We start from the raw sequence: 57,384 nt of genomic DNA, 5'->3' as shown, positions 1-57,384 counted from the left end.
CACGAAATGCCGCTTCACGCAACGGAGTTGAGGTGTCGGTACTCATGCATTGCCACCGCGGCGGGGCACCTGGTTGGCGCCCCGCCGCGGTGGCTCCGCCGTCGGTCAGTCGGCCGGGGTCAGTGCGACCTCGGAGCTGCCGGAGAGGGGCGGCAGGCCGTCCGGGGGCGTGTCCGTGTAGGTGGCGTTGAAGACCGCCTTGAGGTTGTCCGAACCGGAGTGACCGCCGTCCAGGAACGTCTTGAACGATCCGGAGCAGCCATTGCTCGTCGACAGCGGGTGGCCGTGCGAGTCGTGGCCGAGGATGAACGAGACGCTGACCTTCGAGCAGTCCACCGGCTGGTCGTCGGTGACGGCGACCTGCCAGGTGACGGTGTCACCCCAGTGGAACGCCGTGCCGCCGTGCGGAGCCGGGTCGGTGGTGAGTGAGACGACCGGCGCCTTGTTGCCGACGACGACGGGGACGGACGCGGAGGCCGAGCGCCCGGTGCTGTCGGTGACCTTCAGCGTGGCGTCGTAGACCCCGTTCTCGGTGAACGTGTGCTTCGGGTTGGCCTCCCTGGAGTCCACGGTGCCGTCGGCGTCGAAGTCCCAGGCGTAGCGCAGGGCGTCACCGTCGGCGTCCTTCGTGCCGGCGCTGGAGAACTGGACCGTCAGCGGCCTGGTGCCGTTGACCACGTCCGCTGCGACCTTGGGCTCCGGGGTGCGGTTGCCCCGGGTGAAGTCGATGCGGGCGAGCTGGGCCTCGGGCAGTTCCGCGAAGTACCCGGTGCCGTACTCCAGGACGTACAGCGCGCCGTCCGGGCCGAATTCGGCGTCGATCGGGCCGTCCGTCTTGATCGAGGGGATCGCGTCCTCGATCTTCTGGACCTCGTTCTTCTTGCCGAGGGTGATGGCCTTCATCTGGTCGCGGGTCCACTCGTAGAAGAGCGGCTTGCCGTCGAAGTACTGGGGCCAGCGGTTCTGGGCCTTGTTCCGCGGGTCGTAGCGGTACGCCGAGCCACCCATGGGGCCTATGCCGCCCGTGCCGAGTTCGGGGAACGTCGGGGAGGCGTCGTAGCCGTAGACGATCTCCGCGTCCTCGACCGGGGGCAGCACGCTCCGGCCGGTGTTGTGGCGCGAGTCGTTGACCGGCTTGGCGCAGTTGAACGCGCCGCTGGAGGTCTTGGTGGCGAAGTCGTAGTCCTGGTACGGCTGGTCCTGGGTCACGCAGAACGGCCAGCCGTAGTTGGCGGGGCGGTCGATGACCATCCAGCGCCCCTGGCCGGCGGGGCCGCGGTTCGGGTCGGCGGTTTTGGCGTCGGGTGAGTAGTCGCCGACGTAGACCTCGCCCGTCTTGTCGTCCACTCCGAAGCGGAACGGGTTGCGCAGACCCATGGCGTAGATCTCCGGGCGGGTCTTCGGGGTGCCCGGCGCGAAGAGGTTGCCGTCCGGTACCGCGTAGCCGCCGTCGCGCTTGACCTTGACGCGCAGGACCTTGCCCCGCAGGTCGTTGGTGTTGCCCGCGGTGCGCCGCGCGTCGTAGGCCGGGTTGCGGTCGGTTCGGTCGTCGAGCGGGGCATAGCCGTCGGAGGAGAACGGATTGGAGTCGTCGCCGGTCGACAGGAACAGGTTGCCCTTGCCATCGAAGTCGATCTTGCCGCCGACGTGGCAGCAGAGGCCGCGGTCGGCCGGCACGTCGATGATCTTCTGCTCGGTGGCGTAGTCGAGCTTGTTGCCCGCGAGCTTGAACCGCGACAGCCGGGTGACGCCCTTGTACTTGGCGAAGTCCTCGGCCTTGCCGGTCTCCGGGGCGTCCCCTTCGTTGACGCCCGGGGTGGCCGGGTCGTCCATGGGGGTGTCGAGGCGGGGCGAGTAGTAGAGGTAGACCCAGTGGTTCTTGGCGAAGCCGGGGTCGACGGCGACGCCCTGCACGCCTTCCTCGTCGTGCTGGTAGAGCCCGGCGGGGCTCTTCTTCATGTCGGCGGCGAGGAAGTTCACGCCGCTCTTGGGGTCGTGGATGCGGACCTCGCCCGTACGCGCCGTGTGCAGCACCCGCCGGTCGGGCAGGACCGCCAGGGCCATGGGCTCACCCGGGCGGTCGTTGAGGGTGACCTTCTGGAAGTCCGACGATGCCGGCGGCACCGGGTCCGACGGGGCGGCCTGGGCTACGGGGAGGGGGAGGAGCCCGACGGCTCCGGCCAACGCAGCCGCCCCCACGAGTGTGACGATTCGTCTGTTGCGCACTCAGAACTCCTTCGGTCCGGCCAGAGGGTGAAAAGCCAGGCGGAATGCGTGAGTTGGACGCTAGAGCGCCTACTTTCAACTCGTCAAGGACAAAGTTTCAATCTTTTCAAGAAAAGTCTGCCCTTGCATTTCATGTCTTTTCGGGCACGTCCGGGACCCGCCCCGCGCAAGACGCCGGGCGGGTACGACATATGACACTGAGTCAGCTACGGGCGCGCAGGGCCGCGAGGTTGTTGTAGCCGATCCGGGCATACTCCAGGGACTGACCGGGAACGGTCGCGCTCGGTGCGGTGTCCTGCTCGACCATCGGGTTGCGGTAGTTCTTCGCACCCACCCGGGTGAAGAAGGTCCGGTAGTCGATGTCGCCCGTGCCGAAGGGCACCATGTCGTAGCCCAGGCCGCTCTGCGGATTGACCACGCCGTCCTTGGCGTGGAAGAGCGGGAAGCGGTCGCTGTTGCGGACCACGAGCCCGGCCGGGTCGAAGACCTTCTCACGCTGCGAGCCGTCGTGTGCGGTGTACGTGTGGAACTTGTACTGGGCCACGTGCGCCCAGAAGACGTCCAGCTCCAGATAGACGCTCTTGCGGTCCGTCACCTTCAGGAAGTACTCGAGCTTGCGGATACCGGAGCTGCGGGTTGGCCGGCCCTCGGCGTCGAGCGGGCCGCCGTCGAGCAGGAAGTCGTAGGCACTGTCGTGGTTGTGGGTGTAGAGCTTGATGCCTGCACGGCGGGCGATGGCGCCCATGGTGTTCCACTTCTGCGCGGCGACGTCCCAGTCGGCCCGGTAGGGCGTCGCGGTGGGGTCACCGCCGGTCCCCATGTGCTCCATGCCGAGGATGTTGGCTATCTCCAACTGGCGCTTGAAGGTGTCCAGGTCGGACGGGGTCAGCGGCCAGGACGGGGGGATGAAGCCGTGGCTGCCCTGCGCCCGCAGGCCGTAGTCGTCGAGCCAGGAGCGCAGCAGCTTCGCACCCTGGACGGTGCCCAGATCGGCGCCGCCGGGCGCGCCAGCGTGCTGGCCGTAGCCGGCGAACTCCACCTGGCGGTAACCGAAGCGCGCCAGCTGCTTGAACACCTCGCGGAAACCGGAGGGCAGATCGGAGGCCAACGGGTCACGGCCGACCGCGTCACGCACGGTGTAGAGGATGATGCCGCGCTTGTGCGGCGGGACCAGAGCGGAACGCCCACCATCCTGGCCGGCGGCTTCCGCTCCGTCCTGCGCCAGAGCGGGCGCGGCGCCGAAGACCGGGGCGGCCACCGCCGCGGCGGTGGCGGCCGTGCAGGTGCTGAGGAAACGGCGGCGGCTGACGCCTAGTGCGCGGCGCAGGGAGTCGCCGGTGACGGCTTCGTCGTTGAACGCGGTCACAGTGGTTCTCTCTTTCGTTGTCGCGGTGTTGCGGCGGGCGGTGGGCGGTGTCATGGACCACCGAAGGCGAGTGAGGGCAGGGGCGGCAGGCCTGTGCCTCGAACGGCTGAGTCTCGGCGGCTGCCGATGTGGTTACGGCGTGCGAGTGGGCGACAAAGGGCCGCCGGCGACAAATGCGGGGTACCTGAGAGTTGTTGGCCCTGCGCTGGGTCGGGCCGTCCTCCGTAGGCCGGTCGAACGAGCGGCGCGCCGCGCGACCTGAGCGCGCCGTCAGTCGTGAACCACTGCGTGGTCCCTGTGCACGAAGGGACCGTAACCTCGTTCGTCCGGGACCGGAACCCCTTGCGCAAGAAGACGGCAAACTTCTTCCCGAGTCAGGACAAAGCCGTGTCCGGTCAGCACACCTAGTTGTCGCCGCCCCCGAAGGCGGCGTCGAAGGAGGCCGAAGGCGGGTCGAAGTCGAACCGCTTCAGATGGGCGAGGGCTTGCGGCGCACCGGCGAGGCGGTCCATGCCGGCGTCCTCCCACTCCACGGAGATCGGCCCGTCGTAGCGGATCGAGCGCAGCATCCGGAACACGTCCTCCCAGGGGACGTCGCCGTGCCCGGCGGAGACGAAGTCCCAACCGCGCCGCGGGTCACCCCAGGGCAGATGGGAGCCCAGCCGCCCGTTGCGCCCGTCCAGACGCTTGCGGGCCTCCTTGCAGTCGACGTGGTAGATCCGGTCCCGGAAGTCGTAGAGGAAACCGACCGGGTCCAGGTCCTGCCAGACGAAGTGGCTGGGGTCGAAGTTGAGCCCGAAGGCCGGGCGGTCGTCCACCGCCTCCAGGGCGCGCTTGGTGGTCCAGTAGTCGTAGGCGATCTCGCTCGGATGGACCTCGTGGGCGAAGCGGACGCCCTCGGCGTCGAACACGTCCAGGATCGGGTTCCAGCGCTCCGCGAAGTCCTCGTAGCCGCGCTCGATCATCCGCTCCGGTACCGGCGGGAACATCGCCATCAGATGCCAGATGGACGATCCGGTGAAACCGACGACCGTGTCGACGCCGAAGGCGGCCGCGGCCCGCGCCGTGTCCTGGATCTCGGCCGCGGCCCGTCGGCGAACCCCCTCCGGCTCCCCGTCGCCCCAGATCCGGGCGGGCAGGATGCCCTGGTGCCGTTCGTCGATGGGGTGGTCACAGACGGCCTGGCCGACGAGATGGTTGGAGATCGCCCAGCACTTCAGGCCGTACTTCTCCAGCAGGGCGCGCCGACCGGCCAGGTAGGACGGATCGGTCAGGGCTTTGTCGATCTCGAAGTGGTCGCCCCAGCAGGCGAGTTCGAGTCCGTCGTAGCCGAAGTCGGCGGCCAGTCGGCAGACCTCCTCCAACGGCAGATCGGCCCACTGACCGGTGAACAGGGTGAACGGGCGTGGCATGGTGTGCCTCCGAGCGGGGTTCCTGGCCGGATCTCTAGCGGACTTCGGCCTCGACGGCCTGGACAGGGGTTGTGGACTGTTGGCGGTTGGCTGTGCGCAAGCGTGTTCTGGCGTGCATGAGTGAGTGTCCGGGTTGCGGCAGGTGTGACTGCGTGGGTGTGAATGAAGGTTCCTGGGTCGAATGTGTGACCTTCACCGGTGGTGGTCGTTGGGTGGGGGGAGCGGTTGTTCGGGTGCGCCGGGATGAGGGGTGAGGGGGATGGGCGGGCTGCGGGACATGGCGGCGCCGTTTGTCGCCCTGGGTCCGTCCGGTGTGGCGGTCCGCGGCCGACTCAAGTACCTGACGGTGGAGGATGAGAAGGTTCTTCGTCTGGTCGGTGACCTGCTCGGTACGCTCGCCTCCCGGGATCTGAAAGCACGGTGCGCGGCCGGGCTGGACCATGACACCGGCCAGTGGGCCGAGCGCAAGAGGACCCTGACGCAGGAGTCCTCCTCCCGATGGGCAGGGTCGATCACCAAGGCCACCCACGATCAGTGGGCGCTGGCCAGGCGCGGGCAGCTCGCGCACATCCAGAGCCTTCAAGCGGGGGTGCGCACCATCGCGCACCGGCTGTCCCTGCCGGTCGGAGAGAAGGGCGGCAAGCGCGCTCCGGGCGGCTATCGCAGCAAGCAGGAGTGGCATGCGAAGGCCCGCCGCCTGCACGTGCTCGAAGACCGGCTTCAGGCGGCGCGGGCGGACTGGGAGGCCGGAGTCGTGCACGTGGTGCGCGGCGGGAAGCGGCTGCTGAACACCCGCCACCACCTCGACGCCGCACAGCTCACCGAGGAGCGGTGGCGCGCACGCTGGCAGGCCGGGCGCCGGTTCCTTGAGGCCGACGGCGAGTCCGGGAAGCGGTTCGGCAACGAAACCATCCGCGTCACCTGCGACGGCGAGGTCTCCCTCAAACTCCCCGCCCCGCTGGCGCATCTGGCGAACGCACCGCACGGCCGGTACGTGCTCGCCTGCAGGGTGGCGTTCGCGCACCGGGGCGAGCAGTGGCGCGACCGTGTCACCGCGAACCGGGCCGTTGCCTACCGCATCCACGAAGACACCACACGCGGCCGCTGGTACCTCACCGCATCGTGGACGATCCCGCCGGTCACAACCGTGCCGCTCGCGGCGGCCCGCGCGAACGGGCTGGTGGGCGTCGACACCAACGCCGACCACCTGGCCGCCTGGCGCCTGGACGCCCACGGCAACCCCGTCGGCGAACCTGCCCGCTTCGGCTACGACCTGTCCGGCACCGCCGCCCATCGCGACGCCCAGATCCGGCACGCCCTGATCCGCCTGCTGCACTGGGCCGAACGGCACCACGTCGCGATCGCGATCGAAGACCTCGACTTCGCCGCGGAGAAGACCCGTGAGAAACACGGCCGCCGCAAGAAGTTCCGCAACCTCATCTCCGGTATGCCCGTCAGCAGACTGCGGGCCCGGCTCGTGAGCATGGCGGCCGAACTCGGCATCACCATCATCGCCGTCGACCCCGCCTACACCAGCCGCTGGGGCGCCCAGCACTGGCAAAAACCCCTGACGTCCAAGAACAGAAAGATCACCCGCCACGACGCAGCCGCCGTGGCGATCGGCAGGCGCGCTTTGGGGCACCCGATTAGGCGACGGACGGCACCGCCCCCTGCTCACCGGAGTGATGAGCAGGGGCATCGGACCGTCCAGGCCCGACCGGGTACCCCGAGGTGTGAGGGACCCCGCCCCCGCATTCCCGGACCACGGACACGATCCGTGCCGCCGGACGCGGAACGAAAGCGGGAGACCAGGACACCCAAAACCGTTCGGGATGTCCGCAGGGACCAGGAACGGGTCCAAGACTCACTCCTGCTCACTGATTAGGAACGGTGTAGACGGAGTTCTTCTGCGCGCTCTCCTCCACCGCGGCGAGCACCCGCTGCACCTGCAGACCGTCGGCGAACGACGGCCTCGGGTCGGTGCCGGACGCGATGGCCTCGACCAGGTCGCGGGCCTGGTGGGCGAAGGTGTGCTCGTAGCCGAGCGCGTGACCCGGCGGCCACCAGCCCTCCAGGTACGGGTGCTCGGGCTCGGTGACGTCGATCCTGCGGAACCCCGCCGTGGCGGCGGGCTCACGGTGGTCGTGGAAGGACAGCTCGTTGAGCCGCTCCAGGTCGAAGGCGAGCGAACCGAACTCGCCGTTCACCTCCAGCCTCAGGGCGTTCTTGCGCCCCGACGCCATACGGGTCGCCTCGAACATGGCGAGCGCCCCTGAGGCGAGTCGGCCGGTGAAGACGGCCGCGTCGTCGACCGTCACCGGCCCGCGCCGGGTGCCACCGGGGGCGGTCAGGCCGGTGGAGGCACCGTCGAGGCGGGGGCGTTCCTTGACGAAGGTCTCCATCTGGGCGGAGACCCCGACCAGCACCTCACCCGCCAGGTACTGGGCGAGGTCGACGATGTGCGCGCCGAGGTCCCCGAGCGCCCCCGACCCCGCGTGCTCGCGCTGCAGTCGCCACGTCAGCGGGAAGTCGGGGTCGACCAGCCAGTCCTGGAGGTAGCTGACGCGTACGTGGCGCAAGGTGCCGAGTCTGCCGTCGGCGATGAGCCTGCGTGCGAAGGTGAGGGCGGGCACGCGCCGGTAGTTGAAGCCCACCATGGCCAACTGACCGCGCGAGTGGGCCTCTTCGGCGGCCGTGACCATGGCCTCCGCCTCCGCGACCGAATTGGCCAGCGGCTTCTCGCACAGTACGTGCTTGCCCGCCTCCAGCGCCGCGATGGCGATCTCCGCATGGCTGTCGCCCGGTGTGCAGATGTCGACGAGTTGCACGTCATCGCGGGCTATGAGGGCGCGCCAGTCGGTCTCCGCCGCGGCCCAGCCGTGCTTGTCGGCCGCCGCCCGCACGGCGTGCGCGTCGCGGCCGGCGATCGCGGCCAGGACCGGCCGCAGCGGCAGGTCGAACACGTGCCCTACGGTGCGCCACCCTTGTGAGTGCGCGGCGCCCATGAACGCGTAGCCGACCATGCCCACGCCGAGGGTCGGCGGTGCGGTCCGACTGTCGCTGTGTTCCATACGGATTCCTCCTCGTCGGAGTGTCACTGACTCATGGCTGTGTTCGTGGGGCGCACGGCCCGGGCCGGTCAGACGAAGCCGGTCGGCAGGTACTGGTCGACGTTGTCCTTGGTGACCACGGCCGAGTAGAGGGTCAGCGAGGTCGGGATCTCGAACTCGGCGAGGCCGCCGAGGCCCTTGCCCTGGCCGAGCGCCCGGGCGAGGTCGATGGCGGAAGCGGCCATCGTCGGTGGATACAGGACGGTCGCCTTGAGCACGCTGTTACCGGCCTTGATGGCGTCCATCGCGGACTTGGCGCCCGCGCCGCCGACCATCAGGAAGTCGTCCCGACCGGCCTGGTCGATGGCGCGCAGCGCGCCCACGCCCTGATCGTCGTCGTGGTTCCACAGCGCGTCGAAGCTCGACTGGGCCTGCAGCAGTTGCGCCATCTTGGCCTGGCCGGACTCGACCGTGAAGTCGGCCGCCTGGCGGGCCACCTTCTTGATGTTCGGGTAGTTCTTCAGGGCGTCGTCGAAGCCCTTGGTGCGCTGCTGGGTCAGCTCAAGGTTGTCGAGGCCGGCCAGTTCCACGACCTTGGCGTTCTTCTTGTCCTTGAGCTGTTCGCCGATGTAGTGGCCGGCGTTGAGTCCCATGCCGTAGTTGTCGCCGCCGATCCAGCAGCGGTACGCCTGCTGGGAGCCGAACACACGGTCCAGGTTGACGACGGGGATACCCGCCTTCATGGCCTGCAGGCCGACCTGGGTGAGTGCCTTGCCGTCGGCCGGCAGGACCACCAGGACGTCGACCTTCTTGTTGATCAGCGTCTGGATCTGACCGATCTGCTGAGCGGTGTCGTTGGACCCCTCGGTGATCTCCAGCGTGACGTCGGAGTATTTCTTCGCCCGCGACTTGGCGTTGTCGTTGATGGCGTTGAGCCAGCCGTGGTCGGCCTGGGGGCCGGCGAAGCCGATGGTGACAGCCTTGCCCGGCTTGTCGTCCGCGACCGGGGCGGCATTGTCCGCGGCCTTTTCCTGGTTTTTGGGCTCATTGCTGGTGCAGGCCGTCAGCAGCGCGCCGGCGGAAACGGCTGCGGTGCCGAACAACAGTGACCTGCGGCTGGTGGCGGGGGTTCGTGCCATGGCGGGTGGCCCCTTCGACTGGGCGGTGTGCGTCGGATGGAGGAGGTGGGGGTACGGGACGGCGGTGTCAGGGGCCGCCTTTGGCGGCGTCGCACGGCGTCAGGCGTCGCCGCCGCGTAGCGAGCGGCGCTGGACCAGGACGGCGGCGACGATGATGGCGCCCTTCGCGATCTGCTGGACAGCGGTCTCGAGGTTGTTCAGGGCGAAGATGTTGGTGATCGTGGTGAAGACGAGGACACCGAGGACGGAGCCGATGATGGTGCCGCGACCGCCGCTGAGCAGGGTGCCGCCGATGATCGCCGCGGCGATGGCGTCCAGCTCGTAGAGGTTGCCGTTGGTGTTCTGACCCGAGCCGGCGAGCACGATCAGCATGAACGCGGCGATACCGCAGCACAGTCCGGACAGCAGGTACAGGTACAGGCGCTGGCGGCGGACGTCGATGCCGGCGAGGCGTGCCGCTTCCGCGTTGCCGCCGACCGCGACGGTGCGGCGGCCGAAGGTGGTCCGGTTGAGCAGCAGCCAGCCGATGACCGTGACAGCGGCGAAGATCAGAACGAGGGGCGGGATGCCGAGGATGTAGGCGTCCCTGCCACCGAGATCGAGCACCGATTGGACGCTCACGACCTGGGTGCTGCCGTCCGTGATCTGCAACGCCAGGCCCCGGGCGGAGGCGAGCATGGCCAGCGTCGCGATGAACGGCACCATCCTGCCGTAGGCGATCAGCAGACCGTTGACGAGACCACAGCCCACACCGACGATCACCGCCGTGAAGAGGATCCCCGCGAAGCCGAACTCCTGCGTGGCCACGGTCGTCGCCCACACCGAGGCGAGCGCCACCATCGCGCCTACCGACAGGTCGATCCCGCCGCTGGTGATGACGAACGTCATGCCGACGGTGACGACGCCGATCACGGACGCCTGGGTGAGGACGAGCTGCAGGTTGCTCGTCGCCAGGAACTGGTCCGGTGCGGTGATCCCGCCGACCGCGACGAGGACGGCGAGGACTCCGAGCAAGGACAGACTGCGCACGTCCCACCGCAGTCGGGGTCGGCGCGAACTCCCCTCGTCCTCCGCGGACTTGGCGTCGGACGTCGGCGCTTCCTGCTGCGCCGCAGTGGCCGGCTGCGTCATGGCGTCAGGCTCCCTTCCATCACAAGATCAAGTACACGGTGCTCGTCGAGCTCCCGGGCGTCCGCCGTGTGCACGACGCTGCCTTCGCGGAGCACCAGCACCCGGTCGGCGAGTCCCAGCACCTCGGGCACCTCACTGGACACGAGAAGTACGGCCAGGCCCTCGTCGGCCAGCCGGCGAATCACTGCGTAGAGCTCCGCCCGGGCGCCGATGTCGACGCCCCTGGTCGGTTCGTCCAGCAACAGCACCTTGCAGCCCCGCAACAGCCACCGTGCGAGCACCGCCTTCTGCTGGTTGCCACCGGACAGGGTCCTGATGGCGGCATCGGGATTGTCCGGCCGGAGGGACAGTTCCCGAACCGCCTGGTGCGCGGCGGCTCGTTCGTCACGCCGGTCGAGCCAGCCCGCGCGGGAGAACCGGGACAGGGTGGAGATCGAGACGTTGCTGCTGACGGACTCCAGCATCAGCAGGCCCTGCGCCTTGCGTTCCTCGGGCGCGAGGCCGATGCCGGCGCGGACGGCGGCGCGGACACTTCCGGGGCGCAGGGGTGCGCCGTCGACGAGGACACGGCCGCCGTCGGGCTTGCGTGCGCCGTAGATCGTCTCCAGGATCTCGCTGCGCCCGGACCCGACGAGCCCGGCCAGACCGACGATCTCACCGGGCCGCAGCTCCAGATCGACGGGCGCGAACTCCCCTCGCCGGGTCAGTCCTTCGACCCTCAGCACTGGATCTCTCCCTGCGGCGAAGCCGGCCTCGGGGCGCTCGGGGAAGACGTACTCCACGTTCCGCCCGGTCATCAGCGCCACGACCTCATCGGTCGGCGTCGATTCGGCGGGCAGGCCGCCCGCGACCGACCGGCCCTCCTTCAGGACCGTGACCCGGTCGCCGATGCGGCGGATCTCCTCAAGTCGGTGGGAGATGTAGATGACGGAGACACCGTCCGCCGTCAGATCGCCCACGATCCTGAAGAGGTTGTCCACCTCTTCGGGGTCGAGCGCCGCCGACGGCTCGTCCATCACGATCAACCGAACCTCGTGGGACAGCGCGCGGGCCATCGAGACGATCTGCTGTTGCGCCGCGGACAGGTCGCCGACGAGCGTCGTCGGATCGATCTCCGAGTGCCCCAGACGTTTCAGCAACTCCGCGGTCGCCTTACGGGCGGCGGAGCCGCGCACGACGAACCCGGCGGAGGTGGGTTCGTGCCCGAGGAAGACGTTCTCCGCGACGGACAGCCCCTCGATCAGGTCGAGTTCCTGGTAGATGGTGGCGATACCGAGACGCATGGCGGCGACCGGCGACCCCAGAGTCACACGCTCACCGCGCCAGGTGATCTCACCGCTGTCCGGCTGGTGAGCCCCGGCGAGCACTTTGATCAGAGTGGACTTACCGGCCCCGTTCTGGCCGAGCAGGCAATGGACCTCGCCGGCCTGGACCTCGAGATCCACACCGTCGAGGGCGCGAACGCCCGGGAACGACTTGGTGATACCGGACATGGTGAGCAGGGGTGGTTGTGGTGCCATGAGGATCCCCTCGGCGGATGCGGGCCGTGAGCGGGCAGGGCTGGGCAGGGTTGTTCAGGTACGTGGGCGGCTCTGGGATGCCCCTGGCGTCGTGTGCGCTGGGGCGCAGGGACTGAGGAGGGTCGGGCAGGGCAGGGCAGGCCTGATTGCGGCAACCATGCGGTGGTGGCGGCCGCCGACGCTTCATTCGGGGGTTACGGCGGTGATGTGGGTGGTGTCGCGGCGGCTCTACGGATGTCGCGGTGGCTCTACGGGTGTTGCGTGGGCGCCGTGGGGTTGCCGAGGCGCGATGGGCCCGCAGGATCGCCAATGGGGTGGCAGTGACGCTCGGTTCCAGTGGCGCCACGGGGTTGTAGTGGCGTGACTGTGGGTCCGTCGCCGGCGGGCGGGCAGCGGTCAGGCGGGTGAGAAGACGTGGTCGCTGATGAGCCGAGCCGCGCCGATGGCTCCGGCGACCGGCCCCAACTCGCCCAGCACGATCGGCAAGTTGCCCGTGGCCAGCGGCAACGACTGCCGGTACACCTGGGTCCGGACACTGGCCAGCAACGTGTGCCCGAGCCCGGTCACACCGCCGCCGATCACCACCAGCCCCGGGTTGAAGAAACTGACAAGGTTGGCGATGACCTGCCCCAGACGCTTCCCGCCCTCCCGGATCAGCTCCAGAGCCACCGTGTCCCCTGCCGCCGCGGCAGCCGACACGTCCTCGGCCGTCAGACGCCCGGCCGCCTCGAGCCGGGCAGCGAGCTGTACCGACCGGCCCTCACGGGCGGCCTGCTCCGCGTCACCGGCCAGCGCTGCACCGCTGAAGTGGGCTTCCAGACAGCCCCGGTTGCCGCACGCACACGCGCGACCTCCCGGTTCCACCTGAATATGACCGATGTCGCCGGCACTGCCGGTCGTCCCCCGGTAGACCTCACCGCCGACGACGATGCCGCAGCCGATGCCGGTGCCGATCTTGACGCACAGGAAGTCGCCCACGGAACGTGCGACGCCCGCGTGCTGCTCCCCCATGGCCATCAGGTTCACGTCGTTGTCGACCATGACCGGGCAGCCGAGTTCCTGGCTGAGCGCCTCCCGGATGGGAAAGCCGTCCCAGCCGGGCATGATCGGCGGCGCGACCGGTATGCCCTCGGGGAAGCGAACCGGTCCCGGGACACCGATACCGGCGCCGTCGAAACCCTCCGCGACACCGGAGTCCTTCAGCTTGGCAGCCACCGACAGCACCTGCTCGAAGACGGCCACCGGCCCCTCCCGGACATCCATCGGTTGATTCAGATGCCCCAGGACGTCCAACTCCGCGTTCGTCACGGCCACATCGATCGACGTGGCCCCGATGTCGACACCGAGGAAACGCAGTGTCGGCGCGAGCCGGATGTTGTGCGACCGCCGGCCGCCCCGGGACGGGGCCAGCCCGTCCGCGACGACCAGCCCCGTCTCCAGCAACCGGTCCACTTCGACTGCCAGCTTCGAACGGGACAGGTCCACCAGATCACCCATCTGGGCACGAGAGTTGGACCCGTTGTCACGCAGCAGACGAAGCAGCCGCGCCTGATGCGTGTTCTCAGGTCGAGCAGTCATCCGTCTCACGATCCCTCCTCTCCCCTCACCCATCGGCTGGGGCCAGACACCTGTCTCCGCCGACTGCGCCGTCAGGCTGTCGGGAAGGAACGTAACAACGATTTTCCAGAGTGGGAAGTACTTGCGCACGAACCAGGCGTTCTTTTTCCACACTCAGGACAAAGTCTGGTGGCTGGGTCTTCAGGAGCCCACTGCTGTTCACGGTGATCCACCGTCCGCGTCTCGACTCCCCGACGACCACCGCTCAAGTCCGCGGACCACGGCGCCGTGCCGTGTGGCCCGGTCGGACCGCGCTCTACGTGTCAAGCGGACCCCGCAGCAGGGGCCCCTCCGGACAGGAAGGGGCCCCTGATCATGGTCGTTTCCGCATACCTCAGCCGCTACACGGGATCCAACACGGGCCTCGCGGGAAGCCCCCCGTTCTTCTCGCAGCGCAACTCCTTGGCCATGGCCAGCGAGAAGGAGTGGGCCACGGTCGCGTAGGCGTCCTTCAACGCCTTGACGTTGTCCTGGGGATCCTTCGGCATGCCCCAGCGCTCCACGCCGATGGCGACGTGCGCCGCATTCGTGGAGTCGGTGAACTTGTCGCTACGGCACGCGAACCGGACCGATGCCCTGTTCGCCGACGCCAGGGTGCGCTCCCCCATCTTCAGCACGGTGAAATCCGGGGCCGGAGTTCCCGTCGGGGGGCTGCCATCCAGCCCCCAGGTGACTCGGATCGCAAAATCCGGAGTACCGTCCGCCGTGTAGATGCGGCAGACGTCGTCGCGTCCCCCGGTGGCGGCAGGAAACGCCTCGACGAGGTCCGTCGCGGCCCGCGCGACGGTGGACTTCTCCGCCGTCGTCCCGAACCGCGACGACCCCGTGATCACCTTCAGTGCCTTGGACGCGTCGGTGGACACGGCATCGCCACCGCACAGTTGCGTCCCCGCCACAGCCTTGTCGGCCGCCTCCTCGTCTCCGTCCCCACCACAACCGCTGACCCCGAGACACAACAAGCCGGTTACGACCGGGGCAAGGAGTCCAGCGCGCACCAACCTACGACTGATCACTGTCCGCATCCTTACTGTCCTCGGCCGCCAGTCTCAGCCGGACTCCGGGCGGTTGCCCTTTGGACGTGTTCTGGCACGGAAAGCCCAGCCCGTTCCTCGACGACTCATGGGTGACGCGGGGGCATGCCTCCGCCTGAAAGGGCATGCGACCCTCGTGCCCGACGGTGTGTCACACCAGGCGCCTGATCTCTCCGCGCACTCGGTAGAAACCGCCCGAGGAGGTGTGCAACGCGTCCACCACATAGCGTGAGCCGGGCTGGCGTATCGCACGCGGGAACTGGACGTTCCAACTCGGCTCATAGCCCTCGGAGACCACATGCACGCGCACTCGACCTCCTTCTTCGAAGCATTCCACGACCACTCCGCTCCCCGCTGCGGGGACAGCGCTGACCGTGGCCACGGAGGCGGCGGCGGTCAGCGGTGCGTACGTCGGCAGGGCAGCAGCCATCTTGACGTCCGCGGCAACCGGGACGTTGCCCGACTGAGCGGCGTTGATCGCGGCCTCGCTCGCGTCGATGCAGGCGAGTGAGCCGTCCGTGGAGACGATGTACAGCCTTTCGTCGTGGTACTGCATGGACAGCGCCGAGCCGCCCCCCGTACCGAGCTTCCACAGCCGGGTGCCGTCGGCGGTGAAGCAGTAGACGGAGGAAGCGGAGTCCCCCGCGAAGACGTATCGCCCGCCGGGGGACGTGGCACACGAGTACACCGCGGCGTCGCACTGGTAGGAGGCTTCGATCCGCCCGGAGGACTTGGCGAGCCGCTGGACGACACTCCGCCCCGTCCCGGCGTAGACCGCGTCCTCCTCCTGCCATCCGAAGAGCACGTTGCCGCTGGTCGCGGTGTGCCAGAGCTGGCTGGTCCCGTCCGCCGCGTAAGCCGTCACGCCGCGGCTGTGCCCGTGGTACACGGCGCGGTCGTCGGCCCGCACCATCCACCCTTGCGCCCCGGACGAGTTGCGCGACCACTGGAGCTCGTCCTCATGGTCGATGACCGTCAGACCGCCGTTGCGGTCCGAGACGTTCAGCACGCCCGCGTGGATGTCCAGCCAGAAGATGTCCACCTCAGCCGCTATCTCGTAGGCGGCGAACGGCACCTTCGCCGAGAGGTCGTACACCCGGCCGTCGTCACAGCCCGCGTAGATCCAGAAGTCGTCCGCCACCAGGCACTTCACGCCGTCGGGCAGGGAGTAGTGGGCCAACACCTCGCCGTCATGGCTCAGGTTGTAGACGCTGCCCTGCTGGTTGCCGACCCAGCAGCGGTCCTCGTCCACATGGATACCGAACGCCGAGGTGCCCGTACGGAACCGCCACAGCACCGGGGCGGTCGCCCGCGCTGTGGACGGGGCGGACGTCACCTGCCTGCGCGTCACGGGGCGGGCCGCACGCTGCCCCCGAACGGCGGGCGCGTACCCCTTCCGCACCTTCTCGGCGATCTTCTTCGCCGCCGCCGCGTTCGCCTTCTCCACGGTCGGGAAGGCGGAGGTCTGACGTTGCCCGTCCACGCCGATCCGTCCGTATCGCACGGAGACGGTGGTCCCCTCGACGGTCACCTCGTAGAACTTGTGGGCACCGCCGCTTTCCTGAGACAGCTCCAGATACGTCGTGTTCCCCGACTGTCGTGCCTGCGCAGCGGACACAGCACACCCCTCCCCAAAGGACCGGTCGGCCGATGCGGCCGATCTCCAGTAACTTCAAGCTATCGGCCACCACTGACATCGACGCCTGCTGCCGGAATCCGGGGATGGGGACGGGGATGTGGGCCTTCGTGGCGCACCGCGTACAGCAGACGGCCCCTCCTCTGGGCAGGAAGGGCCACCTGATCATGGTCGTTTCCGCATACCTCAACGGCTAGGCGGGATCCAGCACGGGCCTCTCGGGGAGCCCGCCGTTCTTCTCGCAGCGCAGTTCCTTGGCCACGGCCAGCGAGAAGGAGTGGGCCACGGTCGCGTAGGCGTCCTTCAACGCCTTGACGTTGTCCTGGGGATCCTTCGGCATGCCCCCGCGCTCCACGCCGATGTCGATGTGGGCCACTCTCGACGAGTCCAACAACCTGGCGCTCCGGCACGCGAAAAAGACGTACGCCTTGTCCGCCGCCGCCACGGACCTCTCCCCCATCTTCAGCACGGTGAAATTCGGTGCCGAGGCACCCGTCGAAGCGCCGTCTTCCAGATTCCCGGTGATCCTGAGCTCGAAATCCGGCGTGCCAATGGGCGTGTGGACACGGCAGGCGTCCTTGGGCACGGTAGGGACCGGGAACGCCTCGACAAGGTCCGCCGCGGTCTGCGCGACGGTGTACTCCTCTCCCGACGCCTCGAACCGTGACGACCCCGTGATCACCTTCAGTGCCTTGGACGCGTCGGCGGACACGGCATCGCCACCGCAGAGTTGTGTCCCCGCAACGACCTTGTAGTCCTTCGGAAGTTTGTCCTTATCTCCGCCCCCTCCGCAACCGGTGGCCCCGAGAAGCAACGAGCCGACCACGGCCGCGGAGAGGAGTCCCCCGCGTACCGACCCACGACTGATCACTGTCCGCATCCTTACGTGTCCTCGGCCGTCCACCGGCATCAGCCGGTCTCCGGGTCATTGCCCTGCTGGTTCTCCCGGTCGTTGCCGACCCCGTAGCCGATCAGCATCGATTCGCGTAGGTCCTGCCTGAACACACTGTCCTTGCCCACACCGTGATGCTCCAGGAACTTCGCCATCGGGGCCTCGGCCATGCTTTCTCCGGCGGAGTAGATCTGGCGACGCCCGCCGCGACGCCCGCCGTGGCCCCGCTTGGCGACGGCCTTCCGCGAGCGACTTCTCGGGGCCGAGCTTCTCGTAGAAGCCCTTGGAGAACTCCACCGACGAACTGTTGTCCTTCAGCAGCTCGTTGAGCTGCTGAAGTTCGGCGTGTGTGATGTCCTGCCCCTTGGCCGCCAGAGCGGCGGCGCGGGCGGCCTCCTCCTGGTCCAGCTTCGTGTACGTCGGAGCGCTGAAGTCCTTGCGGTCGGTGACGTTGGCCTCGAGGGTGTTCTTGAGGGCGAGGTCGGTGTCGTTGCAGTTGTCGACGATGAGGTCGATCCTCTTCTGCCACGACTCGATGTTCTGCCGCTCCTCCCGCACGAACTTGCTGTAGTCGGGGTCGTGCCGCGCCGCGGTGCTTTCGGACAACGGGTTCCGCGCCGTGACCTTGCCTTTGCCGTCCACGCGGATGCCGGCCGCGGGCCCCTCGTGGTCCCGGATGTTGACCAGGTCGTCCTTGGCCTTCTTGATGGCCGCGTGACCCTCTTCGAGGATCAGCTTCACGCCCTTGGCCTCGGCCGCGGCGTCCGCGAACTCCTTGACCGTCTTACCGATGAAGCGCCTTGGTGACCCCTGCGTTGACGCCCTCCCAGGCCGCCCTGTCCGCCTTCGCCTTCATCCCGTCGGCGGCGTCGGTGGCGAGCTTGTCCAGCTTCCCCGCCATCTCCGACCAGTCGTCGGCGGCGGCCTTTAGCTTCGCCACCGGGGCGTCGATGATGTCCTCGTACTTCAGTCCTCAGGTGGGTCTGCCAGAAGTCTGCACCTTCAGCACGGCCGAACCGCTCACGAAGTTCCCGTTGGTCAGCGCCGTCGCCGCGTCGAACGTGGAGGAACGGGCGATGTCGCCCTCCTTCCCAAACCGTCCCAGCAGGTCATACGCGTCATTGCCGATGGCGCCGAGGTCGTCCCGATTGACCACCAGGTCGTTCCCGCCGCCGCCACCTCCGCCGCCGTCGGCCGGAATGCTGTTGATCTGCATGGCAGTCCGCTCGGCAGCCGCCGCGCGCAGTTCGGCCCATTCTTGCTCGAACGTCATGAACTCCCCCAGTCCATTCGAGCAGGCCACTCCACCGTACTCTCGCGACCACCGACCTGATCACCTGTCACTTGTATCATCAACCGCCCACAGCGGGCCGGTAGTTGATTCCCCGAAGCCCGGGCGACAACGATCGAACCCTGGCAGGGTCATGCCCCGTGCAACCGGTCTCCCCGCCTGCCCGAAGACGGAAGATGCGACCCCGAAACGACCACTCGCGATTCGTCAGACCCCAGAGGGAGTACCAGCGACATGGAAGTGACGTCTCGGGATGCCGTCCCGGGCCTGCTCGGTGAGATGGTGCCGGAGTTGCAGGACCAGGCGAAGGCTGCGGCGGGACTGGACCTCTACGACTTCCTCAAGGACGTCTTCACCGAAGGGTTCCTCATTCCGAAGCTCTGCGCCTCGGCGACGGATGGCCCGGACGGCGACGTACTCAAGAGGTGTTTCCGGTTCGTCGAGATCTTGCTGGCCAGTCCGGACACGTCGATCGGGGCAGCGGCCCTGTTCCAGGTGATCGAGCCGCTTTTCGACGAGGAGCGACTGCTGGTGGCCTCCTTCCCGGAGATGGGAGAGGAGGCGCTTGCCATCGCAGTGGGCACCCTGGACCCCGACCGGCTCTCCTCCAGCGCCAGGCACGCCTTGCGACCGTACTTGGGGAGGCCTGACCAGTAACCGCGGACCGGCTTCAGCCCTCCGAAGGTCGCCACCTTGCAGGGTCGGGACAGGGGCTCAACAGGTCGAGCACCATCAGCGCCTGAGAAACCCGAGGAGCCGCAGGTCAGGCTTCCTTCTTGACCGGCTCCAGAATCGCCACGCACTCCACATGATGCGTCATCGGAAGAATGTCGGCTTGAGCAAGTCTCGAAAAAGGCCAGGTCAGAGGCCATTTCTCGGATCGCTGTCCCGCCTGCGGGAGCCCGGAGCGTCAAACGAGCGTCATGAAGTACAGGCTGCCTTCAGAGGGCGATGAGCCCTTGTCGGTTCGTGAGGCCGGCCTACCGATAGCCCGCCAACTCCGACGGCCGGTGGATCGGGCCGGTGATCTGGGTCAGAGGTCTGCCCGTGCCGTGGTTGGCCCGGGCGATGATCTCCGCGGTGATGGAGACGGCCGTCTCCTCGGGTGTGGAGGCTCCAAGATCGAGGCCGATGGGGGAACGCAGCCGGACCAACTGGCTCTCCGTGACACCCTGCTCGCGCAGGCGGCGCATGCGCTCGTCGTGGGTGCGCCGGGAACCCATGGCCCCGACGTAGGCGACGGGCAGGTCGAGTGCCAGGCGAAGCAGCGGGATGTCGAACTTGGCGTCATGCGTGAGGACACATACGGCGGTGCGCTCGTCCACCTCGGTGCGTTCCAGGTAGCGGTGGGGCCAGTCGACGACCACTTCGTCCGCGCGCGGGAAGCGGGCGGGAGTCGCGAAGACGGGGCGGGCGTCGCAGACGGTGACGTGGTAGCCCAGGAAGCGGCCGGCCCGGCTGAGGGCCGCGGCGAAGTCGACGGCACCGAAGACCAGCAGGCGCGGCGGGGACGCATGGACATGAACGAGGACGGACAGCCGTTCGGGGCATTCGTCTGCCTGCCCGCCGATGTCGATGCGGACGGTGCGGCCCGCCCGCATCAGGGCCCTGGCCCGGTCGGCCACGGCCCGGTCCGTCGGGCCGCCGTCCACGCGCCCGTAGGCGGCATGGCCGCCGCCGAGCACGCTCAGCGTGGAGCCGAGGAGACGATCCGGGCCGTCCACGACCTGTGCCACGGCGACCGATCGCCCTTGAGCGATCTCGGAGAGGGCCGTGGACAGGTGCGGCTGGGCTGCGGGATCGATGCGCTGGACGAGGACGTCGAGTTCGCCGCCGCAGGTCAGACCGACTGCGAAGGCGTCGTCGTCGGAGTAGCCGAACCAGGCCCGCTGCGGCGTGCCCCGGTCATGGAGCACCTGCCGGCACACCTCGTAGACCGCTCCCTCGACGCAGCCGCCGGAGATGCTGCCGACGGCGTTGCCGTCCTCGTCCACGGCTACCGACGTACCGACCGGCAGAGGGGCACTGCCGTGCACGCCGACGACGGTGGCCAGGGCGAAGGGGCGTGCCTCGCGGCACCAGCGGTGCAGAGCGTCCGCGATGTTCAGCATGGCAGTTCTCCATGTCTCCATGGCAGGACCAGGATCGGAAGGTGAACGGGCCGCCGCCACGACGCCGGGGAAACGTCACGCGGCGGCGGCCCTGGGAGGTCCGGCAGCCGGATGGGGCAGGCTGCCGGACGAGCGGCGTGCGCTCCGTCGGCCCGATGGCATGGATCAGAGCAACGCCTCGGCAGTGATGGGCAGTTCGCGGACGCGGCGGCCGGTGGCGTTGAAGACCGCGCTGGCGATGGCGGGCGCCACGCCGATCATCACCAGCTCCCCGAGGCCCTTGACGCCGAGCGGGTCGGCCTCGCGGTCCTCGCCGTCCAGGTAGATCGCCTTGAGGTCGGGGACATCGGCGTTGACGGGGACGAGGTAGTCGGCGAGGTCGGCGTTGACGATCCGCCCGTCGCGGTGGTCGGTGACCGTGTGCTCCAGCAGGGCCGTTCCGATGCCGCCGACCATGCCGCCGAGAGCCTGGCTGTCGGCGAGCTTGGGGCTGATGATCCGGCCCGCGTCGTACACGCCGAGCACCCGCCGTACCCGCACCAGGCCCAGCGTCGCGTCGACGGCCACCTCGGCGAAGGTCGCGTTGTAGCCGTAGAAGGAGTGCCGCTCCGGGCCGGACGGCGGCGCGAAGGAGCCGTCCGCTTCCAGGTGGGTGCGGTCGTTGCGGGCGAGCAGCCGCCGGTACGTCTCCCCGCGCGTGGGGTCGTTCTTCACGTGCAGTCGGCCGCCCCGCACCACGACATCGCCGGCGGCCACCCCGTACAGCGGCGACTCGCGGTCTCCGACGGCCAGTTCGATCGCCTGACGGCGGACTTTGTTGCAGGCGTCGAGGGTGGCGGAGCCGACGCTGGCCATGGTCATCGAGCCGCCGTGCGGTGGGGTCGGCGGGTAGAGGGAGTCCCCCAGCCGGAAGGTGACCGTGCGCACGGTGAGTCCGAGGGCGTCGGCGGCGACCTGGGTCTGGGAGGTGTAGGTGCCCGGGCCCATGTCGGTGGCGGCGGCCTCGACCAGTGCGGTGCCGTCGGCGTCGAGGCGGGCGCGGGCCTGGGCGGGCATGCGGGCGGTGTCGTAGACGCCGGCGGCCATGCCCCTGCCGATCAGCCAGTCTCCCTCACGTGTCGAGCGGGGCCTGTGGTTGCGGCGATCCCAGCCGAACTCGCGGGCGCCGACTGCATAGCACTCGCGCAGCCGACGGGTGGAGAACGGCAGCCCGGACGACTCGTCCTCGTTCGGCTCGTTGCGCCGGCGCAGCTCGATCGGGTCGACGCCGAGCTTGTGGGCGAGTTCGTCCATGGCCGACTCGATGACGAAGGAGGCCGTCTGGAAGCCGGGGCCGCGCATGTACAGCGGTGTGGGCAGGTCCAGCGGCACCGTCCGGTACCTCTGGGACACGTTGGGCATGCTGTAGAGCATCTGCCCGGCCGCCAGGATGGCCTCGGTGAACGTCTCGTACGACGACGTCTCGGCGTCCAGCTCGTGCGCCGCGGCGGACAGCCGGCCGCGCCGGTTGCTGCCGAGGCGCAGGCGGTACTCGTACGAGGGCCGGAAACCCGTACCCAGGTACATCTGCTTGCGGCTCAGCACGAGCTTGACCGGACGCTTCGTCTCGCGGGCGGCCAGCGCGGCGACGACCACGTGCGGCCAGCAGCGCAACGCCGTGCCGAAACCGCCGCCGACGAACGGCGAGATGACGCGCACCGCGTCCGTCTCCAGGCCGAACACCGCCGCGAGTTCGGTCTGCGTGCCCACCACCCACTGGGTCTTGTCCCACACGGTGAGCTTGTCGCCGTTCCAGCGGGCGATGGTGGCGTGCGGCTCCATCGGGTTGTGGTGATTGCGCGCCGTGCGGTACGTCAGGTCCAGTCGTACGGCCGCCGAGCGCAGGGCCGCTTCGGCGTCGCCGCGCGCGTAGCGGGTCGGCTCGTCCGGCTCGGCCTCGGTGAGGTCGGTCGAAGGCCGCTCGGCGTCGTAGCCGACCTTGACCACGCTCGCGCCGTGTTGCGCGGCCTCAAGGGTGGTGGCGACCACTACGGCGACCGGCTGTCCGTGGAAGCGGACGCGGTCGTCCTGGAAGACGCGGAGTCGCCGGCCGGGCGGGTTGTTCGACCCGGAGTTGTCGCGATACGGCAGCTTCGGCGCGTTGCGGTGGTGGAGCACCTTCAGGACGCCCGGAAGGGCTTCGGCGGCGGCGCTGTCGATCGACGTGATGCGACCGCGGCCGATGGCTGCGTCGACGATGACGGCGTGCACGGACCCCTCGACCTCGTGCTCGGCGGCGTACAGCGCCTGTCCGGTGACCTTCAGCCGGCCGTCCACCCGGGACAGCGGCGCACCCACGGCTGCCTGCGGCTGGGGGCTCACTTGGCACCTCCTACGACGCGAAGCTGGCGTTCGACAGTGCGCTTGAGCAGCTCGACCTTGAAGCGGTTGTGCTGAAGGGGACGGGCGCCGTCCGCCGCCTTCGCGGCAGCGGCCGACCAGAGGGCCCCCGAGGGGCGTTCACCGACGAGGTGCTGTTCGACGGCGGGCAGCTTCCAGGGCACCGTGCCCACGCCCCCGGCGGCGACCTTCGCCTCGCGGATCACCCCGCCGCGTACGTGCAGCGCGACGGCAGCCGACGTCAGGGCGAACTCGTACGACTGCCGGTCACGCACCTTCAGGTAGCCGGACCTGAGCGGGCGCGGGAGAGCGGGAATCTCCACTGCTGTGATCAACTCGCCTTCACGCAGGGCTTGTTCACGTTGCGGGGTACTGCCCGGCCGCAACAGGAAGTCCGCGAAGGACATCTGACGTGCCCCGTCCGGGCCCAGCAGGTGCACCCGTGCCTCCAAGGCGGCGAAGGCCACGGCGGCATCGGACGGGTGCGTGGCCACGCAGGCGTCAGAGGTGCCGAGGATGGCGTGGGTGCGGTTGACGCCGTGCAGCGCGGCACAACCGGAGCCAGGCTCACGCTTGTTGCAGTCGGCGGTCACGTCACGGAAGTACGTGCACCGGGTGCGCTGCATGATATTGCCGCCGATGGTGGCCATGTTCCGCAACTGGGCCGAAGCGCTCAGTTCCAGCGCCTCGGACACGACGGGGTACAGCGTGCGCACCTTGGCGTGGGCGGCGGCCCCGGACATGGTCACCAGGGCGCCGATCCGCAGCCCCCCGCGCTCGGTCACCGTGACCTCACGCAAGGGCAGGCCGCTGATGTCGACCAGCCTGTCGGGACGCTCGACGGTCTCGCGCATCAGGTCGACGAGGGTGGTGCCGCCTGCGATGTAACGGCCGCCGCGGCGGCCCGCATTGAGGGCCTCACGGGTGTCGGACGCCTTGGTGAAGGCAAAGGGATACATCAGACCCTCACTTCCGGCCGGCGGTCTGCTCGACCGCCCGCACGATCTTCACATAACAGCCGCAGCGGCAGATGTTGCCGCTCATCCACTCCCGGATCTCCTCCGGCGAGCCGGTGTGACCCTCCTTGATGCAACCCACCCCGGAGACGATCTGACCCGGGGTGCAGTAACCGCACTGGAAGGCGTCCTCGTCAATGAACGCCTGCTGCAATGGGTGGAGTTGATCGCCCTCGGCCAGGCCCTCGATCGTGGTGACCTCGGCCCCCTCCAGACGCACCGCGAGCGTCAGACAGGCGTTGACCCGGTGGCCGTCGACCAGCACCGTGCACGCCCCGCAGGCCCCGGCGTTGCAGCCCTTCTTCGAGCCCGTCAGACCGAGATGCTCGCGCAGCAGGTCCAGCAGCGACGTCCGGTTGTCGACCGTCACCGTCCGGCGGGTGCCGTTGACCGTCAAAGAGACACGGCTGGACGGCGGCCGCTCGGCGGCCGTGACCTCTTCCGCGCCGATGAGGGAGGTCCCTCCAACGACGCTCCCCGCGACGACCGCGCCGCCGACCACGGTACTCGTGGCGATGAAGGTGCGCCGAGTGGGCGCCGGGGAGGACTCGCCGGCTCCAATGGGGGGTTGAGCGGCAGGTTCGGGGAGTTCAGTTGACATGGGTACGCCTTCGTATCGCTGACGGATCGGCCGTACACATCAGCCGGACGCGAGAGTGGATGGTCGTCACCGCGGGGAAGCCGGCAACCGCGCGTTCTGGAGGCGGCTACCGGTCACCTGGGGAGTCTCGCACCACCGGCAACGCTCGTGACAGGGAGACTTTCCTCCCCCCTTGAAGCTCCGTCAGAAGTGACTGGCCGATGTCATCGGGGGCACTTGCGCGCGCTGCGAGGCAGGTGGCAGTCCCCGGGACGCCCTGGCGTCCTGAGCGAGCCCCGGATGCGCGTGGAATGGGCCGGGGCTACTGGTCGCGGGTGCGGGGGCCGTTGTACTGCTGGTCGGTGACCGGCTCGGCCCAAGTGGTCTCGGGAGTGCCGTCGCCCGTGCCCTCCCACAGGGCGATGTGCTCCATGAACCGGTCGGGGGCGGCGCCGTGCCAGTGTTCCTCGTTCGACGGGCAGGCGACGGTCTCGCCGGGGCGGGCGTCGAAGACGGTGCCGTCCCGGGTGCCGATCAGGGCGATCCCGGAAACGACGTGCAGGGTCTGGCCCAGAGCGTGGGAGTGCCAGTTGGTGCGGGCGCCCGGCGAGAAGCGGACCAGGTTGGCGCGCATCCGCGACGGCTCCTGGCCGGCCACGATGACGTCCCACCACACGTCGCCGGTGAACCAGTCGGCCGGGGCCTTGCTGCTGGGCTGCTGCTTGATGAATTCCATGATCTCTCTCAGCTCTCTTTCCTCTGGGTGGGCTGTCTTCAGCGGGCGACGTAACCGCCGTCGACGGGGAGGGCGACGCCGACGACGAAGCCGGCTCCGGGGCTACACAGCCACAGGACCGACTGGGCGATCTCCTCAGCGGTGCCGAGCCGGTTGATGGGCTGGTTGGCCTCGGCCTCGGCGCGGTCGAGTTCTCCCTTGGAGATCATGTCGCTGACCATGGGGGTGTCGATGGTGCCGGGGCAGATGGCGTTGATGCGGATGCCTCGGGGGGCGTATTCGAGTGCCGCGCTGCTCGTCAGGCCGATCACACCGTGCTTGGAGGCGTGGTAGGAGGCGCGGCCGGGCAGGCCGACCAGGCCGCCCAGGGAGGAGCAGTTGACGATCGCGCCGCTGCCCTGGGCACGCATGTGCCGCAACTCGTGCTTCATGCACGCCCAGACGCCGCGCAGGTTGATGGCGTTGACGCGGTCGAACCGCTCGGCGGGCTCGTCGGCGGCGTCGCTGGGCGGGATCTGGATGCCGGCGTTGTTGTAGGCCATGTCGAGGCGGCCGAAGGTCTCCACGGTACGGTCGACGGCGGCGGCGACCTGGTCCTCGTCGCTGACGTCGCAGGTGAGGGCGAGGACTTGGTGGCCGGCGTCGGTGAGTTCCTTCGCGGCAGCGTTCAGGGCCGCTTCGTCGATGTCGGTGAGGGCGACGACGGCTCCGGTCCGGGCGAACGCGCGGGCGGTCGCCAGCCCCATACCGGCGCCGGCCCCGGTGACGAGGGCGACGTGGCCGTTGAAGTCGTAGGTGGGATTCACGGGGCGTTGTCCCTTCAGGTGGCAAGATGTGGCGGTACGGCTGGCGCCCGGGGTGCCTGGATGAACTGCGGCGGCACGACGCCTTGCCGCGACGCCGTCAGGCGGTTTGGCCGCCGCCGACGACCATGGCGTGGTCGGTGGCGAAGGAGGCGGCGTCCGAGCAGACCAGAACACCGTCCGGGGACAGGTCGGCGAGGGCGACGCGGGCGCCTGCGCGGGCGAAGGCGCCGGCGGTCACGCGGCCGATGCCGGAGCCGGCTCCGGTCACGAAGGCCACCTTCCCGGTGAAGCCCGTGCTGCTCACAGTCATGTGCCGAGTCCTCTCGCTTGCTGGTACGTCGTCGGCCGTACGCGGGCTTGAGTCAGTGCTGCGACGACACCTGCGCGGCCTCGTCGCGTCGCCGCTGCCCGGGAGCGCTGCTCCGGGCCACGATCCGGTCCTTGCCGGATGAACCGTGGACGGCGAGGGCGATCAGGGGCAGCAGCGTCAGGGCGGCGATGACGGTGCCGACCAGGGGCGGGCCGGTCAGGCCGAGGGAGGAGTCCAGGGCCGTTCCGGCGATCGCCGATCCGGCGGCGATGCCGGTGTTGAAGGCGGACGTGGTCAGTGCCGAGGTGAGAGTGGGGGCATCGCCCGCGAAGCGCATGGCGAGGGCGGTGACGACCGGGTTGACCGTGAAGCCGGTCAGGCCCATGAGGAAGACCAGGAGGGTGGCCGTCACCGGATTGCCGGACAGCGGGATCATCAGGAGCAGGACCAGAGCCGTAGCCGCGGCGGCCGTGATCGTGGTCGCCATCGGACGCCGGTCGCCCAGGCGGCCTCCCGTGGTGGTGCCGCCCAGGGCGCCGACACCGAAGGCGATCAGGACGAGGGGTACGGCGCCTGCGGGGATGCCCGCGCGGTCGGTGAGCAGCGGCGTGACGTAGGTGTACGTCGCCAGGACGCCGCCCATGATCAGCATCGCGGCGCCGAGCGCCAGCCACAGCCGGCCCTGCCGCAGAGCCCGGACCTCGGCCCGGAGGGACACCTCGACGCGCTGCTCCCGGGCCGGGATGAAGCGGCCGATGAACACGGCGGCAAGCCCGGAGAGGACGGCCAGGGCCCAGAAGGGGCCGCGCCAGCCGGTGAACTGGCCGGCGAAGGAGCCGACCGGCACGCCGACGACGTTGGCCAGGGTTAGCCCGCCGATCATGACACCCGTCGCGCGGGTGGCGTTGTGCGGTCCTGCGGCGGTGGTGGCGACGACGAAGCCGACGGACCAGAACGCTCCGGTGGCCAGGGCGGTGACGACGCGGGCGGCGAGGACGATCGTGAAGGAGGTGCTGAGGGCGGCGACCAGATGTCCGAGGCAGAACACGGACAGGGCCAGGACCAGCGTCCGGCGCTGCGGAAGCCGCAGGGTCGCCATCGCCATGGTCGGCGCGCCGACGATCATGCCGACGGCGAAGGCGGTGATCAGCAGGCCGGCGCGGGAGACGCTGACGCCGAGGTCACCGGCCAGCTCCGGCAGCAGGCCGGCGACGACGAACTCGGTGGTCCCCATCAGGAACGTGCCGGCGGCGAGCACCCAGACGACGGAGGGAAGCCTGCCGGGGGTGGTCCCGGACGCGGAAGGCATACGTGTGGTCTCTCCTTGCGTGGAAACGGGATCATGGTGGCGGTTGAAGCCGTCGCGGCGGACAGTGGACGGCGCGGCCGCGTCTTCGACGGTTCCATGCAGTGAACCGGACGAAAAGGGGAGGATCTCCTCCCCCCTTCGTGCACGGGCGAGCGGTGGGGCGGGTCAGGGCGCGGCTTCGATGGTGACCTCGTCGGCGGTGGCGAGCCGCTCGGCGCCGCCGTCGGCCATGTGCCCGAGTATGACCAGGCCGGTCGCGTACGGGGCGTCGCGGTAGTAGGTGGCGAGCTGGTTCCAGGGGGCGTAGTACGCCAGGTCACCTACCTCGGGATCGGCGCCTTCCGGGGCGCCGGAGGTCGACAGCTTCCGGGGCAGATCGGCGATCTTCTCAGCCTGGTTGAGGTCGCGCAGGGAGAGGGTCAGGGGGAGCTGGGCGGCGAAGTCGCGAGCGGTGGGGCCGCCGTTCAGGGTGGCGGCCACGGGGTGGCCGTCGAGGGTGAGCCGGATGTTCATCGCGGTTGTCCTGCCGGTCGGTGTGGTGGCTGCCGGGGCCGTCGAAGCCTGCGGCGACGCGGGTACGGAGGAGGAGGAGGCGGCGGAGGGCGGGGAATCGTCGGTGCAGGCGGTCATGACCAGCAGCAGGGCGGCGGCCGGGACCACGCGGGCGAGAGCGCGAAAGGGGGCGGGATTCACGGGGTCGTCCTGTGGCTAGTCGGGCAGAGGCTCGGAGTAGTGGCGGAAGCCGTCCCGCTTGGTGTGGATGCCGTACAGGCGCTGGGCCAGGGCGTCGGGGCTGCTGTGCTCGGCGTCGGGCCGGATGGCTCCGGGGATGATCAGCTGGGCGGCGTGGATGTTCTCCGGGGCGAGCGCGTCGTGGAGCATGCGGGCGTAGGCGCTCTCGGCGGCGAAGGCGATCGAGGTGCCGGCGACCCTCGGGTTGGGACGTACGGCGCTTGAGCCGTTGACGAACAGCAGGGTGCCGCGGCCGAGTTCGCGCATGCCGGGCAGGACGGCGTGCACCGCGGTGACGGGGCCCTTGACGGAGAAGGCGAGCGGGGCGTCGAGGTCGTCGGCGCTGGTGTCGAGGACCGGCTTCATGAAGTGGGCCTGGGGCACGGGGCTGTACTGGAGGATCTCGATGGGCCCCAGGGCGGTCCCTGCGGCGTGCAGGGCCGTGGTCAGGGACTCGATGTCGAGCACGTCGGCGGTGAAGCCGCGGGCCCGGATGTCGTCGTGGGCCAGCTCGGCGGTCATCTCCTCCAGGCGCTCGGCGTTGCGTGCGATGAGGGCGACGGCGTGGCCGGCGACGCCGAAGCGACGGGCGGTGGCCAGCCCGAGACCGGGGCCGGCGCCGATGAGCCCGAAGGTCGTCATGGGATTTCTCGTTCCTGGTGTGAGGCGGTGGCTCCCACCCACATCCGCGCTGCCGGTGATGCGGCCCGACGGTGTGGGTGCGGGGCGAGAGGGCGCCGAGGGCCGTTGACCATGTGCGCCCGGCGCCGTCCGGCCCGGCTGTACGCGATGCGCGGCTGCGTGCGATCAGGCCAGGTTCTTGCTGAAGAACTCCTCCAGCTTGTCGAACGGGATCAGGTCCGACCTGTCGTAAAGATCGACGTGGCCGGCGTTCGGGACCACGTGGAACTCCTTGGGCTCGGCCGCAAGTTCGTAGGCGTCCTCGCTGAAGTACCGCGAGTGGGCGTTCTCGCCGATAACGAACAGGATGGGCCGCGGCGAGATCCACTCGATCTTCGACAGCAGCGGAAAGTTCATCAACGACATGCCGCTCGTCAGCGTGAACTGGGTGATGGAGTTCGGGTGGTAGCCCCGAGGAGTGGAGTAGAACTCACCGAACTCCCGGCCGACCGGGTTGGTGTTCTCGTCGAACCCGATCGGCGCGCCGCGCGGGGTCAGGGCGGGGGCGTGGGCCTCGAAGTCCGCGTACCGCTGCTCGGCGATCGCGTCGAGCACGGCACCTCGCTCCTCCGAGGTGAGAGAGCCCTGCCAGCCCTCCGAGGCGATGCGGGCGATGTCGTACATGACGACCGTGGCAACCGCCCTGATGCGCCGGTCGACCTGGGCCGCGCTGAGCGCGAAGCCGCCGCTGCCGCACATGCCGACGACGCCGATGCGGTCCCGGTTCACGAAGTCACGTGTGCCCAGGTAGTCGACGGCCGCATGGAAGTCCTCGGTGAAGACGTCGGCGGAGGAGACGTGTCGCGGATCGCCGCCGCTGTAGCCGTTGAAGGAGGGGTCGAAGGCGAGCGCCACGTAACCGCGCCGGGCCAGGTTCTGGGCGTAGATGCCCGGCCCCTGCTCCTTCACGCCGCCGTACGGTGGGCCGACGATGATCGCGGGGTGTTCCTGGGAGGCGTCGAGGTCCTTCGGCTGGTAGAGGTCTGCGGAGATGGTGATTCCGTACCTGTTCTCGTACGACACCGGGTTCCGGGTGACGTTCTCGTCCAGGTCGAAGATGTAGTTGTCTGCTGCAGGCATTTCTTGTCTCATTTCTGTGGCGCTCGGCACGGGCATCCGGTCACCGGGCTGGGGATCAGGGCTTGAGGAGGGCCTTGATGGCGCGGCGTGCGTCCATCGCCTGGTAACCCTCGGCGACCTGGTCCAGGGGCAGGGTGAGGTCGAAGACCTTGCCCGGGTCGATGCGGCCGGTCAGCACGCGGTCGATCAGGTCGGGCAGGAAACGGCGCACGGGAGCGGGGCCGCCGCGCAGGCCGACGTGGGAGAAGAAGAGTTCCTGGCCGTCTACGGCCACCTCGTGCGGGACGCCGACGAAGCCGACGTTGCCGCCAGGGCGGGTGGAAAGCAGGGCCTGTCGCATCGCATCCGCGGTGCCGACGCACTCCAGCACGCTGTCGGCGCCGATGCCGCCGGTGAGGTCCTTGACGCGGGCGATGCCTTCGTCGCCGCGCTCGGCCACGATGTCGGTGGCGCCGAACTCCAGGGCGAGCTTCTGCCGGGAGCCGTGCCGGGACATGGCGATGATCCGCTCCGCACCCAGTTCCTTCGCGGCGATGACACCGCACAGTCCGACCGCTCCGTCGCCGACCACCACGGCCGTCGAGCCGGGCTTCACCTCGGCGGCGAGGGCGGCGTACCAGCCGGTGCCCATCACGTCCGAGACGGCGAGCAGGCTCGGCACCATCTCGGCGTCCGGGTGCTTGTCCGTGGGGACCAGGGTGCCGTGGGCGTTGGGTATGCGCACGTACTCGGCCTGGCAGGTGCTCATGAACTCGCGGCGCAGACAGGAGGACTGCCAGCCACCACGACAGTTCACGCAGGTGTTGTCCGAGGTGGCGAACGAACCGACCACGAACTGGCCCGGCCTGACGTTGGCGACCTCGCTGCCCACCTCCTCGACGATGCCGACGTACTCGTGGCCCATCGGGTGGGGGTCGCCGATGGGTTCCGCGCCGCGGTAGGGCCACAGGTCCGATCCGCACACACAGGTGGAGACCGTGCGGATCACCGCGTCGGTCGGCTCGATGATCTTCGGGTCGTCGAGGTTCTCGAAGCGCACGTCGCCGGGGGCGTGAATGACTGCTCCGCGCATGGGGGTGCTTCCTTCGGTGCGAGGATCGGTGAGCGCGCAGCCGGGTTCAGGATCGGCTGCTCGATGTCGAGCCTCACACGCGGGGGCAGGTGCGAAAAGCGGAGAAAATCATCCCGGGAGGGGAACATCCTGGGAGTGAATTGTCCCCCCTTTCCCGGGTGGAATCGGTGTCATGCTGGGAAGCATGACCGCCAACATCCCCCTCAATGAGCTGGGGGAATTCCTCAAGAAGCGCCGATCGGAGCTGAGCCCGCGCGCCGTCGGGCTGCCCGAAAGCGACAGGCCCCGGCGGGTGGCAGGGCTGCGCCGCGAGGAGGTCGCCCAGCTCGCCAGCATCAGCACCGACTACTACACCCGCCTGGAACAGGGCCGTATGCAGGCGTCGGCGCCCGTGCTGGACGTCCTCGCCCGGGTGCTCCAGCTGGACGACGACGAGCGGGGCTACCTCTTCCAGCTCGCCGGAAAGACCACCACCCGCACCCGGCGCCGCAGCCGGCAGAAGGTCCAGCCACAGCTGCAACGGGTCCTGGACGACCTCACCGCCACCCCCGCCGTCGTGCAGGGCCGACGCGGCGACATCCTCGCCTGGAACGCACTGGCCGCCGCCCTGGTCACCGACTTCTCCCGCATCCCGGAAAAGCACCGCAACTACCCGCGGATCCAGTTCACCGACCCGGCGATGCGCACCCTGTACGCGGACTGGGAGACTTCCGCGCAGATCTCCGTGGCCCAGCTGCGCATGGAGGCCGCGAAGTATCCGGAGGACCCGCGCCTGATCGAGCTGGTCGGTGAACTGTCCCTGCGCGACAAGCAGTTCGCCCGCTGGTGGAGCGATCACCATGTTGCCGCCCGCACCGTGGGCACGAAGACTCTCAACCATCCGGTCGTCGGCGAGCTCGTCCTGGACTGGGACACCCTCACCGCCAACACCGACCCCGACCAGCACCTCACCGTCTGGACCGCCGCACCCGGCTCCGCCACCCACGAACGGCTGCGCATCCTCTCCTCCTGGGCCGCCGACCAGGACCTGCCGGCCTCCTCACCCCACAGCTGACCGCGACGGGCCGCCGCCATGAAGGCGGCTGGAAGGGGCTGTCAGGCGGGTGCGAGCGCTGGCATCCCGCGGCCACGCGGCTACCCGAAGCCCGGCCCCGCGCGACAGGCAGGTTCCTGGCACACCTTACGGAGGCTGCTCCACGGCCCGTACTACTGCTCGGGGTCCCCCGCGAGGGGGCGATACGCCACGCCTTCATCGACGGCGTCAAACGATTCGTCGGGGCGGATTCCCGTACGCCCGTGGACCACCACGGTCACATCACGAGCCGCTGCACGTCCATCAGGCCGCGCTCTCCCGTGCGGTGTTCCGCCGGCAGGATGTAGGTGCGCAGTCCGCAGGCGGCCGCGCCGCCGTCGCGGACCGGGTTGTCGCCGACCATCAGGGTGGCGCGGGGGTCGACGCCGAGGCCGGCGCAGGCTTTGAGGAACAGCTGTGGGTCGGGCTTTTCCCGGCCCTGCTCGTAGGAGATCACGCAGGTGTCGATCAAGGCGTCCAGCCCGTGGTGGGCGAGGTGGGTGCGCAGGTCCCAGGCGAAGTCGCTGACGATGCCGACGCGCATTCCGCGCTGGTGCAGGGCACGCAGGACCGGTTCGGTGTCGGGATAGGGAACCCAGGCGTCCGGAGCGGTGAGCTCCCGGTAGGCCGCCTCCTCCGCGCCGCGCAGGAAGTCCACCTGCTCCCACCATCCCCACATGGCGCGGCGGTGCTGTGCGGAAGAGAGATCACGGCCTTCCTGGAGGGCTACGACGCAGGGCAGCCGGAAGGCGGCGCGCAACTGCTCCGAAATTTTGGCCACTGCGCCGGGCTCGTCCAGCACGGCGAGGCGGCCGGCGGCGGAGCCGACCCGACGCAGCCACGTCTCCAGGTCGATCATCTGGAAGAGCGTGTTGCTGAAGTCGAACAGGACGGCCTGGACCGGGGGCACCGGCGCGGCCATCTCGGCGTCGCTGGGGCGGTAGGCGCTCGGCGTTTCGAACAGGGTGCGGGTCACGGGGAAGGCTCTTCGGGTTCGACCGTCTCGACGGGGACTCCGAGGTCGCGTATGGCCGCGAGTTCCGCGTCGGGGGTGGCGGTGTCGGTGATGACGGTGTGGTAGTCGGCAACAGTGCCGTACTCGTACGTGGCGGTCTTGCCGAACTTCGAGTGGTCCACCAGGAGCAGCGCCTGATCGGCGGAGGCGAGCATGGCCAGCTTGACCTCGACGTAGTCGTTCAGGGGGTGGAAGAGGCGCCCTTCCAGGACGGCGGTGGCGGACATCAGGGCGAGGTCGGCCCGGATCCGGGACAGGGACCGGGTGACGGTGGGGCCGGTGCAGGAGTTGAAGTCGCCGCGGTAGTGGCCGCCCAGCAGGGTGACGTTCACCCCGGGGGCGGCGGACCCGAGCCGCTGTGCCAGGCCGACCGAGTTGGTGACGACGTGCAGCTGATCCACCTCCGCCAGCGCCGGGACCAGGGGGAACAGGGTGGTCGAGTCCTCCATGAGCACGGTGCTGCCCGCTCCGATCCGGTCGGCGACGGCTGCGCAGAGCGCGTTCTTGGCCGCGAGGGCGCTGTTCTCCCGGAAACGGGTGGCCGTCTCCATGGTGAGCGCGGGGAACGCGACGGCCCGCCCGCGCTCCTTGCGCAGCAGATGCCGCCCGGCGAGATCGTCCAGGTCCCGGTGCATCGTCATCAGACTGACGTCGAAGTGCCGGGCGAGGTCGTCGATGCGGGTCTCGCCATGGTCGGCGACGTACCGCAGCACGGCCTGGCGCCGTTCCTCGACGGCCGCCTGTGACAGTCGCGTACGGGCGGTCACGGCGCCCCTCCTTCCCGGTCGCTCCGGTGTCGCAGTTTCCCACACGGGCCGGTGCGGGGCGGGGTCCGTCCGGCTCGCGGCCCTCGGGCCGTCCGTGCGACGGCTGCTCCGTACGACGTGCGTGTCCGCGTCCATGTCTGCAATCCCTGTCTGCGTGGGGCCGTGGGCTACGGTCCGTCCACCGTGACCAGCACCTTGACCTGTTCGGGGTCGACGGATGCGGCGAAAGCCTTGGCGGCGTCCTCCAGCGGGTAGGTGGCGGTGACGATCTCGGCGGTGTCGACGGCGCCGGACGAGATCAGGGACATCGCGGTGCGGTAGTCGTCGCCGGTGTACATCAGCGTGCCCTCGATGCGGATCTCCCGGTCCTGGACCAGGTCAAGGCGGACCGGGGTGGTGCCGGCGGCGCCGACGCCGACGACGATGATCGTGCCGCCCTTGGTGACCAGGTCGGTGGCCTGGGCAATGGACTGTTCGCGCGCCACGCAGTCGAAGACCACGTCGGCCGGTCCGCCGAGCGCCGCATGTGCCTGGTCGGCGAGGTCGGTGGCGTCGGCGGGCAGGGCCGTGTCGGCTCCCAGACGCAGGGCGCGGTCCCTCTTGCCCGGCAGCAGGTCGGTGACAGCGATCCTCGCGGCACCGGCGTGCCGGGCGGCGGCGAGGACGAGCAGACCGATCGGCCCGGCTCCGAGCACGACGACCGTCCGTCCGGTGAGGTCACCTGCCTTCGCCACGGCATGCACCGGGGTGGCCAGGGGTTCGACGAGGGCGGCCTCGATGTCGGTCATGCCGTCGGGAACGCGGTGGACGCGGTCGGCCGCGATGGTGAACAGGTCGGCCATGGCGCCGGGCGTCTGGCAGCCGAACACCTTCAACTCCTGGCAGATGTTGTAGCGGCCGGAGCGGCACTGGGGGCATCGGCCGCAGTACAGGTTGGGCTCGATGATCACCCGGTCTCCGGGCGTGAAGTCCTCGGCTCCCTTCCCTGCCGCGGCGACTGCACCGACCGCCTCGTGGCCGGGGCGGTAGGGCAGGTCGATGAAGGGGTGGTGGCCGGCCGCCGCATGGGTGTCGGAGCCGCACACGCCGACGACGGTGGTACGCACCAGGAGTTCGTCGTCCCCGGGGACGGGGGCGGGCACCTCCTCGAGGGTGATGTCGTCGAGGGAGCGGACGAGAACGCGGCGGATCTGCTCGGTCATGTGGGGGTTCCGTTCGGTTCGGGCGTTCACGCGGTGGCGAGGCCGGGCTGGATCTGGATCTTGCGGCCGATGCCTGCCTGGAAGCGGGCGACTGCGTCCGGGAACGCCGCCAGGGGAAGGCGGTCACTGATGAAGACGCGCGGGTCGATGACACCGGTGGCGAAGAGGTCCGCGGCGCGTTCGAAGCTGTGCAGGACCGCCATGGAGCCGGTGATCGTGATCTCCTGGTGGTAGATCCGGTACGGCTCGATGGTGGCCCGGGTGGCGTGGTCGGCGACCCCGAACTGCAGGTACGTACCGCCTTTGCCCACCCGGCCGAGGGCGTCCTGGATGGCTTTCGCGTTGCCGGTGGCGTCGACGACCAGATCCCAGCGGTAGGGCGGCCGGTCGAGCTCGTCGGCGGACGCGGAACCGGCGGTGCAGCCCGGTTGCCATGCCGTGGCCAGGCGTTCGGCGTTGATGTCGACGACGTCGACGCTCGCGGCGCCGGTGGCTTTGGCGAGCTGGAGCATCATCAGGCCCATGGTTCCGGCGCCGTAGACGAGCACGCGGGAGGCGAGTCGGCTGCGCAGGACGTCGTAGCCGCGCACCGCGCAGGACAGCGGCTCGATCAGGGCCGCGTCCTGGGCGTCCACGTGGTCGGGCAGTCGTACGCAGTTGGCGGCGGGCGCCACGGCGTACTCGGCGGCGGCGCCCGGGTGGGTGACGCCGATGGCGGCCCAGCGTTCGCAGAGGTTGTTGTGGCCGAGGCGGCAGTAGTGGCACTCGAAGCAGTAAAGCGACGGGTCCACGGCGACCTGGTCGCCGAGCGCGAGTTCGGTGACCTCGCTGCCGCGGCCCACGACCTCCCCGGCGAACTCGTGGCCGGGGATGATGGGCAGTTTCGGGGCGAACTCCCCCTGGAGGATGTGCAGATCTGTGCCGCACAGCCCGGTGGCCGCGACCTCGACGACGACCTCGCGCGGGCCGGGAGCGGGGTCATCGACCGTGGCGATCTCGACGCTGCCGGGCTGGGTGATGACGGCTGCCTTCACTTGACGGCTCCCAGGGAGAGGCCGCGGACGAGCTTGTCCTGGGCGGCGAAACCGGCGATGAGGACGGGCAGCGAGACCAGGGTGGCCGCCGCGCACAGCCGGGCGAGGAACAGGCCCTCGTTGGTGATGAAGCCGACCAGGAACACCGGCGCGGTGGACGCCTGCGTGGCGGTGAGGTTCACGGCGAACATGAACTCGTTCCAGCTGAAGATGAAGCAGATCAGCGAGGTGGCGGCGAGTCCGGGCATGGCGACGGGTGCGACGACCCGCCACAGGACGGTGAGCAGGCCCGCGCCGTCGACCTCGGCCGCTTCCAGGATCTCCTTGGGGACCTCGGCGAGGAAGGAGCGCATCATCCATACCGCGATCGGCAGGTTCATGGCGGTGTAGAGGATGACCAGCGTCCACACGTTGTCCAGCATCCCGGCGTCCTTGACGATCAGGTACACCGGCAGCAGGGCGGCGACGGCCGGGAGGAACTTGGTGGACAGGAAGAAGAACATCACGTCGGTCCACTTCTCGACCGGCTTGATGGACAGGGCGTAGGCCGCCGGTACCGCCAGGGCGAGGACCAGGATCGTGGAAAGGATGCTGGCCATGGCCGAGTTGAGGAGGAAGGGGGTGATGTCCCGGCTGAAGAGGAGTTTGTACTGGTCGAAGGTGACGGCGGCGAAGGGGGTAGGCGGATTGGTGGCCGCGTCGGCCTCCTGGTGGAAGGAGGTGAGGGCCATCCAGGCCACCGGCGCGAAGAACGCCAGGGTGGCGAGCCAGGCGACGAAGGTCCACAGGGGAGAGAGCCGGGGCTCACCGCCCCGGCCCTCCCTGCGGCGGAAGAGCTTTGTGAACTTCGCCCCGGGCGTGGCGACTACTGCGTGAGCGGTGGTCATCGGGATACCTCCTCGCGGAACAGCGACGCGATGGTGCGCAGCGCGAAGGTCGCGATCACGAACGCGCCGAGGACGACGACGACACCGGCGGCGGCTGCCTCGCCGTACTCGTACTTGCGGAACATGGTCAGGTAGATCTCGTAGGGCAGGTTGGTGGTCTGGGAACCGGGCCCGCCCTGGGTGATGGTGAAGACCGCGTCGAAGGTCTGCACGACGTAGATCGTGCCGAGCAGAACGCCCAGTTCGATGTACTGGCGCAGGTGCGGCAGCGTGATGTGGCGGAAGGTCTGCAGCGCGGAGGCGCCGTCCATGCGTGCCGCCTCCAGAACGTCACCGGGCTGCGCCTGCAGGCCGGCCAGGAGGATCAGCATCATGAACGGGGTCCACTGCCAGACCAGCGACACCACGACGGCGGGCATCGGGTAGGAGGAGATCCAGTCCACCGTGGGGCCGTTGTCCGCGCCGAACAACCGGTAGACGGCGCTGAGGGTGCCGTTGAGCAGTCCGTAGTCGGGGTTGTAGATGGCGTGCTTCCACAGCAACGCCGCCGCGACCGGCATGACCAGGAACGGGGCGATGAGCAGCGTGCGCGCCAGCCCGCGGCCGGCGAAGCGGCGGTCGAGGAGCATCGCCAGACCGAGTCCGAGGATCACACTGATGATCACCACCGACGCGGTGAGCACGACGGTGTTGAGCACGGCCGTGCGCAGCCGCTCGTCGGTGAAGACGAACGAGAAGTTGGACAGACCGACGAAGTGCCGGTCGCCCGGCCTGAGAATGTTCCACTGGAACGTGGAGATGATCAACGTGGCCACGAAGGGCAGCTGCGTGACGACGATGGTGAAGATAAGCGCCGGCAGTAGCGGGACGCGGCGCTTCCACTTGGCCGCCGCGCCCGAGGACTTCCGGGGACGGACGGGCGGGGGTGCTGTCTTGGGGGGTGCGGTGAGCGTGGTCATGAATGGTTCCTCTGCCGGTGAAGGCCGGGAGCGGGGAAGCGGCGCCCGGCCGACGCCGAGGCCGGCCGGGCACTGAAGGTCACTTCTGGTAGTTCTTGGCGACTTCCTCGGCCAGCTTCTGGCCGTCGTTGAGCGCCTTGTCCACGCTGGTCTTGCCGGCGATGGCGGCGGAGATCTCCTGGGTGACCTTGGTGCCCAGGTCCTGGAACTCGGGGATGGCCACGTACTGGATGCCCACGGTCGGCCTCGGCTGGACACCGGGGTCGGCCGGGTCGGCCTGGTCGATGGACTTCAGGGTGATGTCACCGAACGAACCGGCGGCCTTCTTGTACTGCGGGATGTCGTAGGTGCTGGCCCGCTTGCCGGCCGGAACGCGCGCCCAGCCGAGCTTCTCGCCGACGAGGTTCTCGTACTTCTTGCTGGAGGCCCACAGCATGAACTTCGAGGCGGCGTCGGCGTTCTTCGTGGTCTTGGGCATGGCCCACGACCAGGCCCACAGCCAGCCGCTGCTGTCCGTCTTGGCGGTCGGTGCGTAGGCGTAGCCGACGTTGCCGGCGATCTTGCTGGAGGCGGGGTCCTCCAGCGATCCGGCCGCGCTGGTCGCGTCGTACCACATCGCGACCTTCTTCTGGCTCAGCGCGTTCAGGCACTCGGTGAACCCGGCCTGCGGGGCGCCGGCCTCACCGTGCTTGCGGACCAGGTCGACGTAGAACTTCGTGGCCTCCCTGAAGCCGCCGGTGTTGACCTGCGCCTTCCATTCCTTGGTGAACCAGGTGCCGCCGAAGGTGTTGACCATGGACGTCAGCGGCGCACCCAGCTCGCCCCAGCCGGCCAGGCCGCGCAGGCAGATGCCCTTCATGCCGGGCTCGGCGCCGTCGACCTTGGCCGCGATGTCGGCGACCTGCTGCCAGGTCGGGTGCTCGGGCACCGTGATGCCCTTCGCCTTCATGACGTCCTTGTTGTACATGAGCATCGAGGACTCGCCGTAGAACGGCAGGGCGTAGAGCTTGCCGTCCGAGCCGGACAACGACTGCACCATCGGCTTGAGCAGGTCGGCCTTGTCGAAGCCCTTGTCCTTGTCGGCGTAGGAGCCGAGCTCGTGCAGCCAGCCGTTCTTGGTCCAGATCGGCACCTCGTAGGCGCCGATGGTGGCGACGTCGTACTGGCCGGCCTGGGTGGCGATGTCCTGGGTGACCTTGTCGCGCAGCTCGTTCTCGGGCAGGACCGTGAAGTTGACCTTGATGCCGGTGTCCTTCGTGAACGTGCTCTTCGTCAGCTTCGCGATGTCCTCCATCTGCGGATTGCCGACCATCAACACGTTGATGCTCTTGCCGCCGCCCGAGGACCCGCCGGCTCCGGCTCCGGAACAGGCGGTGGCGAGCAGGGCGGTGGCGGCGGCGCCGGCTATGAGGGCGTATCTGGTCGATGCCATGTGACGGGGGGCCTCTCGTACGGGTTCGCCGGGACCTCGACTGAGGCGCGGCGGGTCAAGCAGGGGTGTGGATGCGTCCTTGCGGAGTCGGGCGCGTTTCGATGGCCGAATTATTAGCAGGACACTGCGCCGTTGTTAACACATCTTGCGAGAAATTCTTTTCAGACTTATCGTCAAGCGGTGGCAGCAGACCGGAACCCGCAGACCAGCCTGCCGTCGTCGTCGCCGGAGACGCGCTGGTGGACCTCACCACCGCCCGCACGGCCGACGTTGCCGCGGCGTTCCAGCCACGCCCGGGAGGCTCGTGCCTCAACATCGCCGCCGGCCCCGGCCGACTCCGAGTCCCCACGGCACTGCTCGCGCGCATCTCCGACGACCACTTCGGCGATCTCCTGCGCGCGCACCTCGCGGCCTCCGGCACCCGGCTCACCCATGCGCTGCCGGCCTTCGACCCCACCACTCTCGCCGCCGTGCATCTGCGCGAGGACGGGTCGGCCGCCTACCCCTTCCACGCGAACGGCACCGCCGACCGCGGCCTGCGCCCTGAACACCTCGCCGCTCTCCCGGACGGCGGCACGCTGCCCGCGGGGACGGCCCTGCACGTCGGGTCGCTGGGTCTGCTGCTCGAACCCCTGGCCTCCACGCTCGACGGACTGATTCGCCGGGAGGCGGGCCGGCGGCTGGTGTCCCTCGACCCGAACGTGCGGCCGGGCCTGGTCACCGACCGCGCCGCCTGTCACCGGCGGTTCGCCGAGTGGGTGGCGCTCGCCGACATGGTGAAGGCGAGCGACGAGGACCTGGCCTGGCTCCACCCCGGTGAGTCGTATGAGGGGGTGGCCGAACGCCGGCTCGCGTCCGGGGCAGGAACACGTCCTGATCACGTTCGGCTCCCGGGGCGCCTGGGCCGCCGGCCGCGACGCCCGTGTCCATGCGCCGGCCCCGGCGGTCCGGGTAGCCGACACTGTCGGAGCGGGCGATGCCTTCACCGCCGCAGTGCTCGCCCATCTGGCCGACTCAGCCGCGAAGGCGTCGACCACCTTGGCGCCGGCGAGCTTGCCCGGCTGCTGTCGTACGCCGTGGAGATCGCTGCCGACACCTGCACCCGCGCCGGTGCCCAGCCGCCGTACCGCTACGACGGCGTGACGACCCCCGTGTAGAGGCAGTGGCCATGCCTGGATGCCCGTCGCTCCCTCATGTCGTCGGCTCGCCCGGCGCTCACTCCGGAGCCTCGCGCGCGTCCAGGCGAGCCCAGACCGGTCCGAGAGCCTCCAACGCCTCTCGGTACACCGCATACGCCTCGTCGAGTACGGCGACCCGGTCGGGGCGGGGTTCGTGGCGCCTGAGTACGTGGGGGGTGGCGCGCGGGTCCGTCACGTCGTCGAGCAGTCCGACGGCTGTGGCGGCGAGCAGCGCCGCTCCCCGGGCAGCACTCTCCTGCACGTCGGTCACCACGACCGGCCGCCGTAGGGCGTCGGCGAACATCTGGCTCCATAGCGCACTGTGTGCCGCCCCGCCGGTCAGCCTGGCCGCAGCCCCGGTGATCGGCAGCTTCGAGCGGAGCGCGTCGACATGCCAGCGGTGGTTGAGGACCACGCCTTCCATCAGGGCCCGCAGCAGGTGGCCGCGGCCGTGCCAGCCGCGCAGTCCGAGGAACGTCCCGGACGCGGGATGCGGGTGCGGGGAGCCGTAGACGAACGGATGGAACAGCACCTCCGACGGACCGTCCAGGCATGCCTCGACCTCGCGGCCGATCGCCTCATGGACGCCGTACCGCTGGTCGGTCGGTGCACCGGTGACCCGCAGGAACCATTCCAGGTTCGCCACCGACGCGGGTGAGGTGGACATGGTCATCCACTGGCCCGGGCGGACGAAGTGACGGACCTGCCAGCGCGGATCGACGACCGGGCGCTCGCTGACCACCTGGTTGATGCTGAACGACCCGGCGATCAGGCACAGTTCGCCCGGCGTCGTGCCGCCGATCCCGAGCGCGGCGGCATCGACGTCATGGGCACCCGTGACAACGGGCGTGCCGGCGGTGAGCCCGGTGAGCGCCGCGGCCTCACGGGTGACGGTTCCGCTCACCGCGTCGCAGGGCAGCACGGGCGGCAGCAGGCGGGCGAGCGCGCCGAGGCCGTACAGGTCGAGCAGCTCCGGCGAGTATCCGCCGCGGCGCATGTCGGTGAACGAGGCACTGGCGTCCGTGGGATCGGTGACCACCGCGCCTGTCAGTCTCAGGCGCAGCCAGTCCTTGCAGGACAGAAGCCACCGGGCCTGCCGAAGCACTCCCGCCTCGTGGCGGGCGAGCCAGGCCAGCAGGGCGGCCGGGGAACCAGCGAACGGCACCGTGCCCGACACCTCCAGGGCGCGCGACCAGACCGGAGTGCCCCGCCACTCCACCAGCATGGGTTCGGCGCGCGTGTCCATCGCCACGATCCCGGCGCGCACCGGCCGGGCGAACTCGTCGACGGCGTACAGGCCGTCGCCGTGCCCGGCCAGTCCCACCGCGGCGACGGCTCGCCCCGCGTCCGGTCCCACCTCGGCGAGACAGGCGGCGATGGCCTGCAACGCGGTCCGCCACACCTCGTCCATATCCCTCTCCACCCAATAAGGTCGAGGGGTCTTCAGGGGCACTGTGCCGCTGCCGCGCGCCACCGCTCGGCCGGTGGCGTCGAACAACACGGCCTTGGTCACGGTATGGCCCGCGTCGACACCGAGCACCAGTTCACGTGCCACAGCTCACACTCGCCCCAGGCCGCAGGCAGTGTCCATCGCGGCGCACCGGCCGGTCGCCACGAGTCCGGCGACGAGCCGCGCCGAACGCAGCATCCCGGTCGCGCCGGAGCCCTTCGGCTGCCGCTCAGTCAATGATCCATGTCCGTGTAGCTCTTCAGGTTCGCACCCGGCAGCCGCCAGGCCCCGGGCGCGGCCCCGTAACCGCCGCTGTACTGCATGCCCAGGACCATCTGTCGGCTTGTCACGGTTGCTTCTCCAGACCACGCGCTGAAAAACGGAGAATGCCTCCGCTTACCTTCCCGAGAATACGGAGGCACCCTCCGAATTGTCAAAAGTCGTGCGTGCGCCGGGCCCGGGCCGGCCAAGTGCCTGCCCGGGCCCAGGCGCCGGATGGTTCCTGCGGGCGGAGGAACTACGGCCTGTCGAGGACTCCGGGAGTGTCATGCAGGACCACGCTCCGCTGCAGCGGAACCCGCTCATCATCCGGTCACGTCGGCAGATCCCTTCCGCCTCCTTCTGATGAACGGCCCGCGTCAGGGGGCGAGTCGGATGCGTTCGCCGGTGGTTGCGGCGCGTTCGATGCTGTCGAGGAGGCGGTGGCGGCGTACGGCGTGCCCGAAGTCGGGTGCGGTGCGGGTCCCCTCGGTCAAGTCATCGTGGAGGTCGGCGTACGCGTGGGCCAGGGCGTAGCCGGGTTCGTCGGAGCGGCCTGCAATGGAGGGGACCCGTTCGTAGGTGTCAGGGACGGCGAGTGCGGTGAGTCGGGCGTCGTTGCCGCGGGCGCCGTGCAGGGTGACGGGTGCCAGCTGCAGGTGCCCGCTGGGCGCGGTGACGATGAGATCGCCGTCGGTTCCGTTGATCTCCCAGTGGAAGTTCGTCCCGCGGGAGGAGCCTCCGCGGTAGTGGACGGAGGCGACGGCCCCGGTCTCCAGGACTCCCGTGACCACGACCTGGTCGGCCGTCGTCATGGTCGTGCTCTCGCCGGTCTCGGCGTTGGTGACGCGGGGGCGGCGGACCGCCGTGGTGGCGGTGGTCTCGGTGAACTCACCAAGGACCGTTGACAGCGCGTCGATGGTGTGTCCGAAGGGGATGGTGAGCATGGTGGCCCCGTTGTCCCGGTCGAGCAGGTACTCGCTGCCGGAGGAGAACGTGGGTCCCCAGGCACCGCCGGAGGCGATCATGCTGGTGGACAGCACCTCGCCGACGTAGCCCTCGGCGACCAAGTCGCGCGTATACCGCAGGGCAGAGCTGGCGCGGGCCTGGAGGCCCACGAAGCCGCGGACGCCCGCACGGGCGGCGAGCCCCGCCAACTCCTCCGCTTCTGCAAGGCCGTTGGCCAGGGGCCACTCGCACAGGACGTTCTTGCCCGCGTGCAGTGCCCCCTCGACGAGCCTGCGGTGGTGGGGGACCTTCACGGTCACCACCACCAAGTCCACTTCGTCGCGACGCACCAGTTCCTCAGCGCTGCCGAAGGCCAGTGGGATGCCGTACGTCTGCCCGGCGGCCCTGGCGGACTCGGCGCTGCTGGCGCTCAGCGCGCGCAGTTCGAACTTTCCCTTCAGCGCTTCCAGGGCCGGCACATGGGCGCGGGCGGCCCAGCCGCCGCGCGCGCTCAGCCCGATGATGCCGACGCCCACGGGAGATTGGAGTGGTTCGGCGGCTGAGACGGTGAATGACATGCTGGTGGGTCTTCTCTTCCTGCCGGTGACGAGCGCAGCGGGCTCTTACGCGTCGAGGATGCTGGGGGTGTCGTGCAGGACCACGCTCTGCTGCAGCGGAACCCGCTCCGTGCGGAGCGTGTTCACCGGTGCCGCCGGGTCAGCCATGCCGAAGGAGATGCCGAACAGCAGTTTGAGCTCCGCGGGGACGCCCAGGAACTCGCGGACGGTGTCGGCGTAGACGCCGAGTACGGTCTGCGGGATGCCGGCCAGCCCCCGGGCCGCCAGCGAGAGCAGGAAGTTCTGCGCGTACATGCCGATGTCACCGGCCGTCCGTACCCCGTCGCCGAGCGCCGGCATGAACAGGAAGGCGGCATGGGGGGCGCCGTAGAACTCCAGGTTCTCGCGGACCACCACCCTCCTGCCGTGCCGGTCCGAGCGTTCGACGCCCCGGGACCGGTAGACACTCGCGCCCAGGGCCTTCGACCGGTCGAGGTAGATGCCCTCGCCGTAGCCGTCGGTGAAATCCGGGGAGGTCCGCCCTTCCTCCTCGGCCTGGAGCAGCTCTTTGGCCAGGGCGTCCCGCGCCGTACCCGAGACGACGTGCACCGTCCACGGCTGGGTGTTGCTGTTGGAGGGGGCAGTCTGTGCATCTTCCAGCACGCCGCGGATGTCCGATGGGGACAGGGCGGTGGGCAGGAACCGCCGGGGAGAGCGTCGGGAGCGTGCGAGGTCGGTGAAGGGTGATGCGGTGCCGGGCAAGGCGGTTTCCTCTCATGGCTCTGTGGCGCGTAGTCACCGCCACGGCGGCCGCGGCGCAGCGCAGTTGGGCGGCAGGCCGTGCAAGGAGGCGGCCGGCGTAAGGGCCGGGCGCGGGATGCGCCCTGCGGATGCCGGCAGGCTTGCGGATACTCGCAGGCAGCGGCGTGCCGAGGCTGCGGGCCGCAGCGCGGAGGACTGTGCGCTCTTCGTGTTCGTCTTGCGTGTTCGTGGCGTGCCGACGCCGCCGCCCTCGTGCCGTTGCGCGCACGAGAGCCGCGTCGGGCGGGTCAGCGGTGGGCGGCGCGGTTCATCTCGACGACGTCGTCGACGGTGGGGTCGGCCGGGAGAGCGGCCCTGCGCTCCATCATGCTGTCGCGGACGGCCCTGTCCTTGACCGGATCGGCCGCGGCCAAGGCGGCGGGGAGCTCGTCGAGGGTGAGCTCGGTGCAGTACGCAGGGCCCATCGGCTGCTGCCGCCAGGAGTCGGCCAGCACGCCCGCGTCGTACGGGTCGAAGCCCGTGTCGTCCACCAGACTCATGGCCACCTTCCGCGCCTCGTCAAAGTCGCCGGCGACCGGAATGGCGAGGCGGCCGGGGGTCCCCGCCGGGACGCCCCGGGTGCGCTGGGTCTCGGCCAGCGCGGCGTTCCACGCCTTGACGACGGGACGGCCGAGCTGCTCGGCGGTGTACACGCTCTCTACCTGACCGTTGTCCACCGCCTCGATCTGCCCGCTGAGGAGGCCCGGGTAGTAGTTCGAGGTGTCGATGACCACCGTCTCGTCGGGCACTGACGCGAACAGGTCCGCCAGCTGCCCCGCCACCCCGAACGGGATCGACAGGACGATCACGTCCCTGCCCTGGACCGACTCCTCCAGGGCCACCGCGCGGGCCCCGGACTCCAGCACCTCGGCCTGCACGGCCTCGGGGCCGCGGGCGTCGGCGACCTGGACGTCGTGACCGGCCGTGCTGAGCTTGGCGGCAAGATTCCCGCCGATGGCACCGGCGCCTATGACAGTAATTTTCATGATTTGCTCCTTGAGAGGTTGTACTGCCCCTGAGGGCAGTTCGATGTGATCGCTGTGTGGTGGGTGCCGCCTGGCCTGGCGGGGGTCGGAGCGGGGCGCCTGGCGGTTTACGCCTGGGTGTCCTGATGGCGGTAACCGCTCGCGATGAGCGTGCGGAGCCGGTCGAGCGACTCCTCCTCGGTGCCGTTGCCTTTGATCCAGGCGATGGAACAAGCCGCGAGGAACAGGTCGTACCCCCGCACCGACGCACGCACGCGCCCCGCGCGCTGCGCGGCCAGCACGTACTGATCGGTGGCGGTGATGAGGGTGTCGCAGGGAATCGTGAGCGGACTGTCCGGCTCCTGCGCCCGGGCCGCGGCCATGAGCGGTTCCGGAAGACCGCTGTAGGCGCTGAAGTACTCCTCCATCGCCCGCAGCCACTGCTCCAGCGCCTCGGCGGGGTCGTCGAGCTGCTCGATGTCCGCCTGGCGGGCCACCAGCTCCTCGGAGCGTGTCTGCAGCACGGCCGCCAGCAGTGCCTCCCGGGTGGGGAAGTGCCGGTACAGGGTGCCGGGCCCGACGCCCGCCTCCTTGGCCACCGCCTCGAGGGAGGTGCCGACCCCGTGCTGCAGGAAGTGACGCTGCGCGGTCTCCAGGAGGGCAGCGCGGTTGCGCTGGACGTCCGCGCGGGGCTTGCGTCCCCGCTGTTCACCGGCGCTCATGCGCCCTCCTGCCTGTCCTGATCCTGCAGCCACATCGAAACGGATGCTGCCTCCGTATGCATTCGAGAGTAAAACGGAGGCGGCATCCGGTCAAATCGGCGGCCCGGCCACGGCGCCCGGACAGCACAGGGGCCCACCTGTCTGGCCGCAGCGCGCAGAGCAAGAGCCGTGCGGAAGTGGGTGGTATCACCAGCGCCCCTGACCGAGTTCGGGACACAGGTCTCCAACTTGTTCGGCCCCTCCTGCGCCGAGCCCTGACCCGTCTCCCGGCCCAGGACGTCAGGGGGTGAGCTGCTGGTGCCCTATGACGGAGAGCAGTTCGAGTTTGCTGTGACTCTCCGTGCCGGGGCGAGTGGTCAGCACCACCAGGGTCTGGGCGCGGTTCTCGGTGAACAGGAGCTGGGCGTCGACGTCGATGCGGCCGAGTTCGGGATGGAGGATGGTCTTGCAGTCGTCGTAGCGTTGGGCGACCTCCTGAAGTCCCCACATGCGGACGAACTCGGGGCTGTGCTCCTGGAGTTCGGCGAGGATCCGGGCGGCTCGGGGGGTGTCGCTGCCCGCTGTAAGCGCGGCCCGCAGGCGCGCTGCCTGGGCACGGCCGTGGCGTTCGCGGGTCTCCTCGGGAACCATCAGACGCTCGGCCGGATCCATGAACCAGCGGTAGTAGCCGCTGCGGGCAAGACCGGTGTGCCGGGTCTGGTCGCCGAGCAGCGCCACGGCCAAGGGGTTCATCGCGAGGGTGTCGAGCAGGTCGGTCTGCACCAGGGCCGGGGAGTCGTCCAGGCGGTCCACGACCCGCATCAGCGGCGGGCTGACATGTTCGGAGCGGTGGAAGCGGGCCGGGGCGTTGTGGCCGATGAGGACGAAGAGATGGTCGCGTTCGTCCAGGGTCAGCCGCAGTGCCCGGGCGAGAGCCGTGGTGATCTGCACGGAGGGCTGCGGAGCACGTTGCTGTTCCAGCCGGGCGTAGTAGTCGGTGGACATGCCGGCGAGCTGCGCGACCTCCTCGCGGCGCAGCCCCTGGGTACGCCTGCGCGGCCCCTCGACCAGCCCGACGTCTCGGGGCCGCAACGCCTCACGCCGGTGGCGCAGGAATTCCGCCAGTTCCTTCTTGTCCATGCTCCCATCCTCGCCGTATCCCGGCCGGCTATCCAGAGACCACCGATCCATGGCTGAGCACTCCTCTCCCACCCGCGCGAAGCCGCTCATGAGGCCGACGCCGAGAGCGCTCGCGGCGGGACGACCCGACGGTCCCTCGACCTGCATGACCTGCTGGGAAATTCGCTGACCGTCGGCAGTACGCCGCAGGCCGCCGACATGGAAGACGGCCTGCGGCGACGATCCCCCGTCGACGACGCCCGAGCCTCGTCGCCCGGCCTGGCCGACACGACAATGTGCGCCAGGTCGGACGGGCGTTCGCGTGCCCGTCGGCGTTCAGGACGGAGCCGGGGCGCCTCCCGTGCGACGACCGGGGCGACGCCGAAGACGCTTCCCCTGCCGTTCCGCGTCTTCGGTGAGGCCCTCCCCGAGGCGGTCCAGTTCGCGTTCGTCCATGATCTGACCCGACAGGACCTGCCTGCGTGCCGTTGTGCCGCGTCGGTCACTACAGGTCGATCAGCTGCCGGCGATCATGGCGAGGACGTTGTCGTAGGAGCCGTTGGCCTCCGCGTCGCGGATGAACCTGGCGCCCTCGACGACAAGCTCCTTCGCGTCGGGCTTCTCTCTCAGCAGGTCGAGGGCCTGGGTGAGGAAGTCGTCCAACGGCATGGCGTGGTCGTTGTCCTGCTGGCCCAGCAGGGTCGTGCGCACGCCTGGCGGGACCACCTCGATCACCTGGACACCGACGTCGGCACCGGCGAGCTGGACGCGCAGACTCTCGGAGAAGGAGTGCAGCGCGGCCTTGGTCGCGCTGTAGGTCGGCGTGCTCGGGTACGGGACGAAGGCCAGCGCGGAGGTGACGTTCATGACGACCGCGTCGTCCTTGCCTGCGAGCAAGGGCAGGAAGGCGTACGTCATCCGGATCGTGCCGAGCAGGTTGACCGTGACGTGACCCTCGGCGACCTTGAGTTCCGCCGGGTCGAGGAGGTTCTCCCGCAGCATGATGCCGGCGTTGTTGACCAGGACGTTCAGCCCCGGGTGGCTCGCCGCCACGCTCTCGCGGGCCCGGGCGATCGAGTCGGGGTCCGTGACGTCGAGGACGAGCCCGTCGATGCCCGGGTGCTCGACCGTGATCTCGTCGAGGAGTTCCTTGCGCCGGCCGGCGACGACCACCCTGTTGCCGGCCTCGTGCAGGCGCAGGGCCAGGCCGAGGCCGATGCCCGAGGTTCCGCCGGTGATCAGGATCGTGTTGCCGGTCATCTTCATGGGGGGCTTGCTCCTTCGGTACGGCGGGCCGGTGAGCACCCGCAGCCTCGACCGTAGGGGCGCCCGCGCAGGGGCGGGAGAGGATGGTTTATCCATGGATCGGCGGTCTCTGCATGGTGGAGTGGCCCCATTCAGCGGATCCGGTGTCGCTTCGGCGTCGCGGCATCCGAGGCGGGCCCTGGACGTGGCCACACTGGTTTCCCCTTCTGACACCGGGAATTGAACAGTCCAGCCGCTCTGGGGCCCAAGCCCGTCGGTCAGCCGCACACGCGCACATCCGCCAGGCCGATCCTGGTCGGACGTGGGTACGTCGCATTGCCCGCTCAAGTGACATAGCGGAGCGCTTCGCACCATGTCTGACCAGCGGACGCCTTCGGGGATGTGGGGTGCCTGGTCAGAGACAATCCGCAAGGCGCGCCCCTTCCCCTGCCTTACCTCGGTGCTGAGACCCGGTCGCTGGGCGAACGCGCAGCCATGGAAGGAGGCTCGGATGTGCCCTGCCTTGGGCCCAGGCACTCCGTCGATATGCCGTCGAGGGGTGACTGCGCTCGACGGGCACGGCTACTTGCCCGCGCCGACCTTGGCGGTGTCCAACTCGCCCTGCGGCGGCGTGGTGGTGCGGGAGTGCAGGATCTTGCGGGCCTGTTCGGTGTCGAAGTCGTTCTCCCACTTGCCGATCACGATGGCGGCGACGGCGTTGCCGAGGACGTTGATGAAGACGCGGCCCTCGTTGAGGATGCGGTCGATGCCGACGATCAGGGAGAGGGCGGCGAGCGGGATGTGGCCGACCGCGCTGACGGTGCTGGCGAGGACGATGAACCCGCCGCCCGCAATCCCGGCGGTGCCCTTGCTGGTGAGCATCATGATGCCGACCATGATCAGCTGCTGCTGCCAGGACAGGTCGATGCCCATGGCCTGGGCCAGGAAGAGGGAGGCCATCGTGAGGTAGACCGCGGAGCCGTCCAGGTTGAAGGAGAACCCGGAGGGGATGACGATGCCGACCACGGGCCGGCCGATGCCGAGGATCTCCAGTTTGCGTACCAGCTGGGGCAGGACGGCCTCGCTGGAACAGGTGCTGAGGGCGACGAGCAGTTCGGCCTTGAGGAAGCGGATGAGGCCGAACAGGCTCAGGCGGCAGGCCCGCATGATGGCGCCGAGGACGACCAGGACGTAGACGATGCAGGTTGCGGTGAACAGGATGATGAGGTAGCCGAGTTGTTTGAGGCTCTCGGCGCCGTACGTAGCGACCACGGTGGCCAGGGCGCCGAAGGTACCCAAGGGCGCGAGCCGCATCACCCAGCCCACGATGCGGAAGACGACTTCCGACAGCGCCTTGATGCCGCGGGTCAGCGGTGCCCCTTCCTCGCCGGCCATGTTCAGGGCCACACCGAAGACGATCGAGACCATCAGCGCGGACAAGATCGCATCCCCGGTGATCGCACCCAGCAGGGAGGCGGGGATGAGGGACGAGACGAAGCCGGTGAAGGTGGCGTGCTCAGTGGCGGTCTCGGGCACGTCATCGGCGTTCAGTGACGAGGGGTCGACGTGCAGGCCGGAGCCGGGCTGGAAGATGTTGGCGACGACCAGCCCGATCAGCATGGACACCAGGGACAGCACCAGGAAGTAGCCGATCGCCTTCACACCGATCCGGCCCGCCTTGCGCAGGTTGTCCATGGAGGCGATGCCGGTGGTGACCACGCAGAAGACGACCGGGATCACGATCATCTTGACCAGCGCGATGAACCAGTCGTTGAGCGGCTTCAGGTCCTCACCCAGCCCGGGCGCGAGGATGCCGACGGCGATGCCGAGGACGGCGGCCACTACGACCTGGAACCACAGCTCCCGTATGAGACGGCTCAGCCGTGACCGCTGCGGGCGGCCGGCGGTGGTGGTGCTTGTCATCGTTGGTGCTCCCTTGCACGACGATCGTGTGTAGCCCTGTCCCGTGGGGGTCGCGGGGGACGCGACGCGGCTCGCGCGTCCGCGGTGGGGTGGCGGTCAGCTGTGCAGGGCGCGCAGCACCTTGTAGAAGGCGGCTTTGCTCTCGAAGCCGATGCCGGGGGCCTCGGTCAGGCCGACGCGGCTCTTCTCGACGACGGCGTCGTCGGCGAAGCCGCCGGTGGGCTGGAACTCGCCCGGGTAGGACTCGTTGCCGCCGAGCTTGAGGGCGGCGGCGATGTGCAGGGAGAACTGGTGCCCGCCGTGCGGGATGCAGCGCCGAGACGACCAGCCGTGCTGGCGGAGCATGTCCTGGATGCGCAGGTACTCCACCAGACCGTAAGAGAGCGCGGGGTCGACCTGGATGGTGTCGCGGTCGGGGCGCAGGCCGCCGTAGCGGATCAGGTTTCGGGCGTCCTGGAGGGAGAAGAGGTTCTCGCCGGTAGCGATGGGGCCGGTGTAGTGCTCGGCGACGGTGGCGTTGAGGTGGTAGTCGAGCGGATCGCCGATCTCCTCGTACCAGAACAGCCCGTAGGGCTCGATGGCCCGGCCGTACTCCAGGGCCGTGTTGAGGTCGAAGCGGCCGTTGACGTCGACGGCCAGCCGGGAGCCGTCACCGTCCAGGACGTCGATGACGGCCTCGATACGGCGCAGGTCCTCCGCCAGGTCGGCGCCGCCGATCTTCATCTTGACGACGTCGTAGCCCAGGTCGAGGAAGCCGCGCATCTCGTCCTGAAGGTCGGTGAGGGTCTTGCCGGGGGCGTAGTAGCCGCCGGCGGCGTAGACGAAGACGGAGTCGTCGGGCTGCCCGTCGCCGTAGCGCTCGGACAGATACCGGTACAGCGGCTTGCCCTCGATCTTGGAGGCCAGGTCGAACAGGGCCATGTCCACCACACCGACCGCCACCGAGCGCTCGCCGTGCCCGCCGGGCTTCTCGTTGTTCATCATCACGTCCCACGCCTTGGCGTGGTCCAGGCCGCCCCGCTCGTCGAGCAGGCTGTCGGGCTCGGCCTTGAGGAGGCGGGGCAGGACCCGGCGACGCAGGATCTCTCCGGCGCTGTAGCGGCCGTTGGAGTTGAAGCCGTAGCCGACCACGGGCTTGCCGTCCCGGATGGCGTCGCTCTCGATCGCCACGATCGAGCAGTCCATGGAGCTGAAGTCGATCCAGGCGTTGCGGATCGAGGAGCTGATCGGAACGACGCCCTCGTAGACGTTGGTGATCTTCACCGCGGAGCCTCTCTAATATCTTATAAGATGCGACGCCTGTTAGACTGGGCCGGTCCGATGCGGGATGTCAAGGGGTGGGGAACCTCCGGAAGGGAACGGTCAGGGGGCTATGGCAGGGCAGAACCTGTTCTTCAGCAAGAGCGACCTCGCCTACGCAGAACTCCGCGATCGGATCCTCTCCGGCACTCTCCCTGCCGGGTCACGGCTCGCCCAGTACGACCTCGCCGAGTCCCTCAACATGAGCATCACGCCCCTGCGCGAGGCCATCCGCCGCCTCAGCAGCGAAGGACTCGTCACCCTCGAAACCCACCGCGACGTCCGCGTCTCCGTCATGAACTCGAACGAAGCCCGCCAGCTTTTCGAAGTCCGCCTGTCCCTGGACCCCACCGCCGCCGAACTCGCCGCCCAGCGACGCACCGACGACGACATCGCCACCATGCAGGCCGCCGTCGACAAGCTCCTCCCCGTCACCCGCCAATGGGGGGAAGAGGCACTCACGGCCCACCGTGCCTTCCACCAGGCGCTGTACCGGGCCTCCCACAACGACGTACTCATCCGTCTCCTGGACGACCTGTGGGACAAATCCGATCGCTACCGGCGCCTCGGCCTCGAACTCCCGCCCGGCGACGAACCCCGCACCAGGGACCTACAGGAACACCACCAACTTGTCTCCCTGATCGTGGACGGCCGTGCCGCCGAAGCCGCCCAGCTGATGCGAGGCCACATCACCCACAGCCTCACCGCCACCGCCATCAGCGCCCTCGAAGACCGCGAGGGCATTCGCGTGACGTGACGCGCGGCGACCGCGCCATCGTGATCATGGCTGTCGCTGACGAGATGGACCTTCGTACTCAGGCCGCCGCAGGAACGTCCGAGCGCGTGGTCATCGGGCTCAGCCCGAAATGGCGCCCCTTTTTCCTGGCTCCGGCGGCGTGCTGGTGAGCCCGGCAGACGGTGGAGTCCACCGACACAGTCCAACCGATGTCGTCAGCACCATCGGCCGCTGCCAGGAGCGCAGCGTTCATTCCAGACCGCTCACAAACGGCTGCTCGGGTGGGCTGTGGGCGGCAAGGCGAGCCGGTGCGGTACTTCCACGCGATGGCCTCCAGGGTTCGACCATGGTTGGCCCATCGCCGACCATGGACCGGATCGGCCGGCATCAACGGCTCGATCCGGTCCCACATCGCATCAGTGATCACCCCGGACAGACACATCGGATCAACCGACGAGCAGATCAAAGAGACACGCCAGTCACTGGCCTCGGGGACGTCTTCTGACCGCTTGGTCCTACTGGCCCTGCGCCTCAACCGCGCGTCGGAAACCGCCGAGACCGACACCGCGCACGCCGAACAGGACCTTCGCGCGCTTGACAGCCAGTCGAACGAGCGCTGTGACGCCCCATCAGAAGCAGCGTCGAACGAGCGTCAAGACATCTCCTCCACCGCCCCTCACGAAGACGGGGCAGAGCACTCATTGCCCGCACCCCGCTGTTCGAAGCAGCAGGTGAGGCATGTGGAGCGAGCCTATGACGCACTCCACGCCATGGACTTCGGGAAACAGGTCGAGCACCATCGACCACACCTGAAGGACCCAAGAAAGTCGCAGGTCAGAGCCCCTTTGCAGCAGGCTCCAAAATCGCCACGCACTCCACATGATGCGTCATCGGAAACAGATCGAACGCCCGCAACGACCGCACCCGGTAACCGCCGTCCCGGAAGTACCCGATGTCCCGCGCCAGCGCCGCCGGATCGCAGGCGACGTACGCGACCCGGCGCGCTCCGAGCGACGCCAGGTGTTCGACCGTCCGCTTGCCGGCGCCCGCGCGCGGCGGGTCCAGGACGATGAGGTCGACCTCGGTGATGCCGGTGCGCGGGAGCACCGTCTCGACCTTGCCCTGTTCGATACGTACGCGGTCGAAGCCGGCCAGGTTGTGCCGGGCGTCCTCGACGGCGCGTTTGCCGGACTCGATGCCGAGTACCGCGCCCTTCTCGCCGAGGCGGTCGGCGAGGGCGCCGGCGAAGAGGCCGACGCCGCAGTACAGGTCCAGTGCCATGTCGCCCTTGCGCGGCAACAGGCCCTGCATGACCGCCTTGACGAGGGTGTCGGCGGCCTGCGGGTGAACCTGCCAGAAGCCGCCGCTGCCGACGCGGTACGTTCGGCCGTCGGCGCGCTCGCGCACGAACGCGCGGCCGTGGACGCGATGGATGCCGCCGTCGTGCTCCTCCACGCGCATGACGGAGACGGGCCGTTCGAGCTCGACGAGGGGCAGGCGGGCGCCGGGCCGGGGCTCGAGGATCACCATGCGGTCCTGGGAGCCGGTCGCGGCGATCGCGTCGACGGAGGCCATCCCGGACCAGTCGCGTTCCTCGATGCCCAGTTCGCTGACGCCCGGCGCCGCGATCATGCAGTGCTCGATGGGCTCGACCTCGTGCGAGCGGTGGCGCCGCAGTCCGGCGTTGCCGTCGGCGTCCACCGCGTACTGCACGCGGGTCCGCCACTGCGGCACCTGGCCCGCGGGGAGCTTGTCGCCCTCGGCCGGCATCACCGTGCCGTCCCAGCCGGCCTCCTCCGGCGTGAGACCGGCGAGGCGCTGCAACTGCTCGGCGACGACCTCGCCCTTGAGCCGGCGCTGGGCGCCCGGCTTGGCGTGCTGCCAGTCGCAGCCGCCGCAGCGGCCGGGGCCGGCGTAGGGGCAGGGGGCCTCGATCCGGTCCTTGGATGCGGTGACCACCGACACCGCGTCCGCGCGCAGGAACCGTGCGCCCTCCTCGCCCTCGGTCACCCGGGCGACGACCCGCTCACCGGGGAGCGTGTGCCGGACGAACAGCACCTGCCCTTCGTCGGTACGGGCGATGCAGTGGCCGCCGTGGGCGACGGGGCCGACCTCGACCTCGTACTCCTCCCCGACCAGCGACACCGCCGACGAGCCCGCCTGCGGTTTGTTCCGTTCAGCCTGCATGGCGGGGTGACTCCACAACGTCAAGAGAGATACAGCCGGACAACAGCCGACCAGTCTACGTGCTGTGCGGACAGGTCACTTCTTCGTGCTCGGTTCCTTCGGCCGCACGTTCGCCGGCCCGCGTCGCACCGCACCCGGCGCGCTCCACTCCTGCCGCCTGCGTGCCCGCTTCCTCGCGGCCTCGGACGACTCCAGCTGGTAGGGCACCGACGTCACCATGATCCCCGGGGTGAACAGCAGCCGGCCCTTGAGCCTGAGCGCGCTCTGGTTGTGCAGCAGGTGCTCGTACCAGTGCCCGACCACGTACTCCGGGATGATCACGGACACCGCGTCCCGCGGCGACTCCTTGCGCAGGCTCTTCACGTACTCGATGATCGGCCGCGTGATCTCGCGGTAGGGCGAGTCGAGCACCTTCAGCGGTACGTCTATCCCGCGCCGCTCCCACTCCTCACGCAGCGCCTTGGTCTCCGCCGGGTCGACGTTGACGCTGAGCGCCTCCAGGGTGTCCGAGCGCAGCAGCTTGGCGTACGCCAGCGCCCGCAGCGTCGGTCGGTGGATCCTGGAGATCAGGACCACCGAGTGCACCCGGGACGGCCGGACCAGGTCGTCGCTCGGGCCCTCGGGAGCGGCGATCTCCTCGGCCACCCGGTCGTAGTGCTTACGGATGGCGGTCATCGTCGCGTAGAAGATCACCATGCCGAGCAGCGCGACCCACGCGCCGTGGGTGAACTTGGTGACGAGGACGACGACCAGCACCAGGCCGGTGAAGAAGGCGCCGAAGGCGTTGATCGCCCGGGAGCGGACCATGTGACGGCGTACCGCCTGGTCCTTCTCGGTGGCCAGATGGCGGTTCCAGTGGCGGACCATGCCGGTCTGGCTGAGCGTGAACGACACGAACACGCCGACGATGTAGAGCTGGATCAGCCGGGTCGAGTCGGCGCCGTAGATCACGATGAGGAGCATGGCCGTGCCCGCCAGCAGCACGATGCCGTTGGAGAAGGCCAGGCGGTCACCGCGGGTGTGCAGCTGGCGGGGCAGGTAGCGGTCCTGGGCGAGGATCGAGCCGAGCAGCGGGAAACCGTTGTACGCGGTGTTCGCGGCCAGGAACAGCACCAGCGCGGTGGCGGCGGCGAGGATGATGAACAGGAAGCTGCCCTTGCCGAAGACCGCCTCGGCGACCTGGGAGATCACCGGGTTCTGCACATAACCGGAGCCGATCGGGCTGCCGTTGTGGACGAGGTCGGTGGCCGGGTTCTCGGCCATGCGGACCTTGGTCACCGCGGCCAGCGCGATGATGCCGCAGAACATGGTGACCGCGAGCAGGCCCATCATCGCGAGCGTGGTCGCCGCGTTCTTCGACTTGGGCTTGCGGAACGCCGGGACGCCGTTGGAGATCGCCTCGACGCCGGTGAGCGCGGCACAGCCGGAGGAGAAGGCCCGCAGCAGCAGGAAGACCAGGGCGAAGCCCGCCAGGCCCTGGTGTTCGGGCTTGATCTGGTAGTCGGCGGTCGGTGCGCGCATGGTGTCGTCGAGCACCAGCCCGCGGAAGGCACCCCACGCGATCATGAGGAAGACGCCGGTGACGAAGACGTACGTGGGAATCGCGAACAGCGTGCCCGACTCCCGGACCCCGCGCAGGTTCATCAAGGTCAGCAGCACGATCACCCCGACCGCGCAGAGCACCTTGTTCTCGACCACGAAGGGCACGGCGGAGCCGAGGTTCTCGATGCCGGAGGCGATGGACACGGCCACCGTCAGGACGTAGTCGACGAGCAGCGCGCTCGCGACCGTGAGACCTGCCTTGGGGCCGAGGTTGGTGGTGGCCACCTCGTAGTCGCCGCCGCCGCTCGGGTAGGCGTGCACGTTCTGCCGGTAGGAGGCGACCACGGTGAACATCAGCACCACGACCGCCACGGCGATCCAGGGGCTGAAGTGGTACGCCGACACGCCCGCGATGGACAGGACCAGCAGCACCTCTCCCGGCGCGTACGCCACGGAGGACAGCGGGTCGGAGGCGAAAACGGGTAGGGCGATGCGCTTCGGCAGGAGCGTTTCCCCCAGCCGATCACTGCGCAGTGCGCGCCCGATCAGGATCCGCTTGGGCACGTCGGTCAGTTTGGACACAACAGAGGATCGTAGGCCGTCGAACACGAGGCCGCCCACCCGCCACCCCTCTTCTGCCTCCCGGGTGAATTGGAGGCGGGCGCACGCTGCGGATTCCCCACCCACGACGATCCCCATGTCTATATGACAAACCCCGCCTGTCACCCCACCCTCGGAGGTTCCATGCACGCGACCGCGGAGCTGATCGGCGCCGCAGCCACCCTCGTCGGCCTCAGTATCCTGACGCTGGCGAGCGTCCGCAGCATCAGCCGCCGCTGAACCGTCCCGTAACGGGAAGGTGGGACAGCGGGCAACCGCGCAGGGGGGTGCCGCCGTCCTACCGCGCGTGTGTAGCTTTGGCCTCTGTCTGAGACCCTGATGTGGCTGAGCAGTAACTCTTGACACCGGAAGGACGGTCGTGCA

The 57,384-nt window shown here is 69.3% G+C and carries 48 protein-coding genes and 5 pseudogenes (1 of these 53 cut by a window edge); 8 read left to right on the top strand and 45 right to left on the bottom strand.

The window, feature by feature from the left end; genetic code table 11:
- Window positions 1–105: 105 nt before the first annotated feature.
- The 3 genes from ABZ027_RS00515 to ABZ027_RS00505 all read right to left on the bottom strand — a co-directional run bounded on the left by ABZ027_RS00515 (window position 106) and on the right by ABZ027_RS00505 (window position 5,004).
- Window positions 106–2,226, bottom strand: coding sequence for a PQQ-dependent sugar dehydrogenase (locus ABZ027_RS00515; RefSeq protein WP_356762800.1), 2,121 nt, complete (start codon window positions 2,224–2,226; stop codon window positions 106–108).
- Window positions 2,227–2,428: 202 nt separating this feature from the next.
- Complete coding sequence (locus ABZ027_RS00510) at window positions 2,429–3,592, bottom strand: sugar phosphate isomerase/epimerase family protein (RefSeq protein ID WP_356762798.1); 1,164 nt, start codon at window positions 3,590–3,592, stop codon at window positions 2,429–2,431.
- Between the two features lie 404 nt (window positions 3,593–3,996).
- The gene (locus ABZ027_RS00505; protein WP_356762796.1) at window positions 3,997–5,004 is read right to left on the bottom strand and encodes a sugar phosphate isomerase/epimerase family protein; all 1,008 of its coding nucleotides are present in this window, start codon (window positions 5,002–5,004) and stop codon (window positions 3,997–3,999) included.
- 259 nt (window positions 5,005–5,263) lie between these two features.
- Between ABZ027_RS00505 and ABZ027_RS00500 the strand changes: the two genes are divergently transcribed.
- Window positions 5,264–6,889, top strand: coding sequence for an IS200/IS605 family accessory protein TnpB-related protein (locus tag ABZ027_RS00500; RefSeq protein ID WP_356762794.1), 1,626 nt, complete (start codon window positions 5,264–5,266; stop codon window positions 6,887–6,889).
- Here ABZ027_RS00500 and ABZ027_RS00495 read toward each other — a convergent pair.
- From ABZ027_RS00495 to ABZ027_RS00450, 10 genes and pseudogenes are all read right to left on the bottom strand, one after another.
- The gene (locus ABZ027_RS00495; RefSeq protein ID WP_356762792.1) at window positions 6,879–8,075 is read right to left on the bottom strand and encodes a Gfo/Idh/MocA family oxidoreductase; all 1,197 of its coding nucleotides are present in this window, start codon (window positions 8,073–8,075) and stop codon (window positions 6,879–6,881) included. The genes ABZ027_RS00500 and ABZ027_RS00495 overlap by 11 nt on opposite strands.
- Before the next feature lie 68 nt (window positions 8,076–8,143).
- On the bottom strand, window positions 8,144–9,193 hold the full coding sequence (locus ABZ027_RS00490; RefSeq protein WP_356762790.1) for a substrate-binding domain-containing protein: 1,050 nt from the start codon (window positions 9,191–9,193) through the stop codon (window positions 8,144–8,146).
- A gap of 99 nt (window positions 9,194–9,292) precedes the next feature.
- A complete protein-coding gene (locus ABZ027_RS00485) occupies window positions 9,293–10,324 on the bottom strand; it encodes an ABC transporter permease (RefSeq protein ID WP_356762788.1) in 1,032 nt (343 codons plus the stop codon).
- A complete protein-coding gene (locus ABZ027_RS00480) occupies window positions 10,321–11,844 on the bottom strand; it encodes a sugar ABC transporter ATP-binding protein (RefSeq protein WP_356762786.1) in 1,524 nt (507 codons plus the stop codon). The genes ABZ027_RS00485 and ABZ027_RS00480 overlap by 4 nt, the downstream gene beginning before the upstream one ends.
- A 396-nt stretch (window positions 11,845–12,240) precedes the next feature.
- Window positions 12,241–13,422: an ROK family transcriptional regulator gene (locus ABZ027_RS00475; protein ID WP_356763417.1), complete on the bottom strand. Its 1,182-nt coding sequence runs from the start codon at window positions 13,420–13,422 to the stop codon at window positions 12,241–12,243.
- 380 nt (window positions 13,423–13,802) lie between these two features.
- Complete coding sequence (locus ABZ027_RS00470) at window positions 13,803–14,324, bottom strand: hypothetical protein (protein ID WP_356762784.1); 522 nt, start codon at window positions 14,322–14,324, stop codon at window positions 13,803–13,805.
- Between the two features lie 319 nt (window positions 14,325–14,643).
- Window positions 14,644–16,110, bottom strand: coding sequence for a WGR domain-containing protein (locus tag ABZ027_RS00465; protein ID WP_356762782.1), 1,467 nt, complete (start codon window positions 16,108–16,110; stop codon window positions 14,644–14,646).
- A gap of 211 nt (window positions 16,111–16,321) precedes the next feature.
- Window positions 16,322–17,008 carry a hypothetical protein gene (locus ABZ027_RS00460; protein WP_356762780.1) on the bottom strand — a complete coding sequence of 229 codons (687 nt, stop codon included), beginning with the start codon at window positions 17,006–17,008 and terminating at the stop codon, window positions 16,322–16,324.
- A gap of 255 nt (window positions 17,009–17,263) precedes the next feature.
- A pseudogene (locus ABZ027_RS00455) lies at window positions 17,264–17,960 on the bottom strand (hypothetical protein); the annotation flags it as partial.
- A 28-nt stretch (window positions 17,961–17,988) separates the two neighbouring features.
- Window positions 17,989–18,293: pseudogene (locus tag ABZ027_RS00450) on the bottom strand (hypothetical protein); the annotation flags it as partial.
- Between the two features lie 252 nt (window positions 18,294–18,545).
- On the opposite strand from ABZ027_RS00450, the gene ABZ027_RS00445 reads away from it, so the two are divergent.
- On the top strand, window positions 18,546–18,968 hold the full coding sequence (locus ABZ027_RS00445; protein WP_356762778.1) for a hypothetical protein: 423 nt from the start codon (window positions 18,546–18,548) through the stop codon (window positions 18,966–18,968).
- A gap of 323 nt (window positions 18,969–19,291) precedes the next feature.
- Here ABZ027_RS00445 and ABZ027_RS00440 read toward each other — a convergent pair whose 3' ends face one another.
- From ABZ027_RS00440 to ABZ027_RS00385, 12 genes are all read right to left on the bottom strand, one after another.
- Window positions 19,292–20,422 carry an XdhC/CoxI family protein gene (locus ABZ027_RS00440; RefSeq protein ID WP_356762776.1) on the bottom strand — a complete coding sequence of 377 codons (1,131 nt, stop codon included), beginning with the start codon at window positions 20,420–20,422 and terminating at the stop codon, window positions 19,292–19,294.
- Window positions 20,423–20,587: 165 nt separating this feature from the next.
- The gene (locus ABZ027_RS00435; RefSeq protein WP_356762774.1) at window positions 20,588–22,783 is read right to left on the bottom strand and encodes a xanthine dehydrogenase family protein molybdopterin-binding subunit; all 2,196 of its coding nucleotides are present in this window, start codon (window positions 22,781–22,783) and stop codon (window positions 20,588–20,590) included.
- Window positions 22,780–23,760 (bottom strand): xanthine dehydrogenase family protein subunit M, encoded by a 981-nt coding sequence (locus ABZ027_RS00430; RefSeq protein WP_356762772.1) that lies wholly within the window; start codon window positions 23,758–23,760, stop codon window positions 22,780–22,782. Before ABZ027_RS00430 ends, ABZ027_RS00435 begins: the two co-directional genes overlap by 4 nt.
- Window positions 23,761–23,767: 7 nt before the next feature.
- On the bottom strand, window positions 23,768–24,418 hold the full coding sequence (locus ABZ027_RS00425; protein WP_356762770.1) for a (2Fe-2S)-binding protein: 651 nt from the start codon (window positions 24,416–24,418) through the stop codon (window positions 23,768–23,770).
- Between the two features lie 301 nt (window positions 24,419–24,719).
- A complete protein-coding gene (locus tag ABZ027_RS00420; protein WP_356762768.1) occupies window positions 24,720–25,133 on the bottom strand; it encodes a cupin domain-containing protein in 414 nt (137 codons plus the stop codon).
- Between the two features lie 38 nt (window positions 25,134–25,171).
- The gene (locus ABZ027_RS00415) at window positions 25,172–25,939 is read right to left on the bottom strand and encodes a glucose 1-dehydrogenase (RefSeq protein WP_356762766.1); all 768 of its coding nucleotides are present in this window, start codon (window positions 25,937–25,939) and stop codon (window positions 25,172–25,174) included.
- Window positions 25,940–26,036: 97 nt separating this feature from the next.
- Window positions 26,037–26,249 (bottom strand): SDR family NAD(P)-dependent oxidoreductase, encoded by a 213-nt coding sequence (locus ABZ027_RS00410; RefSeq protein ID WP_356762764.1) that lies wholly within the window; start codon window positions 26,247–26,249, stop codon window positions 26,037–26,039.
- Between the two features lie 52 nt (window positions 26,250–26,301).
- On the bottom strand, window positions 26,302–27,558 hold the full coding sequence (locus ABZ027_RS00405; RefSeq protein ID WP_356762762.1) for an MFS transporter: 1,257 nt from the start codon (window positions 27,556–27,558) through the stop codon (window positions 26,302–26,304).
- Window positions 27,559–27,723: 165 nt separating this feature from the next.
- Window positions 27,724–28,251 (bottom strand): cyclophilin-like fold protein, encoded by a 528-nt coding sequence (locus tag ABZ027_RS00400; RefSeq protein ID WP_356762760.1) that lies wholly within the window; start codon window positions 28,249–28,251, stop codon window positions 27,724–27,726.
- Window positions 28,252–28,266: 15 nt separating this feature from the next.
- The gene (locus ABZ027_RS00395; protein ID WP_356762758.1) at window positions 28,267–28,932 is read right to left on the bottom strand and encodes an SDR family NAD(P)-dependent oxidoreductase; all 666 of its coding nucleotides are present in this window, start codon (window positions 28,930–28,932) and stop codon (window positions 28,267–28,269) included.
- A 165-nt stretch (window positions 28,933–29,097) separates the two neighbouring features.
- Complete coding sequence (locus tag ABZ027_RS00390; protein ID WP_356762756.1) at window positions 29,098–30,051, bottom strand: alpha/beta hydrolase; 954 nt, start codon at window positions 30,049–30,051, stop codon at window positions 29,098–29,100.
- Window positions 30,052–30,106: 55 nt separating this feature from the next.
- Complete coding sequence (locus tag ABZ027_RS00385; protein ID WP_356762754.1) at window positions 30,107–31,123, bottom strand: zinc-dependent alcohol dehydrogenase family protein; 1,017 nt, start codon at window positions 31,121–31,123, stop codon at window positions 30,107–30,109.
- Between the two features lie 172 nt (window positions 31,124–31,295).
- Here ABZ027_RS00385 and ABZ027_RS00380 point away from each other — a divergent pair, with 172 nt between their 5' ends.
- Window positions 31,296–32,177 (top strand): helix-turn-helix transcriptional regulator, encoded by an 882-nt coding sequence (locus ABZ027_RS00380; protein WP_356762752.1) that lies wholly within the window; start codon window positions 31,296–31,298, stop codon window positions 32,175–32,177.
- A gap of 256 nt (window positions 32,178–32,433) precedes the next feature.
- Here ABZ027_RS00380 and ABZ027_RS00375 read toward each other — a convergent pair whose 3' ends face one another.
- From ABZ027_RS00375 to ABZ027_RS00345, 7 genes are all read right to left on the bottom strand, one after another.
- On the bottom strand, window positions 32,434–33,171 hold the full coding sequence (locus ABZ027_RS00375; RefSeq protein WP_356762750.1) for an HAD-IA family hydrolase: 738 nt from the start codon (window positions 33,169–33,171) through the stop codon (window positions 32,434–32,436).
- Window positions 33,168–33,977, bottom strand: a complete 810-nt coding sequence (locus ABZ027_RS00370) for a DeoR/GlpR family DNA-binding transcription regulator (RefSeq protein ID WP_356762748.1) — start codon at window positions 33,975–33,977, stop codon at window positions 33,168–33,170. The genes ABZ027_RS00375 and ABZ027_RS00370 overlap by 4 nt, the downstream gene beginning before the upstream one ends.
- A gap of 167 nt (window positions 33,978–34,144) precedes the next feature.
- The gene (locus tag ABZ027_RS00365) at window positions 34,145–35,179 is read right to left on the bottom strand and encodes an alcohol dehydrogenase catalytic domain-containing protein (RefSeq protein ID WP_356762746.1); all 1,035 of its coding nucleotides are present in this window, start codon (window positions 35,177–35,179) and stop codon (window positions 34,145–34,147) included.
- A gap of 26 nt (window positions 35,180–35,205) precedes the next feature.
- Entirely contained in the window at window positions 35,206–36,213 is a 1,008-nt protein-coding gene (locus ABZ027_RS00360) for a zinc-dependent alcohol dehydrogenase family protein (protein ID WP_356762744.1), read from the bottom strand.
- On the bottom strand, window positions 36,210–37,100 hold the full coding sequence (locus ABZ027_RS00355) for a carbohydrate ABC transporter permease (RefSeq protein ID WP_356762742.1): 891 nt from the start codon (window positions 37,098–37,100) through the stop codon (window positions 36,210–36,212). Before ABZ027_RS00355 ends, ABZ027_RS00360 begins: the two co-directional genes overlap by 4 nt.
- A complete protein-coding gene (locus ABZ027_RS00350; RefSeq protein WP_356762740.1) occupies window positions 37,097–38,059 on the bottom strand; it encodes a sugar ABC transporter permease in 963 nt (320 codons plus the stop codon). Before ABZ027_RS00350 ends, ABZ027_RS00355 begins: the two co-directional genes overlap by 4 nt.
- A 79-nt stretch (window positions 38,060–38,138) precedes the next feature.
- Entirely contained in the window at window positions 38,139–39,491 is a 1,353-nt protein-coding gene (locus ABZ027_RS00345; protein WP_356762738.1) for a sugar ABC transporter substrate-binding protein, read from the bottom strand.
- 71 nt (window positions 39,492–39,562) lie between these two features.
- On the opposite strand from ABZ027_RS00345, the pseudogene ABZ027_RS00340 reads away from it, so the two are divergent.
- Together ABZ027_RS00340 and ABZ027_RS00335 are read left to right on the top strand one after the other, a co-directional pair.
- A pseudogene (locus ABZ027_RS00340) lies at window positions 39,563–40,288 on the top strand (PfkB family carbohydrate kinase); the annotation flags it as partial.
- A 28-nt stretch (window positions 40,289–40,316) separates the two neighbouring features.
- A complete protein-coding gene (locus ABZ027_RS00335) occupies window positions 40,317–40,634 on the top strand; it encodes a PfkB family carbohydrate kinase (RefSeq protein ID WP_356763415.1) in 318 nt (105 codons plus the stop codon).
- Window positions 40,635–40,706: 72 nt separating this feature from the next.
- Here ABZ027_RS00335 and ABZ027_RS00330 read toward each other — a convergent pair whose 3' ends face one another.
- From ABZ027_RS00330 to ABZ027_RS00290, 9 genes are all read right to left on the bottom strand, one after another.
- Entirely contained in the window at window positions 40,707–42,209 is a 1,503-nt protein-coding gene (locus ABZ027_RS00330) for an FGGY-family carbohydrate kinase (RefSeq protein ID WP_356763413.1), read from the bottom strand.
- A gap of 548 nt (window positions 42,210–42,757) precedes the next feature.
- Window positions 42,758–43,903 (bottom strand): Gfo/Idh/MocA family oxidoreductase, encoded by a 1,146-nt coding sequence (locus ABZ027_RS00325; protein WP_356762736.1) that lies wholly within the window; start codon window positions 43,901–43,903, stop codon window positions 42,758–42,760.
- Window positions 43,904–43,948: 45 nt separating this feature from the next.
- Window positions 43,949–44,644, bottom strand: a complete 696-nt coding sequence (locus tag ABZ027_RS00320) for a nitroreductase (RefSeq protein WP_356762734.1) — start codon at window positions 44,642–44,644, stop codon at window positions 43,949–43,951.
- Between the two features lie 287 nt (window positions 44,645–44,931).
- A complete protein-coding gene (locus tag ABZ027_RS00315; RefSeq protein WP_356762732.1) occupies window positions 44,932–45,669 on the bottom strand; it encodes an NAD(P)-binding domain-containing protein in 738 nt (245 codons plus the stop codon).
- Between the two features lie 107 nt (window positions 45,670–45,776).
- Window positions 45,777–46,370 (bottom strand): TetR/AcrR family transcriptional regulator, encoded by a 594-nt coding sequence (locus ABZ027_RS00310; RefSeq protein WP_356762731.1) that lies wholly within the window; start codon window positions 46,368–46,370, stop codon window positions 45,777–45,779.
- A 279-nt stretch (window positions 46,371–46,649) separates the two neighbouring features.
- On the bottom strand, window positions 46,650–47,489 hold the full coding sequence (locus ABZ027_RS00305) for a helix-turn-helix transcriptional regulator (protein ID WP_356762729.1): 840 nt from the start codon (window positions 47,487–47,489) through the stop codon (window positions 46,650–46,652).
- Between the two features lie 495 nt (window positions 47,490–47,984).
- A complete protein-coding gene (locus ABZ027_RS00300; RefSeq protein ID WP_356762727.1) occupies window positions 47,985–48,734 on the bottom strand; it encodes an SDR family NAD(P)-dependent oxidoreductase in 750 nt (249 codons plus the stop codon).
- A 561-nt stretch (window positions 48,735–49,295) separates the two neighbouring features.
- The gene (locus ABZ027_RS00295) at window positions 49,296–50,636 is read right to left on the bottom strand and encodes a cation:dicarboxylase symporter family transporter (protein WP_356762725.1); all 1,341 of its coding nucleotides are present in this window, start codon (window positions 50,634–50,636) and stop codon (window positions 49,296–49,298) included.
- Between the two features lie 96 nt (window positions 50,637–50,732).
- Window positions 50,733–51,899, bottom strand: a complete 1,167-nt coding sequence (locus ABZ027_RS00290) for a mandelate racemase/muconate lactonizing enzyme family protein (RefSeq protein WP_356762723.1) — start codon at window positions 51,897–51,899, stop codon at window positions 50,733–50,735.
- Window positions 51,900–52,008: 109 nt separating this feature from the next.
- On the opposite strand from ABZ027_RS00290, the gene ABZ027_RS00285 reads away from it, so the two are divergent.
- Window positions 52,009–52,692, top strand: coding sequence for a GntR family transcriptional regulator (locus tag ABZ027_RS00285; protein ID WP_356762721.1), 684 nt, complete (start codon window positions 52,009–52,011; stop codon window positions 52,690–52,692).
- A 29-nt stretch (window positions 52,693–52,721) separates the two neighbouring features.
- Here the strand turns inward: ABZ027_RS00285 and ABZ027_RS00280 are convergent.
- The 4 genes and pseudogenes from ABZ027_RS00280 to ABZ027_RS00265 all read right to left on the bottom strand — a co-directional run.
- Window positions 52,722–52,864 (bottom strand): annotated as a pseudogene (locus tag ABZ027_RS00280) (IS5/IS1182 family transposase); the annotation flags it as partial.
- A 147-nt stretch (window positions 52,865–53,011) separates the two neighbouring features.
- Window positions 53,012–53,059: pseudogene (locus tag ABZ027_RS00275) on the bottom strand (hypothetical protein); the annotation flags it as partial.
- A 446-nt stretch (window positions 53,060–53,505) separates the two neighbouring features.
- Window positions 53,506–54,858, bottom strand: coding sequence for a class I SAM-dependent RNA methyltransferase (locus tag ABZ027_RS00270; RefSeq protein ID WP_356762719.1), 1,353 nt, complete (start codon window positions 54,856–54,858; stop codon window positions 53,506–53,508).
- 75 nt (window positions 54,859–54,933) lie between these two features.
- Window positions 54,934–56,982, bottom strand: coding sequence for an APC family permease (locus ABZ027_RS00265; RefSeq protein ID WP_356762718.1), 2,049 nt, complete (start codon window positions 56,980–56,982; stop codon window positions 54,934–54,936).
- Window positions 56,983–57,105: 123 nt separating this feature from the next.
- Between ABZ027_RS00265 and ABZ027_RS00260 the strand changes: the two genes are divergently transcribed.
- Both ABZ027_RS00260 and ABZ027_RS00255 read left to right on the top strand, forming a co-directional pair.
- Complete coding sequence (locus tag ABZ027_RS00260) at window positions 57,106–57,240, top strand: hypothetical protein (protein ID WP_356763457.1); 135 nt, start codon at window positions 57,106–57,108, stop codon at window positions 57,238–57,240.
- Between the two features lie 139 nt (window positions 57,241–57,379).
- A protein-coding gene (locus tag ABZ027_RS00255; protein ID WP_356762716.1) for a TrkA family potassium uptake protein crosses the window boundary here: on the top strand, window positions 57,380–57,384 show its 5' portion. It continues 667 nt past the right edge of the window; only the first 5 of its 672 coding nucleotides appear in the window; it begins with the start codon at window positions 57,380–57,382; the stop codon falls past the right edge of the window.

It is taken from the genome of Streptomyces sp. NPDC006332 (assembly GCF_040612855.1).
Taxonomy (GTDB): Bacteria; Actinomycetota; Actinomycetes; order Streptomycetales; family Streptomycetaceae; genus Streptomyces.
Note: the sequence above shows the minus strand (reverse complement) of the source record. Positions and strands in the feature narration are given on the sequence as shown.

Bases quoted from the DNA above. Each gene is read 5' to 3' on its own strand.
- ABZ027_RS00505 (WP_356762796.1), bottom strand. From the start codon at position 5,004: ATGCCACGCCCGTTCACCCTGTTCACCGGTCAGTGGGCCGATCTGCCG.
- ABZ027_RS00500 (WP_356762794.1), top strand. From the start codon at position 5,264: ATGGGCGGGCTGCGGGACATGGCGGCGCCGTTTGTCGCCCTGGGTCCG.
- ABZ027_RS00495 (WP_356762792.1), bottom strand. From the start codon at position 8,075: ATGGAACACAGCGACAGTCGGACCGCACCGCCGACCCTCGGCGTGGGC.
- ABZ027_RS00490 (WP_356762790.1), bottom strand. From the start codon at position 9,193: ATGGCACGAACCCCCGCCACCAGCCGCAGGTCACTGTTGTTCGGCACC.
- ABZ027_RS00485 (WP_356762788.1), bottom strand. From the start codon at position 10,324: ATGACGCAGCCGGCCACTGCGGCGCAGCAGGAAGCGCCGACGTCCGAC.
- ABZ027_RS00480 (WP_356762786.1), bottom strand. From the start codon at position 11,844: ATGGCACCACAACCACCCCTGCTCACCATGTCCGGTATCACCAAGTCG.
- ABZ027_RS00475 (WP_356763417.1), bottom strand. From the start codon at position 13,422: ATGACTGCTCGACCTGAGAACACGCATCAGGCGCGGCTGCTTCGTCTG.
- ABZ027_RS00460 (WP_356762780.1), bottom strand. From the start codon at position 17,008: ATGCGGACAGTGATCAGTCGTGGGTCGGTACGCGGGGGACTCCTCTCC.
- ABZ027_RS00445 (WP_356762778.1), top strand. From the start codon at position 18,546: ATGGAAGTGACGTCTCGGGATGCCGTCCCGGGCCTGCTCGGTGAGATG.
- ABZ027_RS00440 (WP_356762776.1), bottom strand. From the start codon at position 20,422: ATGCTGAACATCGCGGACGCTCTGCACCGCTGGTGCCGCGAGGCACGC.
- ABZ027_RS00430 (WP_356762772.1), bottom strand. From the start codon at position 23,760: ATGTATCCCTTTGCCTTCACCAAGGCGTCCGACACCCGTGAGGCCCTC.
- ABZ027_RS00425 (WP_356762770.1), bottom strand. From the start codon at position 24,418: ATGTCAACTGAACTCCCCGAACCTGCCGCTCAACCCCCCATTGGAGCC.
- ABZ027_RS00420 (WP_356762768.1), bottom strand. From the start codon at position 25,133: ATGGAATTCATCAAGCAGCAGCCCAGCAGCAAGGCCCCGGCCGACTGG.
- ABZ027_RS00410 (WP_356762764.1), bottom strand. From the start codon at position 26,249: ATGACTGTGAGCAGCACGGGCTTCACCGGGAAGGTGGCCTTCGTGACC.
- ABZ027_RS00405 (WP_356762762.1), bottom strand. From the start codon at position 27,558: ATGCCTTCCGCGTCCGGGACCACCCCCGGCAGGCTTCCCTCCGTCGTC.
- ABZ027_RS00395 (WP_356762758.1), bottom strand. From the start codon at position 28,932: ATGACGACCTTCGGGCTCATCGGCGCCGGCCCCGGTCTCGGGCTGGCC.
- ABZ027_RS00390 (WP_356762756.1), bottom strand. From the start codon at position 30,051: ATGCCTGCAGCAGACAACTACATCTTCGACCTGGACGAGAACGTCACC.
- ABZ027_RS00385 (WP_356762754.1), bottom strand. From the start codon at position 31,123: ATGCGCGGAGCAGTCATTCACGCCCCCGGCGACGTGCGCTTCGAGAAC.
- ABZ027_RS00380 (WP_356762752.1), top strand. From the start codon at position 31,296: ATGCTGGGAAGCATGACCGCCAACATCCCCCTCAATGAGCTGGGGGAA.
- ABZ027_RS00365 (WP_356762746.1), bottom strand. From the start codon at position 35,179: ATGACCGAGCAGATCCGCCGCGTTCTCGTCCGCTCCCTCGACGACATC.
- ABZ027_RS00355 (WP_356762742.1), bottom strand. From the start codon at position 37,100: ATGACCACCGCTCACGCAGTAGTCGCCACGCCCGGGGCGAAGTTCACA.
- ABZ027_RS00350 (WP_356762740.1), bottom strand. From the start codon at position 38,059: ATGACCACGCTCACCGCACCCCCCAAGACAGCACCCCCGCCCGTCCGT.
- ABZ027_RS00345 (WP_356762738.1), bottom strand. From the start codon at position 39,491: ATGGCATCGACCAGATACGCCCTCATAGCCGGCGCCGCCGCCACCGCC.
- ABZ027_RS00335 (WP_356763415.1), top strand. From the start codon at position 40,317: ATGAGGGGGTGGCCGAACGCCGGCTCGCGTCCGGGGCAGGAACACGTC.
- ABZ027_RS00325 (WP_356762736.1), bottom strand. From the start codon at position 43,903: ATGTCATTCACCGTCTCAGCCGCCGAACCACTCCAATCTCCCGTGGGC.
- ABZ027_RS00315 (WP_356762732.1), bottom strand. From the start codon at position 45,669: ATGAAAATTACTGTCATAGGCGCCGGTGCCATCGGCGGGAATCTTGCC.
- ABZ027_RS00310 (WP_356762731.1), bottom strand. From the start codon at position 46,370: ATGAGCGCCGGTGAACAGCGGGGACGCAAGCCCCGCGCGGACGTCCAG.
- ABZ027_RS00305 (WP_356762729.1), bottom strand. From the start codon at position 47,489: ATGGACAAGAAGGAACTGGCGGAATTCCTGCGCCACCGGCGTGAGGCG.
- ABZ027_RS00300 (WP_356762727.1), bottom strand. From the start codon at position 48,734: ATGAAGATGACCGGCAACACGATCCTGATCACCGGCGGAACCTCGGGC.
- ABZ027_RS00295 (WP_356762725.1), bottom strand. From the start codon at position 50,636: ATGACAAGCACCACCACCGCCGGCCGCCCGCAGCGGTCACGGCTGAGC.
- ABZ027_RS00285 (WP_356762721.1), top strand. From the start codon at position 52,009: ATGGCAGGGCAGAACCTGTTCTTCAGCAAGAGCGACCTCGCCTACGCA.
- ABZ027_RS00270 (WP_356762719.1), bottom strand. From the start codon at position 54,858: ATGCAGGCTGAACGGAACAAACCGCAGGCGGGCTCGTCGGCGGTGTCG.
- ABZ027_RS00260 (WP_356763457.1), top strand. From the start codon at position 57,106: ATGACAAACCCCGCCTGTCACCCCACCCTCGGAGGTTCCATGCACGCG.